The organism is Cryobacterium sp. Sr3 (genome assembly GCF_004402835.1).
GTDB lineage: Bacteria > Actinomycetota > Actinomycetes > Actinomycetales > Microbacteriaceae > Cryobacterium > Cryobacterium sandaracinum.
In genome coordinates this window covers 1-56,194 of sequence record NZ_SOFA01000049.1, presented here as the reverse complement: position 1 = coordinate 56,194, position 56,194 = coordinate 1, and the positions used below count along the sequence as shown (strand labels likewise).

General features: G+C 67.3%; 57 protein-coding genes (1 of these 57 cut by a window edge). 46 read left to right on the top strand and 11 right to left on the bottom strand.

What is annotated here, in order from left to right; genetic code table 11:
• Both map and E3N94_RS15905 read left to right on the top strand, forming a co-directional pair.
• Positions 1–624 carry the 3' portion of a type I methionyl aminopeptidase gene (map, locus tag E3N94_RS15910; RefSeq protein ID WP_134342146.1) on the top strand. 207 nt of this gene lie to the left of the window's left edge, so only the last 624 of its 831 coding nucleotides appear in the window; the start codon falls outside the window, past its left edge; it ends in the stop codon at positions 622–624.
• Between the two features lie 468 nt (positions 625–1,092).
• Positions 1,093–1,422, top strand: coding sequence for a PTS sugar transporter (locus E3N94_RS15905; RefSeq protein ID WP_104171764.1), 330 nt, complete (start codon positions 1,093–1,095; stop codon positions 1,420–1,422).
• A gap of 13 nt (positions 1,423–1,435) precedes the next feature.
• On the opposite strand, the gene E3N94_RS15900 is transcribed toward E3N94_RS15905, so the two are convergent.
• On the bottom strand, positions 1,436–3,358 hold the full coding sequence (locus E3N94_RS15900) for a BglG family transcription antiterminator (RefSeq protein WP_134570568.1): 1,923 nt from the start codon (positions 3,356–3,358) through the stop codon (positions 1,436–1,438).
• A gap of 181 nt (positions 3,359–3,539) precedes the next feature.
• Here E3N94_RS15900 and E3N94_RS15895 point away from each other — a divergent pair, with 181 nt between their 5' ends.
• The 10 genes from E3N94_RS15895 (at position 3,540) to E3N94_RS15850 (ending at position 11,045) form a co-directional block, all read left to right on the top strand.
• Positions 3,540–5,015, top strand: coding sequence for a PTS mannitol transporter subunit IICB (locus E3N94_RS15895; RefSeq protein ID WP_134342150.1), 1,476 nt, complete (start codon positions 3,540–3,542; stop codon positions 5,013–5,015).
• Complete coding sequence (locus tag E3N94_RS15890; protein WP_104100948.1) at positions 5,012–5,452, top strand: PTS sugar transporter subunit IIA; 441 nt, start codon at positions 5,012–5,014, stop codon at positions 5,450–5,452. Before E3N94_RS15895 ends, E3N94_RS15890 begins: the two co-directional genes overlap by 4 nt.
• The gene (locus tag E3N94_RS15885; protein ID WP_134570566.1) at positions 5,449–6,600 is read left to right on the top strand and encodes a mannitol-1-phosphate 5-dehydrogenase; all 1,152 of its coding nucleotides are present in this window, start codon (positions 5,449–5,451) and stop codon (positions 6,598–6,600) included. Before E3N94_RS15890 ends, E3N94_RS15885 begins: the two co-directional genes overlap by 4 nt.
• Before the next feature lie 155 nt (positions 6,601–6,755).
• Positions 6,756–6,977, top strand: coding sequence for a translation initiation factor IF-1 (infA, locus tag E3N94_RS15880; RefSeq protein WP_055965022.1), 222 nt, complete (start codon positions 6,756–6,758; stop codon positions 6,975–6,977).
• 66 nt (positions 6,978–7,043) lie between these two features.
• Positions 7,044–7,157, top strand: a complete 114-nt coding sequence (gene rpmJ, locus E3N94_RS15875) for a 50S ribosomal protein L36 (RefSeq protein WP_035834639.1) — start codon at positions 7,044–7,046, stop codon at positions 7,155–7,157.
• 151 nt (positions 7,158–7,308) lie between these two features.
• Positions 7,309–7,683: a 30S ribosomal protein S13 gene (rpsM, locus tag E3N94_RS15870; RefSeq protein ID WP_104100946.1), complete on the top strand. Its 375-nt coding sequence runs from the start codon at positions 7,309–7,311 to the stop codon at positions 7,681–7,683.
• A gap of 44 nt (positions 7,684–7,727) precedes the next feature.
• On the top strand, positions 7,728–8,126 hold the full coding sequence (rpsK, locus tag E3N94_RS15865; RefSeq protein ID WP_022883249.1) for a 30S ribosomal protein S11: 399 nt from the start codon (positions 7,728–7,730) through the stop codon (positions 8,124–8,126).
• A 184-nt stretch (positions 8,127–8,310) separates the two neighbouring features.
• On the top strand, positions 8,311–9,300 hold the full coding sequence (locus E3N94_RS15860; RefSeq protein ID WP_104100945.1) for a DNA-directed RNA polymerase subunit alpha: 990 nt from the start codon (positions 8,311–8,313) through the stop codon (positions 9,298–9,300).
• Positions 9,301–9,346: 46 nt separating this feature from the next.
• The gene (gene rplQ, locus E3N94_RS15855) at positions 9,347–9,862 is read left to right on the top strand and encodes a 50S ribosomal protein L17 (RefSeq protein ID WP_104100944.1); all 516 of its coding nucleotides are present in this window, start codon (positions 9,347–9,349) and stop codon (positions 9,860–9,862) included.
• Between the two features lie 130 nt (positions 9,863–9,992).
• Positions 9,993–11,045, top strand: coding sequence for a GNAT family N-acetyltransferase (locus E3N94_RS15850; RefSeq protein ID WP_104100943.1), 1,053 nt, complete (start codon positions 9,993–9,995; stop codon positions 11,043–11,045).
• A 55-nt stretch (positions 11,046–11,100) separates the two neighbouring features.
• Here the strand turns inward: E3N94_RS15850 and E3N94_RS15845 are convergent, their stop codons facing one another.
• Positions 11,101–13,017, bottom strand: a complete 1,917-nt coding sequence (locus E3N94_RS15845; protein WP_241987157.1) for an acyltransferase family protein — start codon at positions 13,015–13,017, stop codon at positions 11,101–11,103.
• Positions 13,018–13,207: 190 nt separating this feature from the next.
• Here E3N94_RS15845 and E3N94_RS15840 point away from each other — a divergent pair, with 190 nt between their 5' ends.
• The 4 genes from E3N94_RS15840 to glmM all read left to right on the top strand — a co-directional run bounded on the left by E3N94_RS15840 (position 13,208) and on the right by glmM (position 16,575).
• A complete protein-coding gene (locus tag E3N94_RS15840; RefSeq protein WP_134570606.1) occupies positions 13,208–14,041 on the top strand; it encodes a tRNA pseudouridine synthase A in 834 nt (277 codons plus the stop codon).
• 169 nt (positions 14,042–14,210) lie between these two features.
• Positions 14,211–14,657 carry a 50S ribosomal protein L13 gene (gene rplM, locus E3N94_RS15835; protein WP_104100940.1) on the top strand — a complete coding sequence of 149 codons (447 nt, stop codon included), beginning with the start codon at positions 14,211–14,213 and terminating at the stop codon, positions 14,655–14,657.
• A gap of 49 nt (positions 14,658–14,706) precedes the next feature.
• Complete coding sequence (rpsI, locus tag E3N94_RS15830) at positions 14,707–15,192, top strand: 30S ribosomal protein S9 (protein WP_104100939.1); 486 nt, start codon at positions 14,707–14,709, stop codon at positions 15,190–15,192.
• A 21-nt stretch (positions 15,193–15,213) separates the two neighbouring features.
• Complete coding sequence (gene glmM, locus E3N94_RS15825; RefSeq protein WP_104100938.1) at positions 15,214–16,575, top strand: phosphoglucosamine mutase; 1,362 nt, start codon at positions 15,214–15,216, stop codon at positions 16,573–16,575.
• Between the two features lie 295 nt (positions 16,576–16,870).
• Here the strand turns inward: glmM and coaA are convergent, their stop codons facing one another.
• The gene (gene coaA, locus E3N94_RS15820; RefSeq protein ID WP_104100937.1) at positions 16,871–17,827 is read right to left on the bottom strand and encodes a type I pantothenate kinase; all 957 of its coding nucleotides are present in this window, start codon (positions 17,825–17,827) and stop codon (positions 16,871–16,873) included.
• A gap of 33 nt (positions 17,828–17,860) precedes the next feature.
• On the opposite strand from coaA, the gene glmS reads away from it, so the two are divergent.
• From glmS to E3N94_RS15770, 10 genes are all read left to right on the top strand, one after another.
• Entirely contained in the window at positions 17,861–19,711 is a 1,851-nt protein-coding gene (gene glmS, locus E3N94_RS15815) for a glutamine--fructose-6-phosphate transaminase (isomerizing) (protein ID WP_134570562.1), read from the top strand.
• Positions 19,712–19,770: 59 nt separating this feature from the next.
• The gene (locus E3N94_RS15810; RefSeq protein WP_104100935.1) at positions 19,771–20,127 is read left to right on the top strand and encodes a holo-ACP synthase; all 357 of its coding nucleotides are present in this window, start codon (positions 19,771–19,773) and stop codon (positions 20,125–20,127) included.
• On the top strand, positions 20,124–21,302 hold the full coding sequence (alr, locus tag E3N94_RS15805; RefSeq protein ID WP_104100934.1) for an alanine racemase: 1,179 nt from the start codon (positions 20,124–20,126) through the stop codon (positions 21,300–21,302). Before E3N94_RS15810 ends, alr begins: the two co-directional genes overlap by 4 nt.
• The gene (tsaE, locus tag E3N94_RS15800) at positions 21,302–21,823 is read left to right on the top strand and encodes a tRNA (adenosine(37)-N6)-threonylcarbamoyltransferase complex ATPase subunit type 1 TsaE (protein WP_134570560.1); all 522 of its coding nucleotides are present in this window, start codon (positions 21,302–21,304) and stop codon (positions 21,821–21,823) included. The genes alr and tsaE overlap by 1 nt, the downstream gene beginning before the upstream one ends.
• Positions 21,824–21,978: 155 nt before the next feature.
• Positions 21,979–22,611 (top strand): tRNA (adenosine(37)-N6)-threonylcarbamoyltransferase complex dimerization subunit type 1 TsaB, encoded by a 633-nt coding sequence (gene tsaB / locus E3N94_RS15795; RefSeq protein ID WP_134570558.1) that lies wholly within the window; start codon positions 21,979–21,981, stop codon positions 22,609–22,611.
• The gene (rimI, locus tag E3N94_RS15790) at positions 22,611–23,123 is read left to right on the top strand and encodes a ribosomal protein S18-alanine N-acetyltransferase (RefSeq protein ID WP_134342972.1); all 513 of its coding nucleotides are present in this window, start codon (positions 22,611–22,613) and stop codon (positions 23,121–23,123) included. Before tsaB ends, rimI begins: the two co-directional genes overlap by 1 nt.
• Positions 23,120–24,232 (top strand): tRNA (adenosine(37)-N6)-threonylcarbamoyltransferase complex transferase subunit TsaD, encoded by a 1,113-nt coding sequence (gene tsaD / locus E3N94_RS15785; RefSeq protein ID WP_134401567.1) that lies wholly within the window; start codon positions 23,120–23,122, stop codon positions 24,230–24,232. Before rimI ends, tsaD begins: the two co-directional genes overlap by 4 nt.
• A gap of 139 nt (positions 24,233–24,371) precedes the next feature.
• Positions 24,372–24,740 (top strand): DUF4190 domain-containing protein, encoded by a 369-nt coding sequence (locus E3N94_RS15780; RefSeq protein ID WP_104100929.1) that lies wholly within the window; start codon positions 24,372–24,374, stop codon positions 24,738–24,740.
• 97 nt (positions 24,741–24,837) lie between these two features.
• On the top strand, positions 24,838–25,401 hold the full coding sequence (locus E3N94_RS15775; protein ID WP_134570556.1) for a DUF4190 domain-containing protein: 564 nt from the start codon (positions 24,838–24,840) through the stop codon (positions 25,399–25,401).
• A gap of 19 nt (positions 25,402–25,420) precedes the next feature.
• Positions 25,421–25,831, top strand: a complete 411-nt coding sequence (locus E3N94_RS15770; protein ID WP_134342976.1) for a DUF4190 domain-containing protein — start codon at positions 25,421–25,423, stop codon at positions 25,829–25,831.
• Between the two features lie 25 nt (positions 25,832–25,856).
• On the opposite strand, the gene E3N94_RS15765 is transcribed toward E3N94_RS15770, so the two are convergent.
• Complete coding sequence (locus tag E3N94_RS15765; RefSeq protein ID WP_104100926.1) at positions 25,857–27,056, bottom strand: methyltransferase domain-containing protein; 1,200 nt, start codon at positions 27,054–27,056, stop codon at positions 25,857–25,859.
• Between the two features lie 127 nt (positions 27,057–27,183).
• Here E3N94_RS15765 and groES point away from each other — a divergent pair, with 127 nt between their 5' ends.
• The 4 genes from groES (at position 27,184) to E3N94_RS15745 (ending at position 30,710) form a co-directional block, all read left to right on the top strand.
• Positions 27,184–27,480, top strand: a complete 297-nt coding sequence (gene groES / locus E3N94_RS15760; RefSeq protein WP_066597535.1) for a co-chaperone GroES — start codon at positions 27,184–27,186, stop codon at positions 27,478–27,480.
• Positions 27,481–27,551: 71 nt separating this feature from the next.
• Positions 27,552–28,511: an EamA family transporter RarD gene (rarD, locus tag E3N94_RS15755; RefSeq protein WP_233191400.1), complete on the top strand. Its 960-nt coding sequence runs from the start codon at positions 27,552–27,554 to the stop codon at positions 28,509–28,511.
• A gap of 46 nt (positions 28,512–28,557) precedes the next feature.
• Positions 28,558–29,289, top strand: coding sequence for an ABC transporter substrate-binding protein (locus E3N94_RS15750; protein WP_134373347.1), 732 nt, complete (start codon positions 28,558–28,560; stop codon positions 29,287–29,289).
• A 125-nt stretch (positions 29,290–29,414) separates the two neighbouring features.
• A complete protein-coding gene (locus tag E3N94_RS15745; RefSeq protein ID WP_104100924.1) occupies positions 29,415–30,710 on the top strand; it encodes an ABC transporter substrate-binding protein in 1,296 nt (431 codons plus the stop codon).
• A 219-nt stretch (positions 30,711–30,929) separates the two neighbouring features.
• On the opposite strand, the gene E3N94_RS15740 is transcribed toward E3N94_RS15745, so the two are convergent.
• From E3N94_RS15740 to E3N94_RS15725, 4 genes are read right to left on the bottom strand one after another with little or no spacing between them, the layout of a single operon-like run.
• A complete protein-coding gene (locus E3N94_RS15740) occupies positions 30,930–31,700 on the bottom strand; it encodes an ABC transporter ATP-binding protein (RefSeq protein WP_104171787.1) in 771 nt (256 codons plus the stop codon).
• Positions 31,697–32,611 carry an ABC transporter ATP-binding protein gene (locus E3N94_RS15735; RefSeq protein WP_104194003.1) on the bottom strand — a complete coding sequence of 305 codons (915 nt, stop codon included), beginning with the start codon at positions 32,609–32,611 and terminating at the stop codon, positions 31,697–31,699. The genes E3N94_RS15740 and E3N94_RS15735 overlap by 4 nt, the downstream gene beginning before the upstream one ends.
• Positions 32,601–33,581: a branched-chain amino acid ABC transporter permease gene (locus E3N94_RS15730; protein WP_104101024.1), complete on the bottom strand. Its 981-nt coding sequence runs from the start codon at positions 33,579–33,581 to the stop codon at positions 32,601–32,603. Before E3N94_RS15730 ends, E3N94_RS15735 begins: the two co-directional genes overlap by 11 nt.
• Before the next feature lie 14 nt (positions 33,582–33,595).
• Positions 33,596–34,873: a branched-chain amino acid ABC transporter permease gene (locus E3N94_RS15725; protein ID WP_104100921.1), complete on the bottom strand. Its 1,278-nt coding sequence runs from the start codon at positions 34,871–34,873 to the stop codon at positions 33,596–33,598.
• A 277-nt stretch (positions 34,874–35,150) separates the two neighbouring features.
• Here E3N94_RS15725 and guaB point away from each other — a divergent pair, with 277 nt between their 5' ends.
• Complete coding sequence (gene guaB / locus E3N94_RS15720; protein ID WP_134570555.1) at positions 35,151–36,653, top strand: IMP dehydrogenase; 1,503 nt, start codon at positions 35,151–35,153, stop codon at positions 36,651–36,653.
• Positions 36,654–36,669: 16 nt separating this feature from the next.
• Here the strand turns inward: guaB and E3N94_RS15715 are convergent, their stop codons facing one another.
• Positions 36,670–37,812 carry an aminotransferase class I/II-fold pyridoxal phosphate-dependent enzyme gene (locus E3N94_RS15715; RefSeq protein ID WP_134570604.1) on the bottom strand — a complete coding sequence of 381 codons (1,143 nt, stop codon included), beginning with the start codon at positions 37,810–37,812 and terminating at the stop codon, positions 36,670–36,672.
• A 63-nt stretch (positions 37,813–37,875) separates the two neighbouring features.
• Between E3N94_RS15715 and E3N94_RS15710 the strand changes: the two genes are divergently transcribed.
• The 7 genes from E3N94_RS15710 (at position 37,876) to guaA (ending at position 46,259) form a co-directional block, all read left to right on the top strand.
• Positions 37,876–38,994, top strand: coding sequence for a GuaB3 family IMP dehydrogenase-related protein (locus E3N94_RS15710; RefSeq protein ID WP_104100918.1), 1,119 nt, complete (start codon positions 37,876–37,878; stop codon positions 38,992–38,994).
• Between the two features lie 87 nt (positions 38,995–39,081).
• Positions 39,082–40,812, top strand: a complete 1,731-nt coding sequence (locus E3N94_RS15705; protein WP_134342979.1) for a glycerol-3-phosphate dehydrogenase/oxidase — start codon at positions 39,082–39,084, stop codon at positions 40,810–40,812.
• A 575-nt stretch (positions 40,813–41,387) separates the two neighbouring features.
• A complete protein-coding gene (locus E3N94_RS15700; RefSeq protein WP_104100916.1) occupies positions 41,388–41,915 on the top strand; it encodes a TrkA C-terminal domain-containing protein in 528 nt (175 codons plus the stop codon).
• Between the two features lie 2 nt (positions 41,916–41,917).
• Positions 41,918–43,426 carry a cation:proton antiporter gene (locus E3N94_RS15695; protein WP_134570553.1) on the top strand — a complete coding sequence of 503 codons (1,509 nt, stop codon included), beginning with the start codon at positions 41,918–41,920 and terminating at the stop codon, positions 43,424–43,426.
• Positions 43,423–44,208, top strand: a complete 786-nt coding sequence (locus E3N94_RS15690) for an SURF1 family cytochrome oxidase biogenesis protein (RefSeq protein WP_104100914.1) — start codon at positions 43,423–43,425, stop codon at positions 44,206–44,208. Before E3N94_RS15695 ends, E3N94_RS15690 begins: the two co-directional genes overlap by 4 nt.
• Positions 44,209–44,217: 9 nt before the next feature.
• Positions 44,218–44,670: a DUF3817 domain-containing protein gene (locus E3N94_RS15685; protein ID WP_104171796.1), complete on the top strand. Its 453-nt coding sequence runs from the start codon at positions 44,218–44,220 to the stop codon at positions 44,668–44,670.
• Positions 44,667–46,259, top strand: a complete 1,593-nt coding sequence (gene guaA / locus E3N94_RS15680) for a glutamine-hydrolyzing GMP synthase (protein ID WP_241987156.1) — start codon at positions 44,667–44,669, stop codon at positions 46,257–46,259. The genes E3N94_RS15685 and guaA overlap by 4 nt, the downstream gene beginning before the upstream one ends.
• A gap of 249 nt (positions 46,260–46,508) precedes the next feature.
• Here the strand turns inward: guaA and E3N94_RS15675 are convergent, their stop codons facing one another.
• Together E3N94_RS15675 and E3N94_RS15670 are read right to left on the bottom strand one after the other, a co-directional pair.
• Positions 46,509–47,315, bottom strand: coding sequence for a Bax inhibitor-1/YccA family protein (locus E3N94_RS15675; protein ID WP_104100912.1), 807 nt, complete (start codon positions 47,313–47,315; stop codon positions 46,509–46,511).
• Between the two features lie 77 nt (positions 47,316–47,392).
• Entirely contained in the window at positions 47,393–47,929 is a 537-nt protein-coding gene (locus tag E3N94_RS15670) for a hypothetical protein (protein ID WP_134342982.1), read from the bottom strand.
• Positions 47,930–47,967: 38 nt separating this feature from the next.
• On the opposite strand from E3N94_RS15670, the gene E3N94_RS15665 reads away from it, so the two are divergent.
• The 8 genes from E3N94_RS15665 to E3N94_RS16935 all read left to right on the top strand — a co-directional run.
• Complete coding sequence (locus E3N94_RS15665; protein ID WP_134375401.1) at positions 47,968–48,984, top strand: glycerophosphodiester phosphodiesterase family protein; 1,017 nt, start codon at positions 47,968–47,970, stop codon at positions 48,982–48,984.
• Positions 48,985–49,043: 59 nt separating this feature from the next.
• The gene (locus E3N94_RS15660) at positions 49,044–51,500 is read left to right on the top strand and encodes a UvrD-helicase domain-containing protein (protein WP_104100909.1); all 2,457 of its coding nucleotides are present in this window, start codon (positions 49,044–49,046) and stop codon (positions 51,498–51,500) included.
• Positions 51,501–51,579: 79 nt separating this feature from the next.
• Complete coding sequence (locus E3N94_RS15655) at positions 51,580–52,398, top strand: FUSC family protein (protein WP_166790127.1); 819 nt, start codon at positions 51,580–51,582, stop codon at positions 52,396–52,398.
• Between the two features lie 66 nt (positions 52,399–52,464).
• A complete protein-coding gene (locus tag E3N94_RS15650) occupies positions 52,465–53,880 on the top strand; it encodes a ferric reductase-like transmembrane domain-containing protein (protein WP_241987155.1) in 1,416 nt (471 codons plus the stop codon).
• Entirely contained in the window at positions 53,877–54,389 is a 513-nt protein-coding gene (locus tag E3N94_RS16695; protein ID WP_166785286.1) for an FMN-binding protein, read from the top strand. Before E3N94_RS15650 ends, E3N94_RS16695 begins: the two co-directional genes overlap by 4 nt.
• A gap of 4 nt (positions 54,390–54,393) precedes the next feature.
• Positions 54,394–55,203, top strand: a complete 810-nt coding sequence (locus E3N94_RS15640; protein ID WP_347232573.1) for an FAD:protein FMN transferase — start codon at positions 54,394–54,396, stop codon at positions 55,201–55,203.
• A gap of 131 nt (positions 55,204–55,334) precedes the next feature.
• A complete protein-coding gene (locus E3N94_RS15635) occupies positions 55,335–55,568 on the top strand; it encodes a hypothetical protein (protein ID WP_134375397.1) in 234 nt (77 codons plus the stop codon).
• Positions 55,569–55,853: 285 nt separating this feature from the next.
• Positions 55,854–56,194 (top strand): transposase family protein (locus E3N94_RS16935; protein WP_241987159.1); only part of this gene is annotated, 341 nt, incomplete at its 3' end.

Here is a 56,194-nt window from a genome sequence, read left to right as displayed (position 1 = left end):
ACGGTCTGCGCGTCCGTCAACGAGGATGTCGTGCACGGCATCCCGGGGGCTCGCGTGCTCGCCGCCGGCGACATCGTGTCGATCGACAGCGGTGCCATCATCGACGGCTGGAACGGCGACGCGGCCTTCTCCTTCGTGATTCCGGACCCGGCCCGGCCCGAGGTCGTCGCCGAGCGCGAGAAACTGTCGCACGTCACGGAGCAGTCGCTGTGGCACGGGATCGCCCGGCTCGCGGTGGCGCGTCACCTCAACGAGGTCGGCGATGCCATCGAGGACTACGTCGAGTCTCAGGGGGACTACGGAATCCTCACCGACTATGTCGGTCACGGCATCGGCCGGTCCATGCACGAGGCCCCGCCCGTGTTCAACTATCGCGTTCGCCAGAAGGGTCCGGACGTGAAGCCCGGTCTCGTGATCGCGATCGAGCCCATGGTCGTCATGGGGTCCATCGAGACGTTCGTGCGCGACGACGACTGGACCGTCGCCACCAGCGACGGCCTGGCCGCCGCGCACTGGGAGCACAGCGTGGCCGTGCACAAGGACGGCATCTGGGTGCTCACCGCCGCCGACGGCGGCGCTGCGGGGCTGGCCCCGCTCGGCATCACGCCCGTTCCGCTCCCGTAGTCGCACACGGCCCGAACCAGCCGCACACGGAACGTCGGATCTCACCGCACTGCGTGGACGCCGTTCCGCACGCGAAATGCCGTGCCCGATGCCAAACCAATTCGACGGAGATTTTGGGTCAAACACCCGTTTTCGTGCCCGAAAGCGGTTTTTTGGGCAGAATCTCCGTCGAATTCGTTCGGGGTGAGTCGACCCCGGGCTCCGGGCTCGTACGAGACGGCGGTTGCAGCGCGCATCCACCCCGCGCTGCGGTCAACTTCTCGCCTGTCCGAGAAATGGACCAATCGCCACTCACCCGCCACCCGCGATCGCCCCTCACCCGCGGCAATCGGAACCCGCTCCCGGAGCCACACACGGCCCGAACCAGCCGCGCTCGGGGGCGGGGATCTGGTCTCTCCGGGACTCCGGAGGCGGGAGGATGGAGGAGAGGGCAAACCGTCCGTCGCGGCTCAGGGAAAGAGCGATTCCATGAAGATTCTCATCGTCTGCGGTGCTGGCGCCTCCAGTGCCTTTGTTGCACATCGGGTTCGGCACACCGCCGCGGCCCGCGGCCTGGATGTCCACGTCTTCGCGGGGAGCGAATCGGATCTGCCGGCCTCCCTCGGCCCGGTCGACGTGCTTCTAGTGGGTCCCCACCTGGCACCCAGGTTTGAGAAGATCCGCCTTCAGGCCGTGCACGCCGGGGTCGGCATCGCCCTGCTGGAGGAGACCGTCTTCGCCTCGCAGAACGGCGACGAAGCGCTCGATGCCGCGATCTATGCGTACAAGACGCGTGACTGGGCTGAAACGAAGAAGTAGCCCGACCGGTGGCCTACTGGTCCATCAGGTGCACGAGCTCGTCGATGAAGGATGCGAAGTCCACCGACCGCTTGACCAGCCGCTGCACGTCGGCCCGGTCTGAGAAGACCTCCACGAACTGGTCGAAGACGGTCTGGAAGCTCTTGCGCCCGGCGGCGCTGAAAGCGACCATCGCCACCACGTTGACGCGGTTCTCGCCCCACGCCATGGGTGTGTCGTTGATCACGACGGCGATCGAGGTACGGATTGCCGTCATCGACATCGAGTGCGGCACCGCCACGTTGTCCGTGAACGCCGTCGACGACATGAGCTCGCGCTCGATCGCGCCGTCGATGTAGCTCTCGTCGATATCGCCGTGTGTGATCATCCGTTCGCCGAGAGCGCGGATCATCGCGGTCTCGTCAGCGGCGTGGAAGTTGTGCGCGAACAGGGACTCGTCGAAGAATTGCAGCAGCTCGTCCTTGAGAGCGGCGCGACGCCGAAGACGGCGGATGCGGCTGGCGGCCTTCCGCACGCGGTCGATGTCGGCCTCGGTCAGGAACGGCTGGATCACGATGACGGCCTCGGCCGGCGACTGCGGTTCGATGGTGGAGAGCACGAGTTTCGCATCCAGGGCCTTCCAGTCGACGTCGCTGCGGGTTACCACCGACACAACTTCGAGCTCGTCACCGAGGACCCGCTCGATCCGTTCGCGCAGCAGCACGTGCATGTCGTAATAGTTCGGGCAGATCAGAGCGCACGTGACCAGGTCCTCGCGCCGGGACTGCTGCTGAAGGTGGGCACCGACGTGCATCGCGATGTACGCGATCTCATCGTCGTTGATCACGATCTGTTCCTGCCGCTGCAACTGGCTGGCGATGTAGACGGCGACCTCATAGATCATCGGGTAGGACGTCTTGATCGACCTGGTGAGCGGGTTGTGCGAGTACGAGCGGTCTGTCGCCCGGTTGATCAGGTTGCGCACGTGCAGCGTGAGCCTCACGATGAAGTTCTCCTCCGCGAGGTCCAGCAGGAACTCGTCCCCGGCCTGGCCGACGATCCGGCGCACGGCGTCGAGATCTTCGGGGCGGACGAAGCTCTCGATCAGAACCTGCGCCGGCTGGTCCTGCCCGGGTGTGATCACCCGGGTCTTGAGCAGGAGTGCGATGTAGTCGAGGTCACCGACACCCAGTTCGACGTGGAAGTGGCGCACGATCAGCCCGGAGAGGGCGAGGGTCATCGCGTCGGGGGAGCCGACGGATGCCGCGGTCTCGGCCACCACGGGGGAGGTGCGCCTCGTGACCCGGTCGATGGCGATGGCGACATGGAGTAGAACGTCGTTGGTGCCGTACTCGTTGACGAAATACCCCTGCGAGTCGAGCATCGCGATCAGATCCGTCTTGAACTCTCCGAGGCTCTCGGAGGCGAACTCGCGCTGGATCGCCTCGAGTTCGAGCAGACCGCGCGAACTCTCCTCGCGGAACAGCCGGCTGAGCAGCCTCCGCCGGTCGGTCTCGGAGCCGGCGAGCGTGACCACGCTGCCGTGGCGGGTGAGCGTGAGCCCGGTGGCGGGCAGTAGCTGCCGCACCTTGGTCAGGTCGGAGTCGATCGTGGAGTCGCTGACGAACAGCTCGGCGGACAGAGCGTAGACGTCGAGCCCCTCGTGGGACTCCGTGAGCCGGCGCACCAAAGCGTAAAGGCGATCCGTCGGGGTCTCGGCTTCGTCCGAGTGAATGCGCCCCCTGGCGCGGAACACGGCGAACGCCTCGAGGTCCAGCCGGTACCCGGCCGGCCCCGACTCGATGATCTCGAGCGGCCCGGCTGCCAGTTTCAGGTTCGTGACGTAGCTGCGCACGGTTCGGGGCGTGACGCCCAGGAGGTCGGCAAGCTCGCCGGCGGTAACCCAGGCCGGTGTCTGCGACAGAAAATCCAGCATCCGTGTCTGTTTGTCGCTCATTGCATGAAACTCCCAAGTAAAAAGCAAGTCTCCCACGCCGCTCCCGGCCGGATCTCTGCCACGAGATTTCCGGGGGTGCGGAAAAATCTCTGGTGGCCCCGCACGACCACCTTGGTCAGACTTGAATAAGTCGCAACGTGACGGGGCAACTCCTCATCGCATCCCTACGAAAGGCAGAGAAATGACGACGACGTCAGCTACCAAGACCAAGAGCGGAGGAACCCGTGTGCACGTTCAGCGCTTCGGAACCTTCCTCAGCGGAATGGTCATGCCCAACATCCCTGCATTCATCGCGTGGGGATTGATCACCGCATTCTTCATTCCGACCGGTTGGACCCCGAACGCGACCTTGGAAACGCTCGTCGGACCGATGATCGTGTACTTGCTGCCGCTCCTGATCGCCAACACCGGTGGCCGGATGGTCTACGGAACGCGTGGTGCGGTCATCGCCTCGATCGCGACCATGGGTGTCATCGTGGGCAGCGAGATCCCGATGTTCATCGGCGCCATGATCGTCGGCCCGGGATCCGCGTACCTCCTGAAGAAGCTTGACAGCCTCTGGGCCGGCAAGATCAAGCCCGGGTTCGAGATGCTGGTCGACAACTTCGCGTCCGGTATTCTCGGAATGATCCTCGCGCTGGGTGCGTTCTTCGGAATCGCCCCGCTCGTGACCGGGATCAGCAATTTCCTCGAGATGATCGTCGACTGGCTCGTCTCCAACAGCCTGCTGCCCATCGCCAGCATCTTCATCGAGCCCGGCAAGATCCTGTTCCTCAACAACGCCATCAACCATGGCGTGCTCACGCCGATCGGTGTGCAGCAGGTTGCTGAAAACGGCCAGTCGGTGCTGTTCCTGCTCGAGGCGAACCCCGGCCCCGGCTTGGGCATCCTGCTCGCCTTCTCCTTCTTTGGAGTCGGCATCGCACGGGCAAGCGCACCGGGCGCCATCATCATCCACTTCTTCGGCGGCATCCACGAGATCTACTTCCCGTACGTGCTGATGAAGCCGGCACTGCTCCTCGCCGCAGTCGGCGGCGGCATGACCGGTGTGGCCATCAACGTGGCCTTCGCAACCGGCCTGCGCGCCCCAGCCTCACCCGGCAGCATCATCGCTATCCTGATCCAGACCGCCCCGGGCAGCTACGTCGGCGTCATCCTCTCCGTCATCGGCGCCGCCACGGTGTCATTCCTGATCGCAGCCGTCATCCTCCGTGCCAGCCGCAAGCGCGACCTGACCGCCGGCGATACCGGTGACATGGCCGAGGCCATCGCCAAGACCGAAGCAAACAAGGGCAAGGCCAGCACCATCCTCGGCGGCCTCGGAGCCTCCGGCACTTCGGCCACCGCCGCTCGCCGTGTCAAGAACATCATCTTCGCGTGCGACGCCGGAATGGGCTCCAGCGCCATGGGCGCTTCGGTGCTGCGTAACAAGATCAAGAAGGCCGGTCTCGACGGCATCACCGTGACCAACCAGGCGATCGCGAACCTCGACGGCACGGCCGACCTGGTCATCACGCACCAGGACCTGACCGCCCGGGCCCAGTCGAAGTCTCCTGACTCGACGCATGTCTCGGTCGAGAATTTCATGAACAGCCCGAAATACGATGACGTCGTCGCCCTGATTCAGGGCCAGGCGGCCGAGGAGGTAGCGCGATGACCGACCGCATTCTGGAACTGGGCAACGTCGTGGCCGCGGGGTCGGCCACCACGAAGCTCGACGCAATCCGTGAGGCCGGCGCCCTGCTCGTCACCGCAGGCGCCGTGCGCGAAAACTACGTCGACTCGATGTTCGACCGCGAAGCCAGCGTGTCGACCTATATGGGAAATTTCCTGGCGATCCCGCACGGGACCAACGACGCCAAGGAGTCGATCGTCCGGTCGGCCCTGTCGCTCGTGCGTTACGCCGAACCGATCGATTGGAACGGCCAGCAGGTGCGTTTCGCCGTCGGGATCGCGGGGCTCAACAATGAGCACCTCGAAATCCTGCAGAAGATCGCGATCGTCTTCTCGGACGAGGACGAAGTGCAGAAATTGATTGACGCCGTCACAGCAGAGGACATCTTCATGCTCCTCGAGGAGGTAAACGCAGAATGAAGGCCATTCACTTCGGTGCAGGGAACATCGGCCGCGGATTTGTCGGCCTCCTGCTTCACGATGCCGGATACGAGGTTGTCTTCGCCGATGTGAACATCTCCCTGATCGACGCTTTGCAGGCTGCCGGCAGCTACGCCGTGCACGAGGCAGGGGAAGTGTCGACCACCCGCGTGGTCGACACTTTCCGGGCCATCAACAGCGCCACGGATGAGGCCGTACTGATCGACGAGATCGCGACGGCCGATATCGTCACCACCGCGGTCGGCCCCACCGTCCTCCGCTTCGTGGCACCGGTCATCGCGGCCGGACTGGGGCGGCGGTCGGCCGAGTTGCCGCCCCTGGCCGTGATGGCGTGCGAGAACGCCATCAACGCCACGGATGTCCTCGCCGAACAGCTCTGGGCCAACGTGCCGGAGCCGGAGCGAGCGGCTGTGGCCGAGCGCGTCGTCTTCGCCAACACGGCAGTCGACCGCATCGTGCCCGGCCAGGCCGAGAGCGACGGCATCGACGTAACCGTCGAGGCCTTCTACGAGTGGGTCATCGAGCAGGGCGCCTTCAACGGCGTCGTGCCGGTCATCCCGGGTGCGACTTTCGTCGACAATCTCGCGCCGTATATCGAGCGCAAGCTGTTCACGGTGAACACCGGACACGCGACCGTCGCCTACCTCGGCGGTGTCGCCGGGGCTTCCAAGATCTCCGACGCGCTCCTGGTGCCGGCGGTGCTGGACGGCGTCCGAGCGGTGCTCGAGGAAACCTCGGCCCTGCTCGTGGCCAAGCACGGCCTCGACGTAGACGCCCAGCGCGCCTACCGGGAGAAGATCCTGGTGCGCTTCGCCAACCCGTCCCTGCCCGACACGGTAGAGCGCGTCGGCCGCCAGCCGCTGCGCAAGCTCAGCCGCCACGAACGGTTCATCGGCCCTGCCGCCGAGATCGCCGAACACGGCACCCGCCCGGTCGCGCTGCTCGCAGCCGTCGAAGCCGCACTCCGGTTCGACGTCGCCGACGATGAGCAGAGCGCCCTGCTGCAACGGATGCTGCGCGCCGAGACAGCCGAATCGTTCACCGCGTCGGTGTGCGGCCTGGACGCCGCGCATCCGCTGTTCGCCGACGTGGTCCTGGTCGTGGCCGCGGTGCAGAAGGCCCTCTGAGCGGAGAATCCCGCGAGGGATTATAGGGAAGAATTGCCAAAAGGCAACTCCGTACCATAGAGTAAATCCTTGGTGTCTTGTGCGCACGTATGCGGCGTATCAGTGCACCACAATCCACGCACGACCAGCAATCAATACCCTAGCGATAGTGAGTTATGGCCAAAAAAGACGGTGTCATCGAAATCGAGGGCGCGGTAGTCGAAGCTCTTCCCAACGCGATGTTTCGCGTCGAGTTGAGCAACGGCCACAAAGTTCTTGCCCACATTTCAGGCAAGATGCGTCAGCACTACATCCGTATTCTCCCGGAGGATCGTGTGATCGTGGAGCTGAGCCCGTACGACCTGACTCGCGGCCGGATCGTTTACCGCTACAAGTAGAGAGTGCTGTAAGTAACGGCCCGAGGCGTTCCTGGGGTACGAAGACAGCGAATACAAGGACACACCATGAAGGTCAAGCCCAGCGTCAAGAAGATCTGCGACAAGTGCAAGGTCATCCGCCGTAATGGCAACGTGATGGTCATCTGCGAGAACCCTCGTCACAAGCAGCGTCAGGGCTGATCTCGACAGGCTCGATCACGGTCGAGTCGGTTGAGATGCAACTGAATACAGAAAATAGCAGTGCCGGGAACCCTTCGGGGGGACACCATCGGTTGGAGGCCGATGAACAGGCACTGTCACAGACCTCCACTCATATACAGGAGAAGCCACAATGGCACGTCTAGCCGGCGTTGATATTCCTCGCGATAAGCGCGTGGAAGTTGCACTGACTTACATCTTTGGTGTTGGCCGCACGAGGGCACTCAAGACCCTCGCCGACACTGAAATCGATGGAAACATCCGAGTCAAGGACCTGAGTGACGAGCAGCTCGTCGCCCTCCGTGACTACATCGAAGGAACCTTCAAGGTTGAGGGTGACCTCCGCCGTGAGGTTGCCGCTGACATCCGCCGCAAGGTCGAGATCGGCAGCTACGAGGGCATCCGCCACCGCAAGGGCCTGCCCGTTCGTGGCCAGCGCACCAAGACCAACGCTCGCACCCGCAAGGGCCCGAAGCGCACCGTAGCCGGCAAGAAGAAGGCGCGCTAGGCCTCGGCCTGGCCCGTCTCGCCTTTAGGATTCAGGAGAAATTCATGGCAGCACCAAAGTCGGCCGTTCGGAAGCCGCGCAAGAAAGAAAAGAAGAACGTCGCTGTGGGCCAGGCCCACATCAAGAGCACCTTCAACAACACCATCGTCTCGATCACTGACACCACCGGTGCGGTCATCAGCTGGGCGTCCTCGGGTGGAGTCGGCTTCAAGGGTTCGCGCAAGTCGACCCCGTTCGCCGCGCAGCTGGCTGCCGAGTCGGCTGCCCGCCAGGCGCAGGAGCACGGCATGAAAAAGGTTGACGTCTTCGTCAAGGGACCGGGATCGGGCCGCGAGACCGCGATCCGTTCGCTCCAGGCCGCTGGCCTCGAGGTCGGTTCGATCAACGACGTCACCCCCCAGGCGCACAACGGATGCCGTCCGCCCAAGCGTCGTCGCGTCTAACCAACCGGCATCTCGCCATCGGCCGGGCCCGTCACAAGACGGGCCCGGCTGTGGCGGGTCGTGGGGCATCACCCCTCCCTCGTTCGACGATGTGCTCGATTGTCGGGCTTGTCGAGAGACACACAACTCAAAACCTCGCCACGCAAGTGTCATATAGCGGACACTTAGCCGAAAGGAATCAACAGTGCTTATTGCACAGCGCCCCACGCTCACCGAAGAGAACATCTCGGAGTTCCGATCCAGGTTCGTCATCGAACCTCTTGAGCCTGGTTTCGGTTACACCCTCGGCAACTCGATGCGCCGCACCCTCCTGTCATCGATCCCCGGAGCCGCTGTCACCAGCATCCGGATCGACGGTGTGCTGCACGAGTTCAGCACCGTTCCCGGTGTCAAGGAAGACGTCACCGAGATCATCCTCAACATCAAGGGCCTCGTCATCTCCAGCGAGCACGACGAGCCCATCACCGCGTACCTGCGCAAGCAGGGTGCCGGCCAGGTCACGGCCGCCGACATCTCGGCTCCGGCCGGTGTCGAGGTGCACAACCCCGAGCTGGTCATCGCCACGCTGAACGACAAGGCCAAGTTCGAACTCGAACTGACCATCGAACGCGGCCGCGGCTACGTGTCGGCCACCCAGAACCGCAACGAGTACTCTGAGGCCGGCCAGATTCCGGTTGACTCGATCTACTCGCCCGTGCTCAAGGTGACCTACCGTGTCGAGGCAACTCGTGCCGGTGAGCGCACCGACTTCGACCGCCTCGTCGTTGACGTGGAGACCAAGTCGGCCATTTCGCCTCGCGACGCCATCGCATCCGCCGGTCGTACGCTGACCGAGTTGTTCGGTCTGGCCCGTGAGCTGAACACCGCCGCCGAGGGCATCGAAATCGGCCCCGCGCCGGTCGATGTCGTGCTGTCGACCGAGCTGTCGATTCCGATCGAAGACCTCGATCTGTCGGTTCGCTCGTACAACTGCCTCAAGCGCGAGGGCATCAACAACGTCAGCGAACTGGTCGCCCTCTCGGAGACCCAGCTGATGAACATCCGCAACTTCGGACAGAAGTCGGTGGATGAGGTCAAGGACAAGCTCGTTGAGCTCGGACTGTCCCTGAAGGACTCGGTGCCCGGATTCGACGGCGCCCACTTCTACAGCGGCTACGACGAAGAAACCATCTAAAGCAGTCGTTCAGACTGACTTTCGACTTTGATACTGGAGATAACCAATGCCTACCCCCACTAAGGGAGCCCGCCTCGGAGGCGGACCGGCCCACGAGCGCCTCATGCTCGCCAACCTGGCCGCATCCCTATTCACCCACAAGTCCATCAAGACGACCGAGACGCGCGCCAAGCGCCTGCGTCCGGTCGCCGAGCGACTGATCACCTTCGCAAAGAAGGGTGACCTGCACGCCCGTCGTCGCGTGCTTGCCACTATCGGCGACAAGACCGTCGTGCACGAGCTCTTCACCGAGATCGCACCTCAGGTTGCCCTTCGTGAGGGCGGTTACACCCGCATTACGAAGCTCGGCTTCCGCAAGGGCGACAACGCTTCGATGGTACAGATGGAGCTCGTTCTCGAGCCCGTCACCCCGAAGGTCAAGCGCTCCTTCGCCAAGGCTGCTTCCAAGCCCGCCGCGGCAGCGCCCGATGCCGAGGCTCCGGCCGAGGTCGTCGTCGAGGATGCTGCTGTCGAAGCTGACGTCGTCGAGGATGATGTCGCTGCCGCTGAGGAATCCAAGTAAGCACTCTGCGCTGTATCGGCTCAACTGAATCGCTGTGTTGAATTGAGAGGGGCCCGACTTCGGTCGGGCCCCTCTCTGTGCCCCGGCGACGGGCTAGCACCCTCGCGGGGCCCCGGCTACAATATTGGCCATGGAACGCCTGAGCGGAACCCAGAATCAGGGCCCGCGTCGGCGTGCAGCCCCGCCGCTCGACGCGCCGGGGCCCGCCCACCCTGAGATCGCCCGGTGGCGTCCGGCAACGGTGTCGGACGCCGACGACCTGTGGCAGTTCACTTGCGCGGTCGGCAAGGCGGACCATCCGTACCACCTGACGACGCGGGAGGGAATCGAGCGGGACTTCGGTCTGTCTTACTTCCATCCGGAGCGGGATTCCCTGATCGGGTTCGCCGCCGACGGCACCCTCGTGGCGATGGGGATGGTGATGGCGCCGCCGGGCGAGACGCTGGCCCGCGCGATCCTGGTCGGCGGGGTGCACCCCGACTACCGCGGACGCGGAATCGGCCGCGAGCTGCTCGCGTGGCAGCTGGGCCGGGCCGAGCAGCAGCTCGCCACCGACGATCCCTCGGTTCCACGCTGGATCCTCGCCTACACCGAGGAGACCGCGTACCGCAGCACCCGTCTGTTCCGGCGCCTCGGCATGGAATGCGCCCGGTACTTCCAGTCCCTCGAGCGGCGCCTCGACGAGCTGATCCCCGAGATCGACCTTCCGGTTGACATCCGCGTCATCCGGTTTACCTCGGAGCTCTCTGCGGCCGTTCACGAAGCGCGCGACTCGTCGTTCCGGGATCACTGGGCCAGCCAGCCGATGAGCGACGATGCTTGGGACTCCTTCGTGACGAGTCGCAAATTCCGCCCCGACCTCTCATACCTGGCCCTCGCGGCCGGCCCCGACGGCACCCCGAAGGTCGTGGGCTTCACCCTGGCCACGGTCAACGAGGACGACTGGCTGAACCAGGGCTACACCGGCAGCCACGTCGACCTCGTCGGCGTCATCGACGGATGGCGGGGCAAACACATCGCGCGGACCCTGCTGGGCCTGCATTTGCATGCCGCACGCACCGAGGGTCTGGCCCGGGCGACCCTGGTCGTCGACTCCGAAAGTCCGACCGGCGCGCTGAACCTGTACCTCGGCATGGGTTTCACGCCCACCACCCGCAGTCTCGCCTTCACCATTGAGCTCTAGTCCCACCCGGGACCCGCACCCGCCGACCCGGCCGACCCGGCCGACCCGGCCTTGGTCACGGCAGCAGCGGCGGCCGGAAAGAGGGTGACCCGGCAGGGTCGGGCAGGCGATACGCCTCGAGGCCCGGCTGCGGCGGCGGCTCGGCGAGCCGTTCCAGAGCGGCCCGGATGACGTCGGCATAGATCCGACCGCCGGCCGGACCGGGATGGATGTTGTCGTTTGCGAGCACATCCGTGTGCGAGGCGATCGCCGTGCTCCAATCGGCCAGCTCGACCGTGCGGTGCCGGGCAGCGTACTCGGCCAGGCTGGCGTTGACCCCGGCCGTCCAGTCACGTTCGGCGAAGGCAGTGATCAGGATCAGCTCCCGGTCCGGGCCGATCACCGCGCGGATGGCCGCCAGCTGACTCGAACGGATCGGCCCGTTGGTGCCGAGGCCCACGACGACCACCGGCCGGAGCGTGCCGGCCTCGGCTTGGGTGGCCAGGATGTCGGGGGCAGCCCCCATGCCCCGTGAGACGGTGGCATCGATCGCGATCCCCGGGAAGCCGGCCTGCAGCTCGGGGGCCGAGGCGAGCATCACCGAGTCGCCCACGGCCGTGATCAGGTCCCCGGGCGCCGCGCGTTCAATGGCGCTGACGGCCGGCCGGGACGCGCGCCGTGCGTTCTGCACGGCCTGCCGCTGCGCAGCATCCAGTGCCTTCTGGCCGCGTTCGATCTCGCTCTGGGCGCTCGTCTGGGCGGGAGCGGTGAGCAGCGCCGCGGTCGTGCCGGTCGCCAGAAACAGCGCGGCGGCGCCGAACAGGCCGAACCAGACGAGCCTGCCGGGCATGCGGATCGTGCGCGCGCCGCTCGTGCCCTGCCGCAGGCGACGGATGCTGCCGCGCACCCCCTTCGTGCGCACGGGAAGTTCCAGCCAGCGGTACGATCCACCGGCCGCCAGCAGCGTCAGCGCGCCCGCCAGCACCCCGACTCCGATGCTCGTCAGCACGGTCGGCGACGCGGCGGCCGCCGGCCACGCCCCCTGGGCGAGCACGAGCACCGGCCAGTGCCACAGATAGATGCCGTAGGAGCGTTCACCCAGGTAGCGCAGCGGCGCGGTATCCAGCGCCTGGCCGAAGCCTGGCCCGCGCACGGCCGCCCAGATCACGACCGCGGTCAGCAGGCTCACCAGCATCAGTCCGCCTCGATAGGTCGCCAGGCCGGTGTCGGGCAGGGCGAACGCCGCCGCCAGAACCCCGGCCAGGGCGAGCCGACCCAGCCACGGCCGCCAGCGCTCGCGCAGGGCGGCGAGGCGGGGTGCCGTGCCGTCCGGGAGGCCCGAACGGCGCAGCAGCAGCGCGAGCGCGGCACCGGTGAAGAGCCCGAAGCTGTGCGTGTCCGAGCCGTAGTACACCCGGGTGGGGTCGGCGGGGTCGTATAGCAGCCCCATCCAGACGGCAGAGGCCAGGGCCAGGCCGGCGACGAGTGCCAGGCGAAGCCGGCCGCTCCTCACCAGCAGCAGGCCGAGGAGAGCGAACGGCCAGATCAGGTAGAACTGCTCCTCCACCGCCAGCGACCACAGGTTGCGGAACAGTTCCGGCGCCGTGGCGCTGAAGTAACTCGCCGACCCGGCGATCGACACCCAGTTGTAGCCGAAGGTGATCGCGCCGAGCAGCTGCCAGCCGAGGCCCACCAGCACGTCGCCGCCGATCAGCCAGGCGGCAGTGCACAGGATCAGCACCAGCGGGACCAGTGCCGGCACCAGGCGCAGCGCCCGCCGTTTCCAGAATCGACCGAGCGCGATCCGCGAGGTTTCGTCCCGTTCGGTGATGAGGAGGCCCGTGATCAGGAACCCGCTGATCACGAAAAAGACGTCGACCCCGATGAATCCGCCGGGAAGCACCGCGGGGAAGAAGTGGAACACCACGACCAGAACGACGGCGATGCCACGCAGGCCGTCGAGACCGGCCAGGCGTTTGGTGGGCACGTTCACGGAGTCCGGATGAGCGTCAGAGGGCGGGGGCGGCAGATTTTCATGACAGGTGGGGACCGAGGTCCGGGTTCTACGATAACCCGGACCGGACCGTACACTTACCTCCGTGATTCTTCCCCCGGCGCCCGACGAGACCCAAGCAGCGGGCACCACCCGGATCAGGCTCGACATCGCCTATGACGGCACCGGCATGAGCGGCTGGGCGACGCAGCCGGGCCTCCGCACCGTGCAGGGTCAGATCGAGGCCGGGCTGGCCGGCATCCTGCACAGCCACCCGCCGACCCCGATCCTGACCGTGGCCGGGAGAACGGATGCCGGTGTGCACGCGACCGGGCAGGTCGCCCACTTCGATCTGAACCCCGACCAGGCCGACGGCCTCGTGCGCATCTCCCGCGGCAAGGGGCGGCCCCCGACGCCTCTGGCGGTCATGGTGCAGCGGCGGCTCAGCGGCATCCTCGTCACCCAGCCCGAAATCGTGATCACATCCTCCGTGCTCGCCCCGCCCGGGTTCGACGCCCGGTTCTCCGCGCTTTACCGGCGCTACGAGTACCGGATCGCCGACTCCGTCGTCGGGCACGACCCGCTGCAGCGGTTCCGCACCACCTGGCACGGCTTCGCCCTCGACGTGGACGCTATGGACGCGGCTGCCGCGACGCTGATCGGCCTGCACGACTTCGCCACCTACTGCAAGCCGCGGCCCGGGGCCACCACGATCCGCACCCTGCAGGAGTTCCGCTGGTACCGCGATCCGGATGGTGTGCTCGTCGCATCCGTTCAGGCTGACGCCTTCTGCCACAGCATGGTGCGCGCGCTGGTCGGGGCCTGCGTCGCGGTGGGGGAGGGGCGGCTGTCCGGGGACCGCCTCGTCGACCTCCGGATCGAGCGGGCCCGTACCAGCGAGTTCAAGGTGATGCCCGCCCAGGGGCTCACGCTGCTTGAGGTCGGCTATCCGGCCGACGAACTGCTCGCTCTGCGGGCCCGCGAAACGCGCGCGCGCCGGGAGCTCATCGACGACACCGAGTAATGGTTGAATTGCGCTGCCGGGCCGACGGCGTTAGTGTTATTCCTTGGTGTCTGTGCGTTGCAGCCAGACACACGAACGTGAGCCCTCCATCGATCGTGTTCCCTCTCTGGGAACACACCCGGAGCGGGATTCACGAACACCTCCGTTCGAACAAGAAAGCAGCTCAATAGTGACGCGCACTTACACTCCCAAGGCAAGCGAAGTCCAGCACGACTGGGTCGTCATCGACGCCACAGATATCGTGCTCGGTCGTCTTGCCAGCCACGCCGCCATTCTCCTTCGCGGGAAGCACAAGGCAACGTTCTCTCCCCACATGGATATGGGCGACTTCGTCATCATCATCAACGCCGAGAAGATTGCCCTTACCGGCAAGAAGCTCGACCTGAAGATGGCGTACCGCCACTCCGGTTACCCGGGCGGCCTCACGGCCACCAACTACTCGGAGATGCTCGAGAAGCACCCGACCCGCGCGGTCGAGAAGGCCATCCGTGGCATGCTGCCGAAGAACACGCTCGGCCGCGCCCAGCTGGCCAAGCTCAAGGTCTACGCCGGCCCGGAGCACCCGCACGCCGCGCAGCAGCCGAAGCCGTACACCCTCGCCCAGGTCGCTCAGTAGCGCCGGCCTCCAGACTTTTCGATTCTAAGAAAAAAGGATTCACACCATCGTGGCGAAAATCGCAGATCAGATTGACCAGGCTCCGGAGAGCTACTCGACCGAGACTCCGACCGAGACTGTAACCAAGGCGCCCCGCGCCATCCTCAATGTCCCCGGCGCAGCCGTCGGACGTCGCAAGCAGGCCATCGCCCGCGTGCGCATCGTCCCCGGCTCCGGCACGATCACCGTCAACGGCCGCGAATTCGGGGACTACTTCCCGAACAAGCTGCACCAGCAGCTCATCAACGACCCGTTCAAGGTGCTCGACCTCATCGGCAGCTACGACGTCATCGCCCGCATCACCGGTGGTGGCCCCTCCGGCCAGGCCGGTGCCCTGCGTCTCGGTATCGCGCGTTCGTTGAACCAGATCGACGAAGAGAACAACCGCGCCATCCTCAAGAAGGCCGGCTTCCTCAACCGTGACGCTCGCGTCAAGGAGCGTAAGAAGGCCGGACTCAAGAAGGCCCGTAAGGCTCCTCAGTTCTCCAAGCGTTAAGTCGATTGGCACCGTAGAAAAATGCCTCGACTATTTGGCACGGACGGCGTCCGGGGTCTGGCTAACCGTGATCTCACGGCTGGCCTGGCTCTGGCCCTCGCCCAGGCCAGTGCGGCGGTCCTGACTCAGGGCCGCCGCGCGGAGTTGCGTCGCGCAGAGGGCCGTCGGCCCGTTGCGGTGCTCGCCCGGGATCCTCGGATCTCCGGTGAATTCATTTCGGCCGCGGTCGCGGCCGGACTGGCGAGCTCCGGTGTGGACGTGCTCGACGCGGGCGTCATTCCGACGCCCGCCGCGGCTTTCTTGATCGCCGATATCGGCGCAGACTTCGGCGTGATGATTTCCGCCTCGCACAACCCCGCTCCCGACAACGGCATCAAGTTCTTTGCCTTCGGGGGAACCAAACTTCCCGACGACGTTGAGGACCGCATCGAAGAGCACCTGTCGCTCGACATGCTCACGCCGATCGGCGGAGACGTCGGTCGCATCAGCCGCTTCGCGGACGCCGAGGACCGCTATGTCGTGCACCTGCTCGGAACGCTGCCGCACCGCCTGGATGGCATCCACGTCGTGCTCGACTGCGCGCACGGTGCCGCCGCCGGCGTATCGCCGCAGGTCTTCACGGATGCCGGTGCCACGCTCACGGTCATCGGAGCCGACCCCGACGGCAACAACATCAACGACGGGGTGGGCTCCACCCACCTCGACAACCTCTCCCGTGCCGTCCTCGAGGCCGGCGCCGACGTCGGAATCGCCCACGACGGCGACGCGGACCGGTGCCTGGCCGTCGACCGCGACGGCAACATCATCGACGGTGACCAGATCATGGCGATCCTCGCTGTCTCCATGGCCGAGCGCGGGGTTCTGAAGGACCGCACGCTCGTGGCCACGGTGATGAGCAATCTCGGTTTGCGTAAGGCCATGGCGGCCAACGACATCCGCATGATTGAGGCCAAGGTCGGCGACCGGTACGTGCTCGAAGAGCTCAACGTCGACGGGCTGTCCCTCGGCGGCGAACAATCCGGTCATGTGATCATGACCAAGTTCGCCACGACCGGTGACGGCATCCTGACCGGGCTGCACCTGGTCGCCGAAATGGCACGCACCGGCAAGACCCTCGCAGAGCTCGCCTCGGTGATGACGGTCTACCCGCAGATCCTGGTCAACGTGCGCGGCATCGACCATCACGGGCTGAAATCGAACGAGGTCATCGCGGAGGCTATCCGTGCCGCTGAGGCCGAGCTCGGGGACACCGGACGGGTGCTGCTGCGACCGTCGGGCACCGAGCCCATGGTGCGCGTCATGGTAGAAGCGGCCGATCAGGGCACCGCCGACCGGCTCGCGAACGAGCTGGCCGACATCGTGCGCCTGCAGCTCGCCCTCTAGAGAGTTCTCGCCGCGGCCGCACCCTCGTTCTCGGCCGCGGGCCCCGCGCCCTCGTTTTCGGCCGCGCCCCGCGCGCCCGCTCCGCCCCGCGCCCCTGACGAATTCGACGGAGATTGTGGCCGAATCGTTCCGAAACAGCCACAGAAACCGGCTTTTCGTCAAAATCTCCGTCGAATTGGTTCACGGCCGGAGTGCCCGGACGTCGAGGGTGCCCGGACGTCGAGGGTGCCCGCACGTCGAGGGTGCCTGTGCGGTGACACCCGGCGGAGCGCACTGTGCGGTGACAAACGGCGGGTCACACCTTGCGCAGCAGCACCTTGGAGACGGAGTGGTTCGGATCCTTGCGCAGCACGAGGGTCGCCCGAGAGCGGGTCGGACGAATGTTGCGCAGCAGGTTCGGTTCGTTGATCTCGGTCCAGATTTCCCGGGCCCGGCTCCGCGCCTCGGCCTCGGTCATACTCGCGTACCGGTGGAAGTACGACTTCGGATTGCTGAATGCGCCGCGCTGCAGCTTGAGAAAGCGCTCCTCGTACCAGCGAGCGATGTCCTGCGTGCGGGCGTCCACGTATACGGTGAAGTCGAAGAGGTCGCTGACGGCGAGGCCGTGGCCCGGTCCGGGCGGCTGCAGCACGTTGAGACCCTCGACGATCAGGATGTCCGGCTGCCGCACCACGATCTGGGCGTCGGGCACGATGTCATAGCTGAGGTGTGAGTAGAACGGCGACCGCACTTCGGCGGCACCGCTCTTGACCGCGGCCACGAAGCGTAGCAGGGCCCGCCGGTCGTAGGACTCGGGGAACCCTTTTCGGTCCATCAGGCCCCGGCGGGTGAGTTCGGCATTGGGCAGCAGGAAACCATCGGTGGTCACCAACTCGACCCGCGGGGTGTCCTCCCAGCGGGCCAGCAGCTCCCTCAGCAAGCGGCCGATGGTGGACTTGCCCACCGCGACCGATCCGGCGACCCCGATCACGAACGGCGTGCGCTGGGCGCGCTCCCCGAGGAAGTCGCTCGTGGCGCGGTGCAGCTGCCGTGCACCGGCGGCGTAGAGGTTGAGCAGGCGGCTGAGCGGCAGGTAGACATCCGTCACCTCACTGAGGTCGAGCGGCTCACCCAGCCCCCGCAACTGCACGATCTCCGTCTCCCGCAGCGGAAGCCGGGTGGTTGGCGCGAGGGCGGCCCAGTCAGCCCGGTCCAGTTCGACGAAAGGAGTGCTGTGGCCGTTGTTCCAGGGACTCGCAACCGGATCGGACATTTCACCGAGCTTACTCGGACTAATATCGCAGTCATGTGTGGAATCGTTGGTTACGTCGGAGATAACAAGAGCGTTCAGGTCCTGATGGGAGGTCTGCGGCGACTCGAGTACCGGGGGTACGACTCCGCGGGGATCGCTGTCATCGACAGCGAGGGTGCTCTCAATACCGCTAAGCGAGCGGGCAAGCTGGCCGTTCTGGCCGCCGAGCTTGAGACGAACCCGATTAATAATGGGAACACCGGGATCGGTCACACTCGGTGGGCCACCCACGGGGCGCCGAATGACGTGAATGCGCACCCGCACCTGGGTGACAACGGCAAGCTGGCCCTTATTCACAACGGAATTATTGAAAACTTCTCCGTGCTCAAGGACGAACTCCTCGCCGAGGGATTCACCTTCGAGAGTGAGACCGACACCGAGGTCGCCGCGATCCTGCTTGGCCGGGAATACCAGCGCGTCGGCGACCTGGGCGAAGCGTTCCGCGCTGTCGTCTCCCGCCTCGACGGTGCCTTCACCCTACTCGCCGTCCACCAAGACCAGCCCGGCATCGTCGTCGGCGCCCGCCGCAACTCCCCGCTCGTGATCGGCTTGGGCGACGGAGAGAACTTCCTCGGCTCCGACGTCGCCGCTTTCGTCGAGTACACCCGCCGCGCGGTCGCCATCGGCCAGGACCAGATCGTCACGATCACGCCGGACCTCGTCACCGTGACCGACTTCGACGGCAACGCCGTCGAAGTGGAAGAGTTCGACATCGCCTGGGATGCCTCCGCGTCCGAGAAGGGCGGCTGGTCCAGCTTCATGGCCAAGGAGGTCTCCGAGCAGCCGGATGCCGTGCGCAACACCCTGCGCGGGCGCATCCATGAGGGCCAGGCCGTAGTTCCCGAGCTGACCGAATTCGGAGACGACGTGCTCGCCGGCATCCGTCGCATCGTGGTCGTCGCCTGCGGCACCGCGGCGAACGCCGGCTACGTCGCCAAGTACGCCATCGAGAAGTGGACCCGGGTTCCGGTCGACATCGAACTCAGCCACGAGTTCCGTTACCGCGACCCGGTGCTGAACCCCGAGACCCTGGTCATCTCGATCAGCCAGTCCGGCGAAACCATGGACACGCTGATGGCGGTCAAGTTCGCCCGGGAAGCGGGCGCGAAGGCCATCTCGATCTGCAACACGCAGGGTGCCACCATCCCCCGCGAGTCGGATGCCGTCATCTACACCCACGCCGGCCCGGAGGTCGCCGTGGCCTCAACCAAGGGCTTCACCGCCCAGATCGCCGCCCTCTACCTCTTCGGCCTGCACCTGGCCCGGGTGCGCAGCAGCCTCAGCGAAGCCGAGTGCGCCGTGCAGATCGCCGAGCTCCAGGCCATCCCGGACAAGCTGGCGACCACGCTGCTGCAGGAGTCGACCGTGCACGAGCTGGCCACCTGGATGGCCGACACGCGTGCCGTGCTCTTCCTCGGCCGCCACGTGGGCTTCCCGATCGCGCTCGAGGGTGCGCTCAAGCTCAAGGAGCTCGCGTACATCCACGCGGAGGGCTTCGCCGCCGGTGAGCTCAAGCACGGCCCGATCGCGCTGATCGAGCCCGGCCAGCCGGTCTTCGTCGTTGTGCCGAGCCCACGCGGCTCCGCGCACCTGCACCCCAAGGTGGTCTCGAACATCCAGGAGATCCGGGCCCGCGGCGCGCGCATCATCGCGATCGCCGAAGAAGGGGATGTCGCGGTGCTGCCGTTCGCGGACACCGTCATCCGCATCCCGCTGGCCTCGCCGCTGTTCGAACCGCTCCTCGCGGTCGTACCGCTGCAGATTTTCGCCATGGAACTCGCCACGGTGAAGGGCCTCGACGTCGACCAGCCACGCAACCTGGCGAAGTCCGTCACGGTCGAGTAGCGCCAGTCCTCGAGTCGGAGTAGCCGGAGGGTGCAGCACAGGGTGCAAGGGTTGACCGGATGATCCGGGGCATCGGGGTCGACATCGTCGACCTCGCTCGCTTCGAACGGCAGGTCTTGCGCACGCCTGGGCTTATTCCCCGGCTTTTCACGGAAGCCGAGCGCGGGTTGCCGATGCACTCCTTGGCCGCGCGCTTCGCGGCCAAGGAGGCACTGATCAAAGCGCTCGGCGACAGTGCCGGCGCCAGCTGGCAGGAGATGGACGTCGTGACCGACGCGCACGGCAACCCGGGATTCGTGCTTCACGGGGCTACCGCGGCGGCACTGACGGCCCGCGGCATCGACACAGTGCACTTGACCATGACTCACGACGCCGGGGTGGCCTGTGCGTTCGTGGTCGCGGAGGGCGGGGCATGACCGGATACCGCGAGGCCGTCGTCGACCTGGGCGCGGTCTACGCCAACGTCGCGCACCTCAGGCAGGTGGCCGGCACCCCGCACCTGATGGCCGTCGTCAAGGCGAACGCCTACGGCCATGGGGCAGTGCCGGTCGCCCGCACCGCGCTCGCCGCGGGCGCCGACTGGCTCGGGGTGGCCGACGTCGACGAGGCGCTCGAGCTGCGGGCCGCCGGCATCGACGCGCCCGTCCTGGCCTGGCTGCACGATCCGGATGCCGATTTCACCGTCGCCATCACCCGGAGCATCACCCTCGGGCTGTCCTCGGCGCGGCAGCTGCGCCAGGTCGCCGAGGCCGCCGCCGCTCTCGGTCGCGTGGCCGACGTGCACCTCAAGCTCGAGACCGGGCTCAACCGCAACGGCGTGAACGAACCGGACTGGGCCGAGACGTTCGCTCTGGCGGCCCAGCTCGAGCAGGCCGGCCGCCTGACCGTGACCGGCATTTTCAGCCACCTGTCGAATGCGTCCCCGGTCGACGACGCCGAGGCGATCGAGCGCTTCGAACGCGGTGTCGCTCTCGCCGCCGACACCGGGCTGACCCCGTCTCTGATCCACCTGGCGTCCACCGCGGCGGCGCTGCGCGTGCCGGCCGCCCGCTTCTCGATGGTGCGGGTGGGCATCGGCATCTACGGTCTGTCGCCGTTCGCGGACCAGACGTCGCAGGATTTGGGCCTCACCCCGGCGATGACGCTGCGGGGGCGCGTCGCCGCCGTGCGCCGCGTGGCTGCGGGGGCCGGGGTGTCCTACGACTACCTGTGGCGGGCACCGGTCGACGGCTACCTCGCCCTCGTGCCACTCGGCTACGCGGACGGCGTGCCCCGCCAGGCCTCCGGAACCGCGTGGGTCGACATCTCTGGACACTCGCATCCGCTGGTCGGGCGCATCGCGATGGATCAGTTCGTCGTCAGCGTCGGCCAGGAACGCGTGACGGTCGGCGACGAGGTCGTACTGTTCGGCAACCCGGAGACCGGTGTGCCGAGCGCGACCGACTGGGCCGACGCCGCCGGCACCATCAACTACGAGATCGTTACCCGGATCGGCCGCCGGGTTACCCGCAGCTACCGGAACGCGGTCGACGGCGCGGCGGGCGGCACGCGGCCCGGCGGCGGCGTTCGGCCCGGCGGCGGTTCGCGCTGATGCGCGCCGTCATCCCCGACGCCGACAGCATGCACGAGTTCGGCCGCACGGTCGCGGGGCTGCTGCAGGCCGGCGACCTGATCGTGCTGACCGGGCCCCTCGGCGCCGGAAAGACGACCTTCACCCGCGGCCTGGGGGAGGGTCTGCAGGTGCGCGGCTCGGTCACCAGCCCCACCTTCGTGCTGGCCCGCACCCACCCCAGCACGATCGGCGGACCCCCGCTCGTGCACGTCGACGCCTACCGGCTCGGAAGCGCCCTCGAGCTGGATGACCTCGACATCGATTTCGTTCGGTCGATCGTCGTGGTCGAGTGGGGTCGCGGGATGCTCAACGGTATCGCCGACTCCTGGCTCGATATCGAGATCGAACGGCCCGTCGGGGCCTCGCAGGCGGCCGCATCCGTCGTCGCCGACGAGGCCGAGGTGCTTGACCTCGACGAGCCGCGCACGGTCACGGTCACCCCGCACGGCCCCCGCTGGTCGAACGAATTCGACGGAGATTTTGCTCCTACAGGCCCATAGTGGGCCCGATCCGGCTCCAGAGCCCAAAATCTCCGTCGAATTCGTTCAGGGCGGCCGACGAGCAGGCCTGGCGGAGCAGGATAAGCAGCACAGCGCGTCGGCGGCACAGCGCATTAGCGGCACAGCGCATCGGACACAGCGAATAGGCTGGTGAGGTGCTTCTCGCCATCGATACTTCCGCCGGAACGAGCGTCGCGGTCGTGGATCTCGCCCGAGGCGTCATCGCCGAACACGCCACCGACGACACTATGCGCCACGCCGAGGTGGTCGGCCGCCTGATCGCCGACTGCCTCAGCGACGCGGCCGTGCCGATCAGCGGCCTCTCCGCGGTGGTCGGCGGCATGGGTCCCGGCCCCTTCACCGGTCTCCGTGTGGGCATCGCCGCCGCGCGGGTCTTCGCGCTGGGCGCCGGGGTGCCCTTCGTGCCCGTCGTCAGCCACGATGCGCTCGCCTTCGGCCGCTACCAGGCCGGCCACACCGGCCCGCTCGTCGTCGTCACCGACGCCCGTCGCCGCGAGGTGAACTGGTCCGTGTATAGCGGGGCGGATGCCGTGGGTCTCCCGATCCGGGTCGACGGTCCTGGTGTGGCCCAGCCAGCCGTGCTGCGGGAGCCCGGCTGGGCGCACGCTGAGGTGCCCCGCTTCGACGCGGTCGCCGTGTCCGCCGGGGAGCTGGGGCAGGTTGCCGAGCTGATGTGGGCCCACCAGCGCCCGTTCGCCGCCGACACGGCGCTCTACCTGCGCTCGCCGGATGTCACCGTGTCCAACGGCCCGAAACGGGTGAGTTGATGATGTGGCAGCTGCGGCGCGCCCGAGCCGCCGATGTGGACGCCATCATGGCGCTCGAGACCCGTATCTTCGTCAACGACGCGTGGTCCGCCGAGGCGATGGCCCAGGACGTGGTCAACCCGAACTGCTACTACCTGGTGGCCTTCCCCCCCGATGAGCCCGACCGGATCGAGGGCTACGCCGGGCTGCAGGCCCTGCAGGGAGCGCGCGAGGGCGACATTCAGACCATCGCGGTCACCCAAGAGACCCGCGGCCACGGCCTCGGCCGAACCCTGATGCTCAGCCTGATCGCCGAGGCCCGGAAGCGGGGCGTGCGCGAGGTGTTCCTCGAGGTGCGCGCCGACAACCCGCCGGCCCAGGAACTCTACCGCCGACTCGGCTTCGAGGAGTTGGGCATCCGCCCTGGCTACTACCAGCCCGACAACGTCGACGCGATCGTGATGCGACTGCACGTGCCTGACGCCGAGATGCAGATGACACCGGCAGAGGCCGCACTGGAGGCCACCGAATGACCGCCCTGAACGCGCAGACCACCCTGAACGCGATGACCGCGCAGAACCGCGCCAACCCGCTCGTGCTCGGCATCGAGACCTCCTGCGACGAGACCGGAATCGGAATCGTGCGCGGAACCACCCTGCTCTCTAACACGATCGCGTCGTCGATGGACGAACACGCCCGCTACGGCGGAGTCGTGCCGGAGGTGGCCGCGCGCGCACACCTTGAGGAGCTCGTTCCGGCGATCCGGGCGGCCGCGCTGGAGGCCGGCATCCGTTTGGAGGACATCGATGCGGTGGCCGTGACCTGCGGCCCCGGTCTGGCCGGCGCGCTCATGGTCGGGGTCGGCGCGGCCAAGGCACTAGCCATCTCGCTCGGCAAACCGATCTACGCGGTCAACCACCTCGTCGGTCACGTCGGGGCCGATGTGCTTCGACTCGGCGCAGACGACTCCACGAAGCCGCTGGAATACCCCACCGTTGCGCTCCTCGTCAGCGGCGGTCACACCTCACTGCTGCTGGTGCGCGATCTGGTCTCCGACGTCGAACTGCTCGGCGAGACCATCGACGACGCGGCCGGCGAGGCCTTCGACAAGGTGGCCCGCCTGCTCGGCTTGCCCTACCCGGGCGGACCCCAGATCGACCGGGCCGCGCGGGAAGGCAATCCCGCGGCCATCCGTTTCCCCCGCGGTCTCAGCCAGACCAAGGACATGGCGAAACACCGGTACGACTTCTCGTTCTCCGGGCTCAAGACCTCGGTCGCGCGCTGGGTCGAGCAGAGACGCGACGCGGATGAGTCGGTGCCGCTGGCCGACGTGGCCGCCAGTTTCCGAGAGGCGGTCGTCGACATCCTCCTGACCAAGTCAGTCGCGGCCTGCGTCGACCTCGGTGTGCCGAGGCTCCTGCTCGGGGGCGGCGTGATCGCCAACGCCCGGCTGCGTCAGGTGGCCCAGGAGCGCACGGATGCCGCCGGCATCGCCCTGCGCATCCCGCCTCTGTCGCTCTGCACCGACAACGGCGCCATGATCGCCGCCCTCGGGGCGCAGCTGATCATGGCCGGGCATGCGCCTTCGTCACTGGAGTTCGGGGCGGACTCCACCCTTCCGGTCTCCGAGATCCAGGTCTGAAACCCCCTCCCACCGGTATTTCGCCACCGGACGGGTATTCTAGCTTCGGCAGGCGACGTTTGTTCGTGCGATCAACACCTTGTCCGGCTGGGAGCCAGATTGGCAGCCCAGATGCACCATTCCCGAAGGAGCAATCGACATGACCGACCCCAACGAGCCGCCGGTTAACCCGCCCATGTTCCAGCCGCCGGCGGCGCAGGCCGCTCCGGCCTACGCCCAGCCGGGCTACCCTCAGCCCTACGCGCCGCAGGGCCCATCCGAGAAGTACAACGTGCTGTCCATTGTGTCGCTCGTGACCTCGGTGCTCGGGATCTCCCTGGTCGGCATCATCACCGGCCACATCGGTCTGAGCCAGATCGGGAAGACCGGAGAAAAGGGACGGGGACTCGCGATTGCCGGCCTCATTGTCGGCTACGCCGGCCTGGCGGCTCAGCTCCTGGCCGTCGTCCTGCTGATCCCGTTGATGATCGCGATCGCGAACGACCCGACCCTGCTCAATACCTACTGACCCGGTGGCCACGGGCAGAAACCCTGCGCGTCGATGACCCGTGACCCGATATGCAATTAGCGACGCCACCCCGTCGTCCGGAAAGGAATGAATTCGCATGAGCGATTCCAACAACCCCAGCAACTCTGACGTGCCCCGCGTGCCTGACGTGCCCCAGGTGCCCGGCGTGCCGGAGGTGCCTGACGTGCCGCAGGTCCCCGATATCCCGCGCGACGAGCAGGGGGCGTCCGCCGCCCCGCCGGCGTACAACGGCCCGACCCCGTCGGCCTCCGTCCCGCCCGCCTACGGCGCCGCGACCCCGCCGCCCGGCTACGACACCCCGGCGATGACCCAGGCGCCTGCCCATGGCGACGCGTATTCGTCGCCCTTCGGTGCGGTCGCCGCGAAGCAGCCGATTTTCAGCATCTTGGCGCTGGTCGCCGGCGTTATCGGCGTGCTCGGCTCGCCGATCGTGTTCCTCCCGATTGTGGGTGGCATCCTCGGACTGTTCATCCCCGCCGCCGCGGTCGTCCTGGGCTTCCTCGGTAAGTCGAAGGAGCCGCAGGCGAGGGGCTTCTGGCTGACCGGGCTGATCACGGGGTTCATCGGCGTCGGTCTGGCACTGGTCAGTATCGTGATCTGGTCTGTCTTCTTCGCCACCATCCCCAACTCGTCGTACTGAGCGGAAGATAGCAGCGGGGATGGTTGGGGAGGAACGGGACTGGTCCCGCAACGATGACTTCCGGGTCGACCTCACCCGGCCTCCGGCGCCCGCTCCGGGGGAGCTGGACTACGCGTCGACCATCACAGCCCCTACCGAATGGGTGCCGTACGTCTACACCGACAGCGAGCTGACCGCGCAGGCAGGCCAGGGCGGGCTGTCCATCGCATCGCTCGTCTTCGGGCTGCTGGGGCTGCTGATCGCGGTCTTCGGCGTCTGGGGTGCGGCGCTCTCCCTGGCCGCGGTCGTGCTGGCCGTGATGGCCCGCGTGACCGAGCGCCGTGCCGGCACCGCGTGGGCCTACGGGCTGTGGACCGGGCTGGCCGGGCTGGTCCTCGCGGTCGGGTGGGTGTTGATCGTCACACAGGTGCTGACGGTCGTGCCCGGCTGAGCCATGCTGTCCTTCGCCGCTGGCCTCAGTCGAGTGGCGGAATCCGCTCCACCAGCAGAGCCACCCGGTGGCCGGCGGCCCGGGTGAGCACGAGCGTCGCCGACTCGGGGCCTTTGAGCTTCAGTCGAGTGCGCAGGGTGGCCGGGTCGACGTCCACGCCGCGTTTCTTGATCTCGAGAGTGCCGATGCGGCGTTCTTGTAGGCCCAGCCGCAGCTTCTTCTCGTCGACCGGCAGCACCTCGAGCACCCGGAATGCGGTGGCGAAGGGCGTGCGTTGCAGGGTCTCGGAGGTGAAATACGCGATCCCCTCGCTCAGCATCGACGCGTCGAGCGACCGGGCCAGGTCCCCGATCAGACGGGCACGGATGATCGCGCCGTCCGGCTCGTACAGGTAGTCGCCCAGCACTCCCACCGGGGCATCCGTGCTGTCGTGGGGCGCGGTCAGTTCGTGGATCCCGGTCCGGCCGAGCAGCAGGGCGGAGCGACGGATGCCGGCGCGCGCCAGTGCTCCGAACCACAGCCCCATCTCCACGAGCTTGCCGTCCACGGAGACCCACTGCGACTCGGCTTCCGCGGGGATCAGCTCGCGGTCGTGGCCCGGCCCGAGCTTGACGCCGACGGGCATCCGCTCACTGAGACCGAAGACAAAATCGAGGTGCGGGGAGTAGTCCTCCGGCCGGGTCAGGCGCGAGGTGTTGGAGTGCCCGGCGGTGCGCCGGGCCGGGTCGAGCCAGGCGGCGTCGAAGCCGGCCAGGTCGACGTCTTCCGCGGACGAGTGCAGAACGCTCGCGTTCTCGAACGGAGCCAGGTTGTAGCTGGCGACGGTCGCGGTCACCTCGTCGGCGTCCACCCCCGTCACCGTGAGGTCCATGGCGGCCAGGGCCATGGCGTCGCCTCCGATGCCGCAGCCGAGGTCGACGACCCGGTTCAGGGACGCGCCCGCGAAGCGGCCGGCGTGCAGCGCCGCCACCCGCAGCCGGGTGGCCTGCTCGAGGCCGGCCTCCGTAAACAGCATGCGGCCGGCGAACTCGCCGAACTTGGGCACGGCCCTGGCTCGGAGCCGGGACTGGCTGAGCACCGCGGTGACCAGCTCGGGGCTGTGTCCGGCCTTGCGCAGTTCGCTCACCACCCGCACGACGTCGGCGGCCGCGTCGTACGGCGGCAACGAGTCCAGCAGGCGCAAACCGCCCGGCGATAACAGCTCGACGAGCTCTGAGCGTTCCATCGTGTAAACCTATCAACACGACGCATCTGGCACTCACGTTGCGTGAGTGCCAGATGCGCCCTAAACTCGTCTTGGCACTCTCGCTGTGAGTCTGCTAACTATGTCTTAGCTAAGAAAGAGGTCAACCGTGTCGGTCTCCATCAAGCCGCTCGAGGATCGCATCGTCATCAAGCAGGTCGACGCAGAGCAGACCACCGCATCAGGTCTGGTCATTCCTGACACCGCCAAGGAAAAGCCCCAGGAGGGCGAAGTTGTCGCAGTCGGCCCCGGCCGCATTGACGACAACGGCAACCGCATTCCACTCGACGTCGCCGTCGGCGACAAGGTGATCTACTCCAAGTACGGTGGAACCGAAGTCAAGTTCGGTGGTGAGGACCTCCTCGTCCTGTCGGCCCGCGACGTGCTCGCAGTCGTCGTTCGCTAGCCACACCCACGCAACGGTAGAATCCCGGATGGCCCTGGCCATCCGGGATTCGTCGTTAAGAAAGGTCCGCTGTGGCGCAAGACGCTCTTCCACCCGGGAAAATCCGCGCGGCCCGCCCGGCGCGGTCGGAGCAGAGCAAGGGACTGATCTACGCGGTCCTCGCCTACGCCCTCTGGGGCACGCTGCCGCTCTACTTTCTGCTCCTCGCGCCCAGTGGTGCCTTCGAGATCGTGGCCTGGCGGGTTCTCTTCTCCCTGGTGTTCTGCGCACTGCTGATCACGGTCACGCGCAAGTGGAAGTCCTTCCTCGCGCTGCTGCGGAGGCCTCGCATCGTGTTCACCATGGGTCTGGCCGGCCTGCTGATCTTCGTCAACTGGCAGACCTACGTCTTCGCCGCCCTCAGCGGCCACGTGGTCGAGGCAGCCCTCGGCTACTTCATCAACCCGATCGTGACCGTGTTCCTCGGCGTCATTCTGCTGCGCGAGAGGCTGCGCCTGCTGCAGTGGGTGGCCGTGGGAATCAGCCTCGGGGCCGTCGTCGTGCTCACCGTCGGCTACGGCTCGCTGCCGTGGGTGTCGCTCATCCTCGCGTTCTCGTTCGGATTCTACGGATTGATCAAGAAAAGGGTCGGCCGCGACGTCGATGCCGTCGCCGGACTCACCCTCGAAACGGTCTGGCTCGCACCCATCGCCGTGGTGCAGCTGATCGTGGTGGCCTCTGTCTCCGGTCTCACCTTCGGAAGCGTGTCCATCTGGCATACCGTGGGGCTGCTGGCAGCAGGTGTTGTGACCGCTGTGCCGCTGTTGTTCTTCGCCGCCGCGGCCCGGCGCCTGCCTCTGACATACATGGGTCTGATCCAGTACTTCGCTCCGATCCTGCAGTTCCTGGTCGGCGTCTTCGTGCTGCTCGAGCCCATGCCGCCCGAGCGCTGGGTCGGTTTCGCACTGGTCTGGGTGGCGCTGGTCGTTCTCACGACCGACATGGTCCTCACCGGACGCGCGCCCCGGCGTGCGTCCCTTGAACCGGTCTGAGCCCCGCTACGCTCGGGGACGCACCTCGTATGTGAAAGGACACCGGATGCGCACTGCGTCGACTTCCCTGCCCGTCATCCTCGTCGGGGCGCTGGCCTGCGTGCTCCTGCTGTCCGGATGTAGGGCTGAGGTCGCGCCGCCCTCAGTCGAGCCCGCTGCCGCCGCGTCCGTCGTGGTGGCTCCGTCCGGTGACGGGACCGTGCGCCTCGGAACTCTGTTCCCCATGACGGGCCCGGCGGCGGCCAGTGGTGCGGCACAGGTGGCCGGCTCCGAACTGGCCGCCCGGGAGATCACCGAGCAGGGCCGAATTCTCGGGACTCCGATCGAGATCATCCACCGCGACTCCGCCGTCGACCCGGCGACGTCGCTGACCGACTTGTTGGCTCGTGGCGTCGACGTCGTGCTGTGGGACGCCACCGTTCCGATGCCGGGCGATCTGGCGGCCGCCGTCGCGGCGGCGCCGGTGGTACTGCTGTGGCTCGGCGACTTCGCGAACGGAGGCACGCCGCTGGCCGCCAGTGACGGCTTCGCAGCGCGCCTGCGCACCCTCGATCCAGGGCTGGTCGACACTGCCGGCGGCGGTGAAGCCTATGACGGAGTCGTCTTGAGCGCCCTGGCCGCAGCACGGGCCGGAGACGACGGTGCGGCGTCGATCAGGCCCGCTCTCGACCAGGTCAGTACCGGGGCGTTCGCCTGCGCATCTTGGGGAGAATGTGCGGCCGCGCTGGCCGATGCGCAACAGATCGCTTATCAGGGCGTCACCGGCCGCCGATCGTAACGATTTGGTCTGCGTTACACGGATGTAACCCGGTTGCCTTGTTTCGCGCGATTCCTGTCAATAATGTGACAGAACGGCAGTCAATCGACCGCTGTCATTTCTCATTCCTAGTCCCAAGGAGCAACATGAGCGTATTCGCGAAGGCCTCGGCCTCCCGCTCAGTTCGGGCAGTCGTCACTGGAGTCGCCTTGGTCGGCGTCAGTGCACTTCTGCTCACCGGCTGCAGCAGCAACACCACTGAGCCGGCTGCATCGGAAGCCCCCGCCGCGAGCGGAGACGCCCAGGCCATCACGGCCGGCGACCGTGACCTGACCCTGAAGGTCGGCACCATCCTTCCCCAGAGTGGCGCCCTGGCCTTCCTCGGCCCGCCCGAAGAAGCCGGCGTCGCCCTGGCCGTCAAGGACATCAACGACGCGAACCTCGGATTGACCGTTGAGGCCATCTTCCGTGACTCCGGCGACACCACGACGGACACCGCGACCGGTTCGGTGACCGACCTTCTCTCGCAGAAGGTTTCCGCCATCATCGGCGCGGCATCCTCCGGCGTCTCCAAGACCGTGATCGACCAGATCACCGGCGCGGGCGTCGTGCAGTTCTCACCGGCCAACACCTCGGCGGACTTCACGAAGTACGCCGACAAGGACCTCTACTGGCGCACCGCCCCGTCCGACCTGCTGCAGGGTGAAGTCCTGGGCACCCAGATCGCCGACGACGGCAACAGCACCCTCGGTCTGATCGTGCTCAACGACTCGTACGGCACCGGCCTGGCCGAGTCCACGACGACCGCCTTCGAGGCTGCGGGCGGCGAGGTTGTCGCCACGTCCCTGTTCAACGAGGGTGACTCCAACTTCGCCGCTCAGATCTCCGAAGTGACCGCCGCCAACCCCGACGCGATCGCCCTGATCACGTTCGACCAGGCCAAGGTCATCACCCCCGCACTGGTCGGCTCCGGCTTCCCCGGTGGCAACCTGTACTTCGTGGACGGCAACCTGTCCGACTACAGCAAGGACTTCGACGCCGGCATCATCACCGGTGCCAAGGGCACGCTGCCCGGCCTCGACGTAGGAACCCTCGGCGACTTCACCGATCGTCTCAAGGAGATCGACCCCACCCTGACCGACTTCAGCTACGCGGCAGAATCTTACGACGCCGTCATGCTCGTCGCGCTGGCCGCCTACGCGGCCAACGACGTCTCAGGTGAGGCCATCTCCAAGCACCTCCGCCAGGTCTCTGGGGGAACCGGCGACGGCACCACGGTCTCCGACTTCACCGCGGCGGCTAAAGCCCTCGCGGCCGGCGACCAGGTCGACTACGAGGGCTTCTCCGGCCCGGTCACGTTCGATGAGAACGGCGACCCGACCGAGGCAACCATCGGCGTCTACGAGTACCTCGAAGACAACACGTACAAGCGCATCAACTAGTCACGATTCGTCGCTGACCGGCATTCGATCTGGAAGGGCCCCGACTTCGGTCGGGGCCCTTCTTCGTGCGCCCGGTGACGGCCGTCACCCGGTGACGCCCCTCTCCCGGACACGATCGGCGTCACCGGACACGGAGCACCGGACACACGGAAGCGGCGCCCGAAGATCTCGGGCGCCGCTTCGTCGTGCGGGGCGTGCAGTCGGTGCTGGCGGCTCCGGCTAGTCGTCCTGGCCGAGGGTGCCGAGGTAGAGGCCGATCACCTTGGGATCGTTCAGCAGCTCGCGGCCGGTGCCCGTGTAGGCGTCACGGCCCTGGTCGAGCACGTAACCGCGGTCGCAGATCTGCAGGCACCGGCGCGCATTCTGCTCCACCATGATCGTGGTCACGCCGGCCTTGTTGATCTCCTTGACACGCAGGAACGCCTCGTCCTGGCGCACGGGGGAGAGGCCTGCGCTCGGCTCGTCGAGCAGCAGTACGTGCGGGCCCATCATCAGCGCCCGCGACATGGCCACCATCTGGCGTTCCCCGCCGGACAGCGATCCGGCGCGCTGCTGCAGACGCTTCCCGAGCTCCGGGAAGATCTCCGTGACGAACTCGAGGCGTTCGGTCAGGCCTTTCGGCTTCAGGAACATGCCCATCTCCAGGTTTTCCTGGATCGTGAGCGTGGGGAAGACGTTGTTCGTCTGGGGCACGAAACCGACGCCCTTGGCCACGAGCTTGTTCGCCTTGAGGTTGGTGATGTTCTCGCCGCGAAGCAGGATCTCACCCTCCCGGACCTTGACCTGGCCGAAGATCGACTTGAGCAGCGTGGACTTGCCGGCGCCGTTCGGGCCGATGATCCCGATCAGCTCGCCGTCGTAGGCGGTCAGGGAGCAGGCGTTGAGGATGTTGACGCCCGGCAGGTAGCCGGCCGTCACCGTCTTGACCTCGACGACGGGCTGCCCGGTGGGCGTGTAAGCCGGCGCGGCGGCGGGGCTGGTGTTCGTCAATCGAGCAACTCCTTAATGGCTTCCACATGTTCTGTTTCGGCGGCCGGATCCTCGCCGAGGTCCTCGTCGTGGTGCTGACCCAGGTAGGCGTCGATCACGGCGGGGTTACGCATCACCTCGTGCGGGTCGCCCTCGGCGACCACGCGGCCTTCGGCCATCACGATGACCCAGTCGGCGATGTGGCGCACCATATGCATGTCGTGTTCGACGAACAGAACCGTCATGCCCTCCGCCTTCAGGTTGAGGATGTGGTCCAGTAGCGACTGCGTCAGTGCCGGGTTCACCCCGGCCATCGGCTCGTCGAGCATCACCAGGCTCGGCTCGCTCATCAGCGCCCGTGCCATCTCGAGCAGCTTGCGCTGCCCGCCGGAGAGGCTTGCGGCGTAGTCGTCCTTCTTGGTGTCGAGCTTGAACCGTTCGAGGATATCGAGGGCCTGCACCCTGTTCGCCTCCTCCTGTTTGGCCCAGAAGAAGGGGAAGATCGCCCGGAACAGGTTCTCGCCGGCCTGGCCCTTGGCGCCGAGCAGCATGTTGTCCATGACGGTCAGCAGGCCGAGCGCCTTGGTGAGCTGGAAAGTGCGCACCTGGCCCATCCGGGCCACCTTGAACGCGGGCATCCCCGACAGGGGGCGACCCTCGAAGGTCCACGACCCGGTGTCAGGCTTGTCAAAGCCCGTCAGTAGGTTGAACAGGGTGGTCTTGCCGGCTCCGTTGGGCCCGATCAGCGCCGTGATGGCGCCGCGCGGGATCTCGACGTGGTCGACGTCGACGGCCTTGAGACCGCCGAAGGTTCGACTCACGCCGTCGGCAACCAGGATCGGGTCGCGCTTCTTGCAGCCCGGTTCGGCCTCGCCGATGTGCAGGTCGGTCGACTTGACCGGCTTGTTGCTGGGAACGGTGTTATTTGACAAAGGCCAACTCCTTCTTGTTTCCGAAGATGCCTTGCGGTCTGAAGATGACTATAAGCATGATCGCCACTCCGACCAGGATGAAGCGCAGCTGGCCGGCCTGAATGCTGGTGATGAAAGGGATCCAGCCTGCCTCCACCGCTCGGGCGATGAACCCGGAGAAGAAGGAGAGCAGAACCCAGAAGACCATCGAGCCGATGACCGGCCCGAGAATCGTCGACGCGCCGCCGAGCAGGAGGATCGCGTAGATGAAGAACGTCAGGGACGTCTGATAATTCGAGGGCACCACCGCACGGGGAAGCACAAAGATCATTCCGGCGATCGTGCCGAACACGCCACCGAGAATCAGAGACTGCATCTTGTAGGAGTAGACGTTCTTGCCGAGCGCGCGCACAGCATCCTCGTCTTCACGGATTCCCTTGATCACGCGACCCCACGGGCTGCGCATGATCTGCCAGGTGAACAGGCAGGCGAGGGCCACGATCGACCAGGCCACGATGCGCAGCCACCAGTCGTACTCGTTGTACTCGAAGGGGCCGAAGCCGTAGCGCCCCTCCGGGATCGGGTTGAGGCCGGCGAAACCGCCCTTGTAGCCGCTCAGGCCGTTCGCGGAACCCGTGATGGACTGGAACGTGTTCGTCGTGAACAGGAGGCGCACGATCTCGGCCGCCGCGATCGTCACGATCGCGAGGTAGTCCGCGCGCAGGCGGAGCGTCGGGATGCCCAGGACCAGGGCGAAAACGACGGATGCGCCGACCCCCACCAGCACGGCACCCCAGACGGGGAAACCGAAGCTGAGGGTGGAGATGGCGAACCCGTAGGCTCCGAGGGCCATGAAGCCGGCCTGGCCGAAGTTCAGGAGGCCAGTGTATCCGAAGTGGATCGCCAGCCCGAGAGCCGCGAGGGCGTAGGCGGCGGTGGTCGGGCTGATCAGCTCGACGGCTGCGTTGCTAAAGATTGCTCCCCAGTCGATCATCGGATGCCCTTCTAGCCAATTCTCTCTTTGCGACCCAGGATGCCTTGCGGCCGAAGCAGCAGCACCAGGATCAACACGACAAGTGCACCGACGTATTTAAGGTCGGAGGGAAGCAACAGCGTCGACAGTTCGACGAACAGGCCGACGATGATCGAACCGATCAGGGCGCCGAAAGCGGTGCCAAGACCGCCGAGGGTCACGGCCGCGAAGACGAGCAGCAGGATCTGGAAACCCATATCCCAGCTGACGCCCGGTCGGAAGTAGGCCCACAGAATTCCGCTGAGGCCGGCGAGGGCCCCACCGAGCACCCAGACGATCCGGATGACGCCGTCGACGTCGATCCCGCTGGCCGAGGCCAGGCTGGGATTGTCGGAGACCGCGCGGGTGGCCTTGCCGATGCGGGTGCGCAACAGGAAGTAGGAAACGGCCAACAGCACCACGATGCTGATGCCCATGCTGGCCACGTCGATCATCGAGAGCCGGATCGGACCCAGCTGCATGTCGGCGAGGCCGGATCCCGGAAGCTGGCTCGTTCCGCCGCCGACGAAGATCTGGAACAGGTAGCGCAGGGCGAGCGAGAGGCCGATGCTCACGATCATCAGTGGGATCAGACCGACGCCCTTGCGGCGCAGCGGCTTCCAGATCACCGCGTCCAGGCTCCAGCCGAAGCCCGCGCTCAGCGCGACGGCGATGATGATCGCCAGCCAGATCGGCAGGCCGAGCGTGACCGAGAAGAGGAGGGACATCAGCGCGCCGAAGGTGATCATCTCCGCATGCGCGAAGTTGCTCAGCCCGGTGGTGCCGAAGATCAGGGACAGCCCGATCGCGGCGAGGGCCAGGAGCAGACCGAAGTTCAGCCCGTTGACGAACCGATTGATGAACTGGTCAAAGAAGCTCACCGTCGTGCGCGTGCCCTCACCGAGGAAGAAGTTGACCGACTTCACCTTCGTGAGCGCGAATTCCGCCTCGATCACGCTGCCGCCCTTAGCGACGACGACGCCCTCGGGGAGGGTCTCCTCATCGAGGGTGACGGTGTAGGCGGCCTTCTCGGGCACGCCGACCTTCCACTTGCCGTCGGCACCCGTTTCCACGGATGCTTCATAGCCGGCCCCCTCGACGGTGATCAGCACATTGTCGAGCGGTTTCTGGTCGAACTGCACATTGCCGGTGAGTACGAACTCGTACTCATCGGTTCCGACCTCGTCGGCATGAGCCGGACTGGCCGAGACGGTGGCGAATGTGGACATAGTCAGGGCTGCGAAGAGCAGGCCGAAAAAGATCACCAGCATTCTGGGTGAGAATCTGCGAACAGCTTCAGGGGAATTCACTGCACCTCCATGGCGGCACCGTTGGGTCTGTGACCGAGCGTGCCCCGGGTCTCACCTACCAACATCTTTGTTGACAGTAAGTGAAGATTATGTCGCATATGTTCCGACGACGGCCGACACTCCCTAGATTCTCTGCTGAGGAATGCGCAGAGCGCAACGTCGCTTAACATTGAGAAGCCGGTAATCGAGTTGGATGGCCGCGTTTTCTCCACTTTCCTGCATTGTTAAAAGGGGTTTCATGGATCAGCCAGATCCGTTCGGTTTCACCGGGCTTACGTACGACGACGTCCTTCTTCTTCCGGGGCACACCGACGTCATTCCCAGTGAAGCCGGGACAATGTCTCGGTTGACGCGCCGGATCAGCGTGGCCACGCCGCTGCTGTCCAGCGCGATGGACACCGTCACCGAGACCCGGATGGCCATCGCGATGGCCCGTGAGGGTGGCCTCGGCGTGCTGCACCGCAACCTCTCGATCGCGGACCAGGCCGAGCAGATCGACCTCGTCAAACGCAGCGAATCCGGCATGATTACCAATCCGGTAACAACTTCGCCCGACGCCACCGTTGCGGAGGTCGACGCCCTCTGCGGGCAGTACCGGATCAGCGGTCTTCCCGTCGTCGACGCCGACGGCGTGCTCGTGGGCATCATCACAAACCGGGACATGCGGTTCGTCTCCACCACCAAAAAGCACACGACCCGGGTGCGCGAGGTGATGACGACGGCACCGCTGATCACGGGCAAGGTCGGCATGGCCCCGATGGACGCCGTCGCCATCTTCGCCACCCACAAGATCGAGAAGCTTCCCCTCGTCGACGACCACGGCCGCCTGACGGGCCTGATCACGGTCAAGGACTTCGACAAGAGCGAGGAATACCCCTTCGCCACCAAGGACGATGCCGGACGACTGCGCGTCGGCGCGGCTATCGGCTTCTTCGGCGACGCCTGGCAGCGCGCCACAGCACTTCTCGAGGCAGGCGTCGACGTGCTCGTGGTCGACACCGCCAACGGCGACAGCGCCGGGGTGCTCGAGATCATCCGTCGCCTGAAGTCCGACCCTGCCTTCGAGGGGGTCGACGTGATCGGCGGCAACGTGGCCACCCGCTCCGGCGCCCAGGCCCTCATCGACGCCGGCGCCGACGCGATCAAGGTCGGGGTCGGCCCCGGCTCGATCTGCACCACCCGCATCGTCGCCGGCGTCGGCGTGCCGCAGATCACCGCCGTCTACCAGGCGTCGCTCGCGGCCCGGGAGACCGGCATCCCGGTCATCGCCGACGGCGGGCTGCAGTATTCCGGCGACATCGCCAAGGCACTGGTCGCCGGCGCGGACACCGTCATGCTCGGCTCCCTGCTCGCCGGCTGTGACGAGAGCCCCGGCGAGCTCGTCTTCGTCAACGGCAAGCAGTTCAAGACCTACCGCGGCATGGGCTCGCTCGGCGCGCTGCAGAGCCGTGGCACGAAGACCTCCTACTCCAAGGACCGCTACTTCCAGTCGGATGTCCCCTCCGACGACAAACTCATCCCGGAAGGCATCGAGGGCCAGGTCCCGTATCGCGGACCGGTGTCCGCCGTGGCCTACCAGCTGATCGGCGGCCTGCGCCAGTCCATGTTCTACGTGGGCGCGCGCACGATCGACGAGCTCAAACAGAAAGGTAAGTTCGTTCGGATCACGTCCGCCGGGCTCAAGGAGTCGCACCCGCACGACGTGCAGATCGTGGTCGAGGCGCCCAACTACCGCCGCTGACGGTACTCGAGGGCGACTAGGCGGCCGCGGCCAGCCGGGAGACCGCTTCCGCGAGCACCTCAGGTGAACACCCGAAGTTGAGACGCGCGAAGCCCCGGCCCGGTTCGCCGAACATCGGGCCGGGGCTGAGCGCGACCCGGGCCCGCTCGAGTGCGACCAGCGCCGGGTCGTCACCCCAGCCGAGGCTCCGCAGGTCAAGCCAGGCCAGGTAGCCGGCCCCTGGCTGCCGGTAGCCGACCCCGGGCAGTTGCGCGTCGAGCAGCGCGGCGAGCTCGTGCCGATTGTCGTCGAGGGCCGCGATCACCCCGTCCAGCCACGGCTCCCCGTCGCGGAACGCCGCGATGCCGGCGATCAGCCCGAACTGGCTTGTGCGCCAGGACACCTCCTGGGGCAGGGCGGCGAGCTCGGCGCGCATCCGTTCGCCGGCGGTGACGAGAAGCGCGCATTTGAGGCCGGCCAGGTTCCAGGCCTTGCTCGCGCTCGTCACGCAGACGCCGTGGTCGGCGGCCTCGGTGGAGACCGTGAGGTAGGGCGTGAAAGCGGCGTCGGTGTAGGTCAGCGGGGCGTGGACCTCGTCGCTGACGACCGTGACGCCGTAATGGGCGGCGAGCTCGGACAGCGCCGTAAGGTCCTGGACGGTGTGCGGATGCCCGATCGGGTTGTGCGGGTTGCAGAGCAGCACGCAGCGCACGCCCGATCGGAAGGCGCGCTCGAGGCCGTCCAGGTCGAGGGTCCAGCCGGTCTGACCGGCGAGGAGTGGCACGGCGTGCGGCACCCCGCCGGCCTCGGGCACGAGGTCGAAGAACGGCGGGTAGACCGGGGGAGTGATCACAACCCGGTCGCCGGGCCTGATCAGCATTCGCAGGGTCTCCACGATGGCCACGCTGACATCCGTCGTGGTGGTCACCTGCTCCGGGTCGACCTGCCAGCCCCAGCGGCGACCGGCGAACCCCGCGAAGGCCGCGCCAAGCCCGTTGACCGGTGCGACATACCCGGTGTCGCTGCGCCGCACCGCCGCTGTCAACGCGTCCCGGATAGGTTCGGCGAGCGGAAAGTCGGACTCGGCGACGAAGAGCGGCAGCACATCGGCGGGAAAACTGCGCCATTTCATGCTGGTGCGCTCGCGCAGGAAGGACAGAGGGTCGGCGGTGACGTCCATCACCTCAGGATGCACCCCGCGGCATCCGTCGTCGAGGAGCGCCGCGGCACCTAAACTGAAATCATGGAAATCGAGATCGGCCGCTCCAAGCGCGCCCGCCGCGTGTACGCCTTCGACGACATCGCGATTGTGCCCAGCCGGCGCACCCGCGACCCGGAGGATGTGTCGGTCGACTGGACCATCGACGCGTATCAATTCTCGATCCCGTTCCTCGCGGCGCCGATGGACTCCGTGGTCTCCCCGCAGACGGCCATCATGATGGGTCAGCTCGGCGGCGTCGGCGTACTCGACCTCGAGGGCCTCTGGACCCGCTATGACAACCCCGAGCCGCTCCTCGCCGAGATCCGCGAGCTGCCCGCCGACCGGGCCACCGCGCGCATGCAGGAGATGTACTCCGAGCCGATCAAGCCTGAGCTCGTCACCGCCCGCCTCGCGGAGATCCGCGCGGCCGGCGTGACTGTGGCCGGCGCCCTGTCGCCGCAGCGCACGCAGGAATTGTACGAGACCGTCGTCGCCGCCGGCGTCGACCTGTTCGTCATCCGCGGAACCACCGTTTCTGCCGAGCACGTCTCGCAGAACCAGGAACCCCTCAACCTCAAGAAGTTCATCTACGAACTCGACGTACCCGTGATCGTGGGCGGGGCGGCGACCTACACCGCGGCCCTGCACCTCATGCGCACGGGTGCGGCCGGCGTGCTCGTCGGATTCGGCGGCGGCGCGGCCTCGACCACGCGCGCCTCCCTCGGCATCCACGCGCCCATGGCCACGGCCGTGGCCGATGTCGCCGGTGCCCGTCGGGACTACATGGACGAGTCCGGTGGACGCTACGTGCACGTCATCGCTGACGGCGGCCTCAACACCTCCGGCGACATCGTCAAGGCCATCGCCTGCGGCGCCGACGCCGTCATGCTCGGCACCGCGCTGGCCCGGGCGACGGATGCCCCCGGCGGCGGCTTCCACTGGGGTGCCGAGGTGCACCACTCGAAGCTGCCCCGCGGCAAGCGGGTCGAGGTGGGCGCCCTGGCGCCGCTCGAGACCATCCTGTATGGCCCGACGCCGATCGCCGACGGCACCGCGAACCTCGTCGGCGCGCTGCGCCGGTCGATGGCGACCACCGGTTACTCCGACCTGAAGGAATTCCAGCGCGTCGAGGTGGTCGTCGCCCCGTACCGGGGGAATTAGACGGTTGTCGCGCCGCACCGAGTGAACTAGCGTCGGTATGAATTAGCGTCAGGTAAGCACCACACCATCCGGAATGGGAGTGAGCACATGGCACCAGGTAATTCGGCGTCGCGATCCACGAAACTGGGTCCGGAGGAACGAGCTGCGGCCCTCGAACGGCTGAAGGGCAAAGAGCTCGACATCCTCGTGGTCGGCGGCGGCATCGTCGGCACCGGAGCCGCCCTGGACGCGGTCACCCGCGGCCTGAGCGTGGGAATCCTCGAGGCCAGGGACTGGGCGTCGGGAACGTCGAGCCGGTCGTCCAAGCTGGTGCACGGCGGCATCCGCTACCTGGAACAGGCCGACTTCCGGTTGGTGCGCGAGGCTCTGACGGAGCGTGGCCTGCTCCTGCAGCGCATCGCCCCGCACCTGGTGAAGCCGGTGCGGTTCCTGTACCCGCTCAGGAAGCGCGTCACCGAGCGCTTCTACGTGGGCGCCGGCATGCTCCTCTACGACCTGTTTTCATATACCGGCGGGCGCGCCCCCGGTGTGCCGCATCACCGCCACCTGTCCAAGCGGCAGGTGAAGGGGCTTCTGCCCAGCCTGAACACCGACACGATCGTCGGCGGCATCACCTACTACGACGGGCAGGTCGACGACGCGCTCTACGTGGCCTCGCTCGTGCGCACCGCGTCGTTCTACGGGGCGCACGCGGCCAGCCGGGTGCGGGTCGAAGGATTCATCAAGGTGGGTGAGCGGGTGGTCGGCGTGCACGCCCACGACCTGCAGACCGATGAACGGTTCGAGGTGCGGGCCCGGCAGGTCGTGAACGCCACCGGGGTCTGGACCGACGACACGCAGCGCATGGTCGGCGAACGTGGCACGTTCAAGGTGCGCGCGTCGAAAGGCATCCACCTGGTCGTGCCCCGGGACCGGTTCCAGTCGGCCATGGGGCTGCTGCTGCGCACCGAGAAGAGCGTCCTGTTCGTGATCCCCTGGGGACGACACTGGCTGATCGGCACGACCGACACGGACTGGCATCTGGACAAGGCGCACCCGGCCGCCACCGCCGCCGACATCGACTACCTGCTCGAACACGTGAACGCCGTGCTCCGGGTGCCGCTGACCCGGGAGGACGTCGAGGGAGTCTACGCCGGCCTGCGGCCGCTCCTGGCCGGGGAGTCGGAGAGCACCTCGAAGCTGTCCCGCGAACACCTCGTCGGACACTCCGTGCCCGGCCTGGTGGTGATCGCGGGCGGAAAGTGGACCACGTACCGGGTGATGGCGAAGGATGCGATCGATGCGGCCGTCGACGCCTTCGACGAACGGGTCCCGGCCTCCACCACGGCGGAGATCCCGCTGCTCGGCGCCGAGGGCTATCAGGCCGCCTGGAACAAGCGCGGCCGGATCGCGCGGGCGTTCGGCCTGCACACCGTCCGCGTCGAGCACCTGCTGAACCGCTACGGCACCCTGACCGACGAGCTTCTCGACCTGATCCGCAAGACCCCGTCACTGGCGGACCCGCTGCCGGGGGCCGACGACTACATCGAGGCGGAGGTCGTGTACGCGGCCACGCATATGGGCGCCCTGCACCTCGAGGACGTGCTGGCTCGCCGCACTCGCATCTCGATCGAGGCCTGGGACCGCGGCGTCTCGGCGGCGCCCGTGGCCGCGCGGCTGATGGCCGGGGTGCTCGGCTGGGACGAAGCCCGGGAGACGCGCGAAGTGGGCACCTACCTCAAGCGGGTGGCGGCGGAACGCGCGTCGCAGCAGCAGCCCGACGACGAGTCCGCCGACCGCGTGCGGCTCGAGGCTCCGGACATCGCCGCCACGAAATAGGAGCGAGCCTCTCCTGCCGCCACCCTCGCCCGGCGTCCACTCCCTGCCTCCGCTTGTCCGCTCGCACCCCGCCGGTGCGTGAACGAATTCGACGGAGATTCTGCCCTGTGGGGCCTGAAAAATACCCGACAGCGCCGTTCAGGGCCAAATCTCCGTCGAATTGGTTAGGTCCGGCCGAGCGCACGCGTGTGGCCAACTCAGGACATCCGTCGCCTGGGCTGCCCGCCCGACACGGACCAGAGCAGAACTCGTGCGGGTGCCCGGGCCCGGCCGGACGGATCTCCTGCGTTAGCCGCAACACCGAGCGGATGTGCCGCAGCGCCTTTGTGGTTCGGGCATCCGCCAGACACTCAGCCCCAGCCCGTACCAATTCGACGGAGATTTTGGCCCGTGCGGGGCAGAAAGCGCCCGACAGCGCCTTCGAGAGCAAAATCTCCGTCGAATTGGTGAGAGCAGTGGGCGGCGCGGCGGCGGGCCGCGGGGCCGCGGGGCTGGCGGCGCGACAGCGGGCGGGAGGCACGCAAACTCGCTCCGGTAGACTGGGCTGACTGCCCACAAACCTCAGGAGTTGCACCATGGTTGACGTTCGGCGGGTCAAACTTCCCGGGGTGGGAGTGCTGCACACCTTCATCACGGATGACGGCGGCAAAGTGGGCGTCATCGCCCACCGCTCGGGGCACAGCGACCTCATCACCTTCGCGGACGACGAGGGCGGCCCCGACGCCGCCAAGGTGTCCCTGCGGCTGAACGAAGACGAAGCGCACACACTCGCCGAGCTCCTCGGCGGCACCCAGATCACCGAGTCGCTCACCGCGCTCGACCAGATCCCCGGCCTCAGCATCGACTGGTTCACCGTCGACTACGAAGACCACATCGCCGGCCAGGCGCTCGGCAACCCCGCCGACCGCGGCATAGCCGGTCTGACGGTCGTGGCCGTCGTCCGCGGGGAGTCCGCGAACCCGGCGCCCGCCCACGACTTCCGTGTCTTCCCCGGCGACACGCTCGTCGTCGCCGGCTCGCCCGAGAAGGTCGCGAAGGCCTTCGCCTTCTTCCGCACCGGCGAGGTTAAGGCCAAGTCCGTCGACGCGCCGCCCGGGGGCTAAACATGCAACTCGGCGAAGACCTCATCACTCTTGGCATCCTGCTCGTCGTTGCCTATCTCCTCGGTCGTGCCGGAAAGCTGATCGGGCTGCCGTCCATCCCCATCTACATGATTGTCGGGCTCCTGGCCAGCCCGAACACCGGCTGGTTCCCGCTGGACTTCCAGTCGGCGGACATCGAACTGATCGCCATTTTCGGGCTGATCCTGCTCCTGTTCAGCCTCGGCCTCGAATTCGACCAGGAGGCGTTCTTCGGCGACGCCGGAAAACTCCTGATTTCCGGCGGCTCCTACGTTCTGATCAACATGGGAGTCGGTTTCGCGTTCGGCCTGATGGTCGGCTGGGGCAGCCGGGAGGCCCTTGTGATCGCCGGAATGACCGGCACCTCCTCGAGCGCCATCATCACCAAGCTCCTGATCGAACTGCGCCGGCTTGCCAACAAGGAAACTCCGATGATCCTCGGCGTGACCGTCGTCGGCGACATCTTCATCGCGGTCTACCTGGCGATCGTCTCCGTCGTGCTCAGCGGCAAGACCGAGGCCTGGCCGATCGTGCTGCAACTGAGCATCGCCTTCCTCTTTCTCGTCGTGATGTTCTCGGTGGCCCGCTGGGGCGCTAAAGTCGTCTCCCGGCTGATGCGCACCAAGGACGACGAACTGTTCACCATCCTCTTCTTCGGGCTCGCCGTGCTCTTTGCCGGGATCGGTGAGATCATCGGCGTGACGGATGCGATCGGGGCCTTCCTGATCGGGGTGGTGCTCGGCGCGAGCACGTACCGCGGCCGGATCGAGCGCGTCGCCGTACCCCTGCGCGACGTGTTCGGGGCTTTCTTCTTCCTCAACTTCGGCCTCGCGCTGAACGTGGCCGAATTCGGATCGGTGATCACCATCGTGTTCGCGGCCGTCGGCATGACCTTCGTGCTCAGCCTGATCTCCGGAATGCTGATGGCGAAACTGCACGGCATGGGCCCGCGGGAGGGACTCAACACCGCGGCCATCTTCGTCAACCGCGGCGAGTTCACGCTGATCCTGGCAACCCTGTCGGTGACCGCTGGTCTCGACCAGCGGCTGCAGCCCTTCGCCGGCCTCTACGTGCTCACGATGGCGATCCTGGGGCCGCTCTTCGCGGCGAACTCCGAGAAGATCGGCGCGGCCCTGCGGCGACGCCGGAACGCCGTCCCGGCACGGAAACGCGCCCACGACGTGATGCTGGCGGAGGAAATCGCCCTGGTCGAGGCGGCCACCGCCGCCGACACCGGCACGGATGCCCAACGCGCCGCCGACCGTCTCCTCGCCGACCACCGCCAGCGCCCGACCGCCGCGGCACCCGGCGCGGGGTCGGCCATGGCGCCTGCCGACGCGACCGCCGACTCGGAGGCAGATGCCGCCGCGGCCGACGGACCGGCGTCCGCGGCCCCGGACTCCATGCTCGACTTCATCTCCGGCCGGCGCCCGGCCGAAACCGGCCCGGTCGACAAGCCGGCGCGTGACACCGCTTCAGGGGACTACTCATGATCACAACCATGCTCCGGCCGCGCTGGCTGATCGCGCTGCTGCTGGCGCTCGCGATCGCCGCGGCCTTCGCCCTGCTCGGCCGGTGGCAGCTCGAACGCGCCATCGCGTCCGGCGAAGTCGTGGAGCGCAGCACCGAGACCGTGCAGCCGCTCCACGAGGCGGTGTCGCCGGACGGGCCGCCGCGCGAGTCAGCGACCGGCCAGCTGGTCACCGTGGACGGCTCCTTCGTGCCGGGGGACGACGTGCTGATCAGCGAACGCCTCAATGGGGGCGACAGCGGTTTCTGGGTAGTGAGCCGCTTGTCGACGGTGGAAACGGCATCCGTGCCCGTCTCCACCATCGCCGTGGCTCGCGGCTGGGCCGCCACCGAGGAGGAGGCCAGGTCGGCGATCGAGGCGCTCTCGGCGCAGGCCGCCGCGCAGCAGCAGACCGTGACGGGCCGCTTCGTTCCCTCCGAGGCTCCCGTCGTGCCGGACGAGGACAGCGACCCGCGCACCCAGACCACGGTCTCCACCGCCGCGCTGATCAACCGGTGGGCGGACTTCACCGACCAGTCCGTCTACGCCGGCTACATCGTCGACACGGATGCTGCCGCGAACCTCACCGTGATCGACTCGCCCGTGCCCGGCAACGACGCATCGGTCAACTGGCTGAACATCTTCTACGCCCTCGAGTGGGCAGTCTTCGCCGGCTTCGCGGTGTTCCTCTGGTACCGCCTGGTTCGGGACGACTGGGAGCGTCAGCAGGAGCAGGCCGCCATCGACGCGACGGAGGCCGTCTAGAATTGGCCCATGCCACTTGACCCCAAGCCTGCCGACATCCCCAAAATCCCCGGTGCGCTCCGGCTCTACAAGGTTTCCTCGGTCATCACCGGTGTCTTCCTGCTGCTGCTCTGCGTCGAGGTCTTCCTGAAGTTCGTGCTGCAGCTCGAAATCGAAGTCGGCGGCCCGAACGGGATCATCGCCCTCGTCGCCCGGGACTCGGTGACCGCATTCAACCTGAGCACCGGCATCCTGATCGTGCACGGCTGGCTGTACGTGCTCTACCTGTTCAGTGACTTCCAGCTCTGGAGCCTGATGCGCTGGTCATTCCCCAAGTTTCTGCTGATCGCACTCGGAGGCATCATTCCTACCCTGTCCTTCTTCCTCGAGGTGCGCGTCGCGCGCGAGGTCAACGCCTTCCTGGCGACGCACGCCGACTCGTCTGCCGCTGCCGCTGCCGCTGGGGCCGAGGCCCGCTCGTGAGCGCCGCTGTGAGCGCCTCGACCGGTGCCCGCCCCGTTCTGGTGGTCGACTTCGGTGCCCAGTACGCGCAGCTGATCGCGCGCCGGGTGCGCGAGGCATCCGTCTACTCCGAGATCGTGGCCCACTCGATCACCGCGGCCGAGGTCGCGGAGAAGAACCCGCTCGGCATCGTGCTCAGCGGCGGGCCGTCCAGCGTCTACGCCGAGGGTGCCCCCACCTTCGACCCGGACATCTTCGACCTGGGCATCCCGATCCTGGGCATCTGCTACGGCTTTCAGGTGATGGCCACGACCCTTGGCGGTGAGGTGGCCCGCACTGGCCGGAGCGAGTACGGCGCGACCCCGGTCAGAGTCACCGACAGCGGCAACGCGCTGCTGGCCGGGCAGCCGGCCGAGCAGACGGCGTGGATGAGCCACGGTGACTCCGTGTCGAAAGCCCCCGCCGGCTTCTCGGTGCTCGCGTCCACGAGCTCCACCCCGGTCGCCGCCTTCGCGAACGATACGCGCCGGCTCTACGGCGTGCAGTGGCACCCCGAGGTCAAGCACTCCGAATTCGGCCAGAACGTGCTCGAGAACTTCCTGCACCGCGCCGCCGGCATCCCCGCCGACTGGAACAGCGGCAACGTCATCGCCGAACAGGTGGCCCGCATCCAGGCCCAGGTCGGCACCGGCAAGGTCATCTGCGGGCTCTCCGGCGGAGTCGATTCCGCCGTGGCCGCTGCCCTCGTGCACAAGGCCATCGGCGACCAGCTCGTCTGCGTGTTCGTCGACCACGGCCTGCTCCGCCAGGACGAGCGCCGTCAGGTCGAGGAAGACTTCGTCAAGGCCACCGGCGTGCGTCTGGTCACCGTCGATGTGCGTGAGCGGTTCCTGTCCGCGCTGGAGGGCGTCAGCGACCCGGAGACCAAGCGCAAGATCATCGGTCGTGAGTTCATCCGCACCTTCGAGCAGGCTCAGGCCGAATTGATCAAGGAAGCGGCGGCAACGAATGAAGACCCGATCCGCTTCCTCGTGCAGGGCACCCTGTACCCGGACGTCGTCGAGTCCGGCGGCGGCAGCGGCACCGCCAACATCAAGAGCCACCACAACGTCGGGGGCCTGCCGGAAGACCTGCAGTTCGAATTGATCGAACCGCTGCGCACCCTGTTCAAAGACGAAGTGCGCGCGATCGGCGCCGAGCTGGGACTGCCGGCCGAGATCGTGCAGCGCCAGCCGTTCCCCGGACCCGGACTCGGCATCCGCATCGTGGGCTCGATCACCCAGGACCGGCTCGACCTGCTTCGCTACGCGGATGCGATCGTACGCGCCGAGCTGAGCGCCGCGGGCCTCGACCGTGAGATCTGGCAGTGCCCGGTGGTGCTGCTCGCCGACGTGCGGTCCGTGGGCGTGCAGGGTGACGGCCGCACCTACGGGCACCCGATCGTGTTGCGCCCGGTGTCGTCGGAAGACGCCATGACGGCCGACTGGACCCGCCTGCCGTACGACCTGTTGGCGCGGATCTCGAACCGGATCACGAACGAGGTGGACGGGGTGAACCGCGTCGTGCTCGACGTCACGTCCAAGCCGCCGGGGACCATCGAATGGGAGTAGGGGAATGCTCCCGGTTGTGACGCGGGGAGTAAGAGTGTCGCTCCTCAGCTCAAACAATGGGCGGCGGATGCCGGACCCTCCGCTTCGCTTCGGGGCCGGCATCCGCCGCCCATAACGCGACACCCCGCGACACGCCCTCTCCCCGCCTCGCGATCGCTGAGGGACAAGCAACTTTGGGGGTGAGTACGACGAAAGGGCCGCCCCGGTGAGGCGGCCCTTTCGTCGTGCGGTCGTGCGGCGGGGTGGGTGCTACTCGCGGGCGATGGCGAAGATGCGGAGCATCTCGACGTAGAGCCAGACGACGGTGAGCATGATGCCGAAGGCCCCGGTCCAGCCGTACTTGCGGGGGATTCGGTTGTTGACGCCGCGCTGGATGAAGTCGAAGTCGAGCACCAGCGAGTACGCGGCCATGATCACGGCGAGGACGCCGATCAGGAGGCCGATCGGGATGCCGAAGATCTCGGCGCTGCGAAGACCGAACGCGTTGTCGGTCGCGCCGAAGACCATCATGCCGAAGTTGATCAGCGAGAACACGCCGTAGCCGATCATGGCGATCATGAAGACCTTGGTGGCCTTCTTGGAGGCGCGGATCTTGCCGCTGGCGAAGAGGGCCAGCGTGACGCCGACGACGACGAGCGTGGCGAGCACGGCCTGGGTGACGACACCCGGGTAGATCTGCTCGAAGACGATCGAGATGCCACCGACGAAGAGGCCCTGGGCCGCGGCGTACGCGAGGATCAGGGGCGGCGACGGCTCCTTTTTGAACGCGTTGACCAGTCCGAGGACCAGACCCGCGATCGCGCCGACGATGAGCGGCAGCATCGTCACCGGGGTGACCAGCCAGCCGATGGCTGCGGTCACCAGCAGCAAGGCGAAGCTGAGCACCGTCTTGCGGATGGTGTCGTCGTAGCTCATCCGGTCGGTGTCCTGTGAACCGGCGGAGGGAGCGTTGAACATGCCCTGCAGGTCGCTGTCGGAGAGCACCTTGCCACCTGCAGTGGCGCCAGGAGCGCCGAACGCGGCGTTTCGGGAGAATGCGGGGTTGGAAGATGCCATGGTTGCCGAAGCTCACAATCAAGTGGGTAGGTAGCGGAGCCAACACCGGTAAGTGCTGGACAGTTCCTAGATTCTATTCAGATCTGCTGGGGATCCGCCGTATTCAGGTTTGCGACTCGCGGTGACCGGGGGCGGCGCCCCGCCGACCAGCCGGCCAGCCACCAGGCGAGCCAGGAGGAGGCCGCCGTGGTGATGAAACCGATTAGATAACCGACCCAGTTCTGGTCGTAATTGTTCAGCGCGTCCTTGAGCAGGAAACTCATCGTGATCGACGGGATCAGGGCCAGGTAGCTCAACCACGGGCGGTGCCGCACGAGCAGCCAGCAGGCTAGAAGCACGGCGAAGACACCGTTGAAATCGGCTCCGCCCAGCAGCAGGATGCTGCACAGCAGGGCCGGAACCAGAACCGTGAGCCGCCGCCACAGGGCCCCCGGCAGAATCAGCCAGCCCAGCACGTGCAGGGGCGGGCCGATGGCCAGGAAGAACAGGCTGTAGGTACTGGTGAAGTTCGTGGCAAGCACCCCGAGCACGACCAGCGTCAGTCCGGTCGCGTAGCGGGCGCGGTAGCTGCCCCACCGGTGCAGGCGGGTCGGTGGAACGGTCCAGGGTGTCATCGCCTCGATTCTGGCAGTTGCACGCGTAGGGTTGGCAAATGCAGCCGATTGTGATCGGTCACCGCGGGGCGAGCGGTTACCGACCAGAGCACACCCGTTCCGCCTACGAACTGGCCGTCGCTCTCGGCGCGGACGCGGTCGAGCCTGACATCGTCGCCACCCGCGACGGTGTACTGGTGGTGCGCCACGAGAACGAGATCGGGGCGACGACGAATGTCGCAGCGCACCCCGAGTTCGCCGGCCGCCGGGCGACCAAGGTGATCGACGGCATCCGGCTCACCGGCTGGTTCACCGAGGACTTCACCTGGGCCGAGCTGCGCACCCTGCGCGCCCGGGAGCGCCTGCCCGAGGTGCGGAAGGCAAGCGCCACCTTCGACGACCGGTTCCCCCTGCTGCGCCTGCGGGACGTGTTCAAGCTGATGGACCGGCTGTCCGGACGGGTGCGCCGGCCCATCGGCGTCGTCGCCGAGCTCAAGCACGCCACCTACTTCGAGTCGATCGGGCTTCCGCTCGACGAGCTGTTCGCCGCCGAGGTCAACGACGCCGGTTGGAACGCCGGCGACGGCCGCCTCACCATCGAGAGCTTCGAGCGCAGCCTCCTCGACAAGGTCTACGCGCGCGGCATCTACGGCAAGCGTGTCTTCCTGCTCGAGGCGCGCGGCAAACCCGCCGACGAGGTCGCGCTGCTCGGGCCGAAAGCGCCCCACTACGCCGACTACCTCTCCGACACCGGGCTCTACGGGCTGAGCGGCACGGTCGACGGGATCAGCGTGCCCAAATCCCTCATCCTGGCCACGGATGCCGATGGTCACGTCTCCGGCGCCTCCGACCTGGTCGACGCCGCGCACGCCGCGGACCTGGAGATCTACTGCTGGACGCTGCGCCCGGAGAACCGGTACCTTGCGAAGACGTTCCGCCGTGGGCGGCTGCGGGCCGACTTCGGAAACTGGCAGGCCGAGTTCCGCACCATCCTCGGCACCGGGATCGACGGGGTCTTCGCCGACCACCCCGACCTGGCGGTGCTCGTGCGGGACGAGCTGGCCGCGGAGGACTGACCGGGGCGCTGCCCCGCACCGGGGCGGTGTCAGACGCAGCACCTAGAATTGGGAGCGATATGACGACCCTCTTCGACCCGGACCACACGCCCGCCCGCCAGGTCCCCTCCGCGGTGCCCATCATCCTGGACGGAGCGGCTCCGCGCGACCGAGAGAGTCCACTGCTCGAAGGGCTCAACCCCCAGCAACGCGAGGCCGTGCTGTACCGCGGACCGGCGCTGCTGATCATCGCGGGCGCCGGATCCGGGAAGACCAGCGTGCTCACCCGCCGCATCGCCAGTCTGCTGGAGAGCCGCGAGGCCTGGCCGAGCCAGATCCTCGCCATCACCTTCACCAACAAGGCCGCGGCGGAGATGCGGGAGCGGGTGCGGGCGATCCTCGGCCAGGGGGCCGACGGTATGTGGATCAGCACCTTCCATTCCTCCTGCGTGCGCATCCTGCGCCGCGAAGCGGAAAGCGCGGGCCTCTCCGCCACGTTCAGCATCTACGACTCGGCCGACACCAAGGTCACGCTCAAGCGCATCATCAAGGCCCTCGACGCCGATACGCTCGGCTTCACGCCCGGTAATGCGTCAGCGAAGATCTCCAAGCTCAAGAACGAGCTCGCGGACGCCGACTCCTACGCCCGCAACGCGAACATGAGCGACCCGCAGGAGGTCATGTTCGTCGAGATCTTCCGGCAGTACACCCATCGGCTGCGCGCGGCCAACGCCCTCGACTTCGACGACCTGATCGGCGAGACGGTCTACCTGTTCCGCGCGTTCCCGAAGGTCGCGGCCCTCTATCGGCGCCGGTTCCGCCACATCCTGGTCGACGAATACCAGGACACCAACCACGCGCAGTACTCGCTGGTGCGCGAGCTGACCCGTCCCGTCGAGCCCGACCTGGCCGAGGAGATGGAGGCGACCGGTGTGCACGTGCGCAACCTGCGCGACGCCTCCGGCGGCATCCCGGGAGCCTCGCTCACCGTGGTCGGCGACTCCGACCAGTCGATCTACGCCTTCCGCGGCGCGGACACCCGCAACATCAGCGAGTTCGAGCGCGACTTTCCGGGCACCAGGGTGATCCTGCTCGAGCAGAACTACCGCTCGACCCAGAACATCCTCTCGGCCGCCAACGCGGTGATCGGCCACAACTTCGACCGCACAGACAAGAAACTGTGGAGCGCGGGCGGCGACGGCGAGAAGATCGTGGGCTACACGGCCTATTCCGGTCACGACGAGGCCCAGTTCGTCTCGGACGAGATCGAGGTGCTGCACCGCGCCGGCATGGCCTACCGCGACATGGCCGTGTTCTACCGCACCAACGCGCAGACCCGTGCGCTTGAAGAAATCCTGGTGCGCTCCGCGGTGCCCTACCGGGTCGTCGGCGGCACCAAGTTCTACGAGCGGGCTGAGATCAAGGATGCGCTGGCATACCTGATCGCCGTCGCGAACCCGAACGACGAACTGGCGCTGCGTCGCATCCTGAACACCCCCAAGCGCGGAATCGGCCCGGCCACCGAGACGGCGCTGGCGAGCTTCGCGGAGGCGAACCAGATCAGCTTCCGGCAGTCGATGCGCGACTGCGCATCGCTGGGCCTCGGCCCAAAGGTGACCGGGGCCATCCTGAAGCTGGCAACCTTGCTCGACGAGGCGGCGCTGAAGCTCGACCCGGAGAACCCGGCCGGCACGGCGAACGTGTCCGAGCTGCTTACGTTCCTGCTCGATGGCAGCGGACTGCTCAGCCTGCTGCGAGGCAGCCGCGACCCGCAAGACGAGGCGCGCGCCGAGAACATCGAGGAACTCGTCGCCCAGACCAAGGACTTCAACAAGGAGAACCCCGACTCGGGGCTGGTCGACTTCCTCACCCAGGTGTCCCTGGTCGCCGCCGCCGACGACCTCGACGACGCCTCCGGAACGGTGTCCCTGATGACCCTGCACACGGCGAAGGGACTCGAATACGAGGCCGTGTTCCTGACCGGCGTGGAGGAGGGCCTGCTGCCGCACCAGATGTCGGCCAACGAGCCCGGCGGGCCCGCCGAGGAGCGGCGCCTGTTCTACGTGGGCATCACCCGAGCCCGCCAGAGGCTCTACCTCTCCCTGGCGATGACCCGGGCCCAGTTCGGCGACATCAACGTGGCCATGCCCAGCCGCTACCTGCAGGAGATCCCCGTCGACCTGATCGACTGGAAGCAGTCCCCGGGCATGGCGAACTCCCGCGGCGGCACCCAGCCCCGGGCGCTGAACGCGAGACGCGACGGCTTCGGCGGCGGGTTCGCGGGGCGCGGTGACCCGCAGGCGCTGCCGCCCGCGCCGAAGAAGAAGACCGAATGGGCCAGCCGGGTGCCGAGCCAGGTGCGCGACAACGGTGACCTCACCCTGATGCAGGGCGACCGCATCCGTCACGTCGACTTCGGCGACGGCCGCGTCAACCAGGTCACCGGTGACGGCACCAAGCGCATCGCGCACGTCCAGTTCGACACGGCGGGCGCAAAGAAGCTTCTGATCAAGATCGCGCCGATCGAGAAGCTCTAGTGGTGGAGCCGCGTGCCGCGGGTCCCGGCGCGCCGCGGCCTTCCTGCTGGTCAGCGTCGCCGCCGGGCTCGTGATGAGCGTGGCCGAGGCAACCCTGCCGGCCCTGGTGCTCGGGCTCCTGCTCGTGATCACGGCGGGGATCCTGCTGGCATCGACGTATGGCTTGTTCCCCGGCACGCCGATCTTCTTCGTCTTCGCCTACCTGGTCTGTGCGCAGGTGCCCGCGCCGGTCGACGAGATGCTGCCGCGCCTGTTGGTGGCAGTGACGAGCGCCGCGCTGGCCTGGCTGCTCACCATGTCCGGCTGGGCGTTTCGGCGCCTGGTCGGAGACCGCTCCGGCGACCTGTTCAAGGAGCTGCCGCGCACGCCGCTGCTGCGACCGGCCGCGTTCCGCGACGTCCAGGTGTGGCTCACCATCCTGCAGCACCAGGTCGGCGTGCTGCTGGCCGGCGGGCTCGCCCTCTTCGTGAGCATCGGGCACCCCTACCGGGCAGTGGTGAGCGTGGTCGCCGTGCTCCCGCCGCCCCGTGCCGCGCACTCCATCTCCCGGGCGGTGCACCGCATCATCGGTACCGCGCTCGGAGTGGCGGTGACCGCCCTCGTGCTGCTGCCCGGGCCATCCGTCTGGGTGCTGATCGCGGTGATCGCGATCGGCCAGTTCGGCGCGGAAATCCTGATCGGCAGGCACTACGGCGCCGCCCTGCTGTTCGTCACGCCATTGGCGCTGACCGTGGCTCACCTGGCCGACCCGGTCGCCGTGCCGACGCTGCTGGTCGACCGGGTGGTGGAAACCGCGCTCGGCGGCGTGGTCGCGGTGCTGATCGTGCTCGCGGCGCGCGGCCTCGCCCGGCAGCATTCGCGTCGGCTCGGTGGAAAGCGTCCACCCCTGAACGCTTAGGAACTGCACAGGTTGCTCCCAGCTTTTCGATAGCCCGTCGATTGGTACGCTCGCGAGGCTCTTCGCATGAGCATCGACACCCGCACCACCCCGCCGCGTCGGCGCACTGCTCCCGCGCCGCGCGTGCGCCCCGAATACCGGCAACGGATGCGGCTGGCTGACACCCTGCAGGTTCTCTGTACCGTCTCCGTCGCCCTCGTCATCGCCCTGTTCCTGGCCGATGGCGGCGCTGCCCGCTTCGCCACCCCCGCAGACGTGCTCACCTCCCTCGGCGTGCTGGCCGGACTGATCGGCACAGACCTGCTCCTGATCATGATGCTGCTGGCCGCACGGTTGCCCGCCATCGACCGGGCCTTCGGCCACGACGGTGCAATGGCCCTGCACCAGTCGCTCGGTAAGCCGGCGCTCTCCCTGATCCTCGCGCACGCCGGGCTTTTGATCGTGGGCTACGCGCTGGCCGGCGAGATCAGCGTCGTCGCCGAGGTGTGGCGCATGCTGACCGTGCTGCCGGACATGCTCCTGGCCGTCATCGGCCTCGGACTCCTGGTGCTGGTGGTCGTCAGCTCGATCGTGATCGTTCGGCACCGCCTGCCGTACGAGGTGTGGCACATCGTGCACCTGCTCTCCTACGTGGCCGTGCTGGCGTCGCTGCCGCACCAGCTCACCGTCGGGGCCCTCCTGGTCGCCGGCTCGCCGCAGTGGTTTTACTGGCTGGCCCTGTACGTGGGGGTGGCCGGCTCGATCCTCGTCTTCCGGGTCATCCTGCCGGTCGTCCGCTCGCTGAGGGCCCGGCTGCGGGTGGAGGGCGTCGACCGGGTCGCCGACGGCGTCGTCTCGATCCGTGTGTCCGGCCACCGCCTGGCCCGGCTTCAGGCCGACGCCGGGCAGTTCTTCATCTGGCGGTTCTGGACTCCCGGGCTCTGGTGGCAGGCGCATCCGTTCTCCCTCTCGGCCGCGCCCACCGGCAACTCCCTGCGCATCACGGTGCGCTCCCTTGGCGACGCCTCTGCCGCGCTCGGCGGCCTGCGCCGGGGCACCCGGGTGAGCGTCGAGGGCCCATACGGACTGTTCACCGACCGGGCCAGATCGTCACCGCGGATCGTGCTCGTGGCCGCCGGTATCGGCGTCGCCCCGATCCGCTCCCTGTTGGAGACGGCGAGTTTCCTGCCCGGGCAGGCCACGGTCATCCTGCGCTCCCACACGCTCGCAGACAGCTACCTGGCCGACGAACTCGCCGAGTTGTGCCGGGCGCGGGGTGCGGAGTTCCGCGTCATCGTGGGGAAGCGGCCGCCGGGTGTGGAGAGTTGGCTGCCCGCCGACGCGGTGGCGGGCCCGGTGAACCTGCTGACCCTGGTGCCGCGGCTGCGTGACGCGGACGTGTATGTCTGTGGTCCACGGCGGTGGACTGATGAGGTCGTGCGGGATGCCCGCTCGGCCGGCCTTCCCCCGCGACAGATTCATTTCGAAAGGTTTGACTGGTGAGAATTCGAGCAGCGGCTGCGGCCGCCCTGGCTTCCGTTTCCGTTCTGTCGGTGGGTTGGCTCGTCGGAGCCCCCGCCGTGCAATCCCTGCAGGCCACGCTGACGACGACCCTGACGAAGCCGCCGTCCAACGAAACGACGGGCGTGTCCTCGACGGGCGGTGGCACGGGCGGTGCGACGACCACGATCGACGCGTCGGCACCTGTCGCCGAGGCGCTCGCGCCCACCAGCGTCACCGGCACGTTCGAGGGCTCAGCCGTGCAGACCCGGTTCGGCCCGATGCAGGTGTCGGTGACCATCGACAACGGTACGATCACCATGGTCACCCCGCTGCAGCTGACCAATGACGACCGGAAGTCGGTCCAGATCAGCAACCGGGCGGCCCCGATCCTGCGGGACGAGGTGCTCGCCGCGCAGTCCGCCAACGTGGCGAACGTCAGCGGCGCGACGTACACGACCCAGGGGTACCTCCGTTCGCTCCAGGCAGCCCTCGATGCCGCACAGTTGTAGCGCGGTGGCCGGTCACACGGCGATCACGGCCCTGAGCATGGGGACCGTCATCAGCATCCGTCTCGGTGACGGCGCCGCCCCGCACGACGACGCCCGCCTGGCTGCTGCCCGGAACGCGGTCGTGGAGGTGTTCCGAGGCTGGAACGAACGCTTCAGCCTGCACCGGGAGGGGTCGGAGCTCAGCCGCGTCAACCGTGGCGAGCTGCGGCTCACCCAGGCCGGGCACGAACTCCGCGACTGCTACGCGCTCGCCCTGGCGTGGCGGGGCCGCACCGACGGGGTCTTCACCCCGCACCGCGCCGACGGCGCCATCGACCTGTCCGGCATCGTCAAGAGCCTCGCGATCGCGGAGGCCGGAGACCTGCTGAACCGAATCGGAGCCCGGGACTGGTCGCTCAACGCAGGCGGGGACATCCTCGTCGGCGGTGACCGGGCGCCCGGCCTCGCCTGGTCGGCCGGGATCGTCGACCCTCTGGACCGAGGAACCCTGCTCGCCACGGTGCCGCTGACCCTGCCGGTGCGGGCCGTGGCCACCTCGGGCAGCGCGGAGCGCGGCGACCACATCTGGACCACCGTCGACGGCGGGGTGTCGCCCTACCGCCAGGTCACCGTCTTCGCCCGGGACATCGTGACCGCGGATGTGCTGGCCACGGCCATCGTCGCCGGCGGGCAGGCGGCACTGGACCGCAGCACGGAGGCTTTCCCGATCGATGTGCTGGCGGTGCTGCGCGACGGTTCGCTGCTGGCCACGCCAGGCCTGCGGGCAGCGTCGGGCCTGCGGGCAGCGTCGGGCCTGCGGGCAGCGTCGGCCTGACCGGGCTCGCGGGCGCGGGGCCTGTCGCCCTGCCTGGATGCCCTTCCTTGTCGCTTGCGGCTCGGGAGCGTAGCGTTGCCGCCGCGGGGATGCCCAAACGGGGCGGCTCCCATCAAGCTGGAGGTGTCATCATGGCGAGCGACCCGGAGGGACTCTGGCCGCGGCGAGCGGATGCGACGAGCGACGGACTCGACGAAGACCGCGAGATCGATGACATCGAACTGACCCTCGACAAGGATGTGCCGCTCGCCGAGCACGGAGATGCGGTGTGGATGATCGACGCCGACCAGCGCCCGGTTGAGCTTGACGACGAGGACGACGACCGGGGAACCGAGGAGCCCGGCGAGCCCGGACCCCGGGAGTAGCCGGCCTCGTCAAACCGATTGGTTCTGTCGCTCTCGGAAGATCAGAGCCGACCGCACCGCGTGGCGCCGTTCACCCCCGGAGGAGCGCCGTGCCCGCGGCGAACCAATTCGACGGAGATTCTCCTGAAAAACGGCTTTTCGAGGGTAATCAGGGCCGTTTCTGGCAAAATCTCGGCTCCCCTGCTGTATCCGTGGGTGTTTCGGAGCGCCTTAACGGCCGCACGCCGCTTCCTGTCTAGGTTTCTGACTGTCAAAGGAAAGAAACTTTATAGGCGGGAAAACGGCGTGCGGTCTCTAACTTTATGGCGGACTTTGCTCGGTGTCGACAAGACAGTGGTCGAGGACGTTGATCTCGACCTCGTAGCGGGCGTTTTTGTTGCGTCGGTTCGGCTGACCAGGTCGATGCGGAACCGGTGCGGGAGCTGCCAGAAACGCTGTCCGCGCTACGACGAGGGGGCGGGGCGGCGCCGGTGGCGGGGATTGGATTTCGGCTCGACCCGGGTCTTTCTGGAGGCGGATTCCTCGCGGGTCTCGTGCCGGGAGCACGGGGTGATCGTGGCCGCAGTCCCGTGGGCCAGGCACCAGGCCGGCCACACGCATCACTTTGACTCTCAGGTCGCGTGGCT

Coding starts and splice junctions, on each gene's coding strand:
- E3N94_RS15905 (WP_104171764.1), top strand. CDS start 1,093: ATGAAGATTCTCATCGTCTGCGGTGCTGGCGCCTCCAGTGCCTTTGTT.
- E3N94_RS15900 (WP_134570568.1), bottom strand. CDS start 3,358: ATGAGCGACAAACAGACACGGATGCTGGATTTTCTGTCGCAGACACCG.
- E3N94_RS15895 (WP_134342150.1), top strand. CDS start 3,540: ATGACGACGACGTCAGCTACCAAGACCAAGAGCGGAGGAACCCGTGTG.
- E3N94_RS15890 (WP_104100948.1), top strand. CDS start 5,012: ATGACCGACCGCATTCTGGAACTGGGCAACGTCGTGGCCGCGGGGTCG.
- E3N94_RS15885 (WP_134570566.1), top strand. CDS start 5,449: ATGAAGGCCATTCACTTCGGTGCAGGGAACATCGGCCGCGGATTTGTC.
- infA (WP_055965022.1), top strand. CDS start 6,756: ATGGCCAAAAAAGACGGTGTCATCGAAATCGAGGGCGCGGTAGTCGAA.
- rpmJ (WP_035834639.1), top strand. CDS start 7,044: ATGAAGGTCAAGCCCAGCGTCAAGAAGATCTGCGACAAGTGCAAGGTC.
- rpsM (WP_104100946.1), top strand. CDS start 7,309: ATGGCACGTCTAGCCGGCGTTGATATTCCTCGCGATAAGCGCGTGGAA.
- rpsK (WP_022883249.1), top strand. CDS start 7,728: ATGGCAGCACCAAAGTCGGCCGTTCGGAAGCCGCGCAAGAAAGAAAAG.
- rplQ (WP_104100944.1), top strand. CDS start 9,347: ATGCCTACCCCCACTAAGGGAGCCCGCCTCGGAGGCGGACCGGCCCAC.
- E3N94_RS15850 (WP_104100943.1), top strand. CDS start 9,993: ATGGAACGCCTGAGCGGAACCCAGAATCAGGGCCCGCGTCGGCGTGCA.
- E3N94_RS15840 (WP_134570606.1), top strand. CDS start 13,208: ATGAGCGGCTGGGCGACGCAGCCGGGCCTCCGCACCGTGCAGGGTCAG.
- glmM (WP_104100938.1), top strand. CDS start 15,214: ATGCCTCGACTATTTGGCACGGACGGCGTCCGGGGTCTGGCTAACCGT.
- coaA (WP_104100937.1), bottom strand. CDS start 17,827: ATGTCCGATCCGGTTGCGAGTCCCTGGAACAACGGCCACAGCACTCCT.
- glmS (WP_134570562.1), top strand. CDS start 17,861: ATGTGTGGAATCGTTGGTTACGTCGGAGATAACAAGAGCGTTCAGGTC.
- E3N94_RS15810 (WP_104100935.1), top strand. CDS start 19,771: ATGATCCGGGGCATCGGGGTCGACATCGTCGACCTCGCTCGCTTCGAA.
- alr (WP_104100934.1), top strand. CDS start 20,124: ATGACCGGATACCGCGAGGCCGTCGTCGACCTGGGCGCGGTCTACGCC.
- tsaE (WP_134570560.1), top strand. CDS start 21,302: ATGCGCGCCGTCATCCCCGACGCCGACAGCATGCACGAGTTCGGCCGC.
- rimI (WP_134342972.1), top strand. CDS start 22,611: ATGATGTGGCAGCTGCGGCGCGCCCGAGCCGCCGATGTGGACGCCATC.
- tsaD (WP_134401567.1), top strand. CDS start 23,120: ATGACCGCCCTGAACGCGCAGACCACCCTGAACGCGATGACCGCGCAG.
- E3N94_RS15780 (WP_104100929.1), top strand. CDS start 24,372: ATGACCGACCCCAACGAGCCGCCGGTTAACCCGCCCATGTTCCAGCCG.
- E3N94_RS15775 (WP_134570556.1), top strand. CDS start 24,838: ATGAGCGATTCCAACAACCCCAGCAACTCTGACGTGCCCCGCGTGCCT.
- E3N94_RS15770 (WP_134342976.1), top strand. CDS start 25,421: ATGGTTGGGGAGGAACGGGACTGGTCCCGCAACGATGACTTCCGGGTC.
- E3N94_RS15765 (WP_104100926.1), bottom strand. CDS start 27,056: ATGGAACGCTCAGAGCTCGTCGAGCTGTTATCGCCGGGCGGTTTGCGC.
- E3N94_RS15750 (WP_134373347.1), top strand. CDS start 28,558: ATGCGCACTGCGTCGACTTCCCTGCCCGTCATCCTCGTCGGGGCGCTG.
- E3N94_RS15745 (WP_104100924.1), top strand. CDS start 29,415: ATGAGCGTATTCGCGAAGGCCTCGGCCTCCCGCTCAGTTCGGGCAGTC.
- E3N94_RS15725 (WP_104100921.1), bottom strand. CDS start 34,873: ATGCTGGTGATCTTTTTCGGCCTGCTCTTCGCAGCCCTGACTATGTCC.
- guaB (WP_134570555.1), top strand. CDS start 35,151: ATGGATCAGCCAGATCCGTTCGGTTTCACCGGGCTTACGTACGACGAC.
- E3N94_RS15715 (WP_134570604.1), bottom strand. CDS start 37,812: ATGGACGTCACCGCCGACCCTCTGTCCTTCCTGCGCGAGCGCACCAGC.
- E3N94_RS15710 (WP_104100918.1), top strand. CDS start 37,876: ATGGAAATCGAGATCGGCCGCTCCAAGCGCGCCCGCCGCGTGTACGCC.
- E3N94_RS15705 (WP_134342979.1), top strand. CDS start 39,082: ATGGCACCAGGTAATTCGGCGTCGCGATCCACGAAACTGGGTCCGGAG.
- E3N94_RS15700 (WP_104100916.1), top strand. CDS start 41,388: ATGGTTGACGTTCGGCGGGTCAAACTTCCCGGGGTGGGAGTGCTGCAC.
- E3N94_RS15695 (WP_134570553.1), top strand. CDS start 41,918: ATGCAACTCGGCGAAGACCTCATCACTCTTGGCATCCTGCTCGTCGTT.
- E3N94_RS15690 (WP_104100914.1), top strand. CDS start 43,423: ATGATCACAACCATGCTCCGGCCGCGCTGGCTGATCGCGCTGCTGCTG.
- E3N94_RS15685 (WP_104171796.1), top strand. CDS start 44,218: ATGCCACTTGACCCCAAGCCTGCCGACATCCCCAAAATCCCCGGTGCG.
- E3N94_RS15675 (WP_104100912.1), bottom strand. CDS start 47,315: ATGGCATCTTCCAACCCCGCATTCTCCCGAAACGCCGCGTTCGGCGCT.
- E3N94_RS15670 (WP_134342982.1), bottom strand. CDS start 47,929: ATGACACCCTGGACCGTTCCACCGACCCGCCTGCACCGGTGGGGCAGC.
- E3N94_RS15665 (WP_134375401.1), top strand. CDS start 47,968: ATGCAGCCGATTGTGATCGGTCACCGCGGGGCGAGCGGTTACCGACCA.
- E3N94_RS15660 (WP_104100909.1), top strand. CDS start 49,044: ATGACGACCCTCTTCGACCCGGACCACACGCCCGCCCGCCAGGTCCCC.
- E3N94_RS15650 (WP_241987155.1), top strand. CDS start 52,465: ATGAGCATCGACACCCGCACCACCCCGCCGCGTCGGCGCACTGCTCCC.
- E3N94_RS15635 (WP_134375397.1), top strand. CDS start 55,335: ATGGCGAGCGACCCGGAGGGACTCTGGCCGCGGCGAGCGGATGCGACG.